Source organism: Abyssisolibacter fermentans (assembly GCF_001559865.1).
Classification (GTDB): Bacteria; Bacillota; Clostridia; order Tissierellales; family MCWD3; genus Abyssisolibacter; species Abyssisolibacter fermentans.
This window is the reverse complement of record NZ_LOHE01000035.1, coordinates 1-57,671: the sequence shown is the minus strand read 5'-3', so window position 1 is coordinate 57,671 and position 57,671 is coordinate 1. Positions and strand designations below refer to the sequence as shown.

General features: G+C 28.8%; 59 protein-coding genes and 1 riboswitch. Of the genes, 16 read left to right on the top strand and 43 right to left on the bottom strand.

Annotated elements, in window-relative coordinates; genetic code table 11:
- Window positions 1-18 precede the first annotated feature (18 nt).
- The 4 genes from AYC61_RS03060 to AYC61_RS03045 all read left to right on the top strand — a co-directional run bounded on the left by AYC61_RS03060 (window position 19) and on the right by AYC61_RS03045 (window position 2,838).
- Complete coding sequence (locus AYC61_RS03060) at window positions 19-405, top strand: GntR family transcriptional regulator (RefSeq protein WP_066496751.1); 387 nt, start codon at window positions 19-21, stop codon at window positions 403-405.
- Window positions 386-1,078 (top strand): ABC transporter ATP-binding protein, encoded by a 693-nt coding sequence (locus tag AYC61_RS03055; RefSeq protein WP_066496750.1) that lies wholly within the window; start codon window positions 386-388, stop codon window positions 1,076-1,078. The genes AYC61_RS03060 and AYC61_RS03055 overlap by 20 nt, the downstream gene beginning before the upstream one ends.
- The gene (locus tag AYC61_RS03050; protein ID WP_066496749.1) at window positions 1,078-1,836 is read left to right on the top strand and encodes a hypothetical protein; all 759 of its coding nucleotides are present in this window, start codon (window positions 1,078-1,080) and stop codon (window positions 1,834-1,836) included. The genes AYC61_RS03055 and AYC61_RS03050 overlap by 1 nt, the downstream gene beginning before the upstream one ends.
- A 177-nt stretch (window positions 1,837-2,013) precedes the next feature.
- Window positions 2,014-2,838, top strand: coding sequence for a toast rack family protein (locus tag AYC61_RS03045; protein WP_066496747.1), 825 nt, complete (start codon window positions 2,014-2,016; stop codon window positions 2,836-2,838).
- A 279-nt stretch (window positions 2,839-3,117) separates the two neighbouring features.
- Here AYC61_RS03045 and fsa read toward each other — a convergent pair whose 3' ends face one another.
- From fsa to AYC61_RS03000, 9 genes are all read right to left on the bottom strand, one after another.
- The gene (gene fsa, locus AYC61_RS03040; protein WP_066496745.1) at window positions 3,118-3,768 is read right to left on the bottom strand and encodes a fructose-6-phosphate aldolase; all 651 of its coding nucleotides are present in this window, start codon (window positions 3,766-3,768) and stop codon (window positions 3,118-3,120) included.
- Between the two features lie 294 nt (window positions 3,769-4,062).
- The gene (locus AYC61_RS03035) at window positions 4,063-4,785 is read right to left on the bottom strand and encodes an amidohydrolase family protein (protein ID WP_066496744.1); all 723 of its coding nucleotides are present in this window, start codon (window positions 4,783-4,785) and stop codon (window positions 4,063-4,065) included.
- 20 nt (window positions 4,786-4,805) lie between these two features.
- Window positions 4,806-5,630 (bottom strand): PTS system mannose/fructose/sorbose family transporter subunit IID, encoded by an 825-nt coding sequence (locus tag AYC61_RS03030; RefSeq protein ID WP_066496743.1) that lies wholly within the window; start codon window positions 5,628-5,630, stop codon window positions 4,806-4,808.
- Between the two features lie 2 nt (window positions 5,631-5,632).
- Window positions 5,633-6,400, bottom strand: coding sequence for a PTS mannose/fructose/sorbose/N-acetylgalactosamine transporter subunit IIC (locus tag AYC61_RS03025; protein WP_066496739.1), 768 nt, complete (start codon window positions 6,398-6,400; stop codon window positions 5,633-5,635).
- Window positions 6,401-6,428: 28 nt separating this feature from the next.
- Complete coding sequence (locus AYC61_RS03020) at window positions 6,429-6,908, bottom strand: PTS sugar transporter subunit IIB (protein ID WP_066496735.1); 480 nt, start codon at window positions 6,906-6,908, stop codon at window positions 6,429-6,431.
- A 15-nt stretch (window positions 6,909-6,923) separates the two neighbouring features.
- Window positions 6,924-7,316: a PTS sugar transporter subunit IIA gene (locus AYC61_RS03015; RefSeq protein WP_066496733.1), complete on the bottom strand. Its 393-nt coding sequence runs from the start codon at window positions 7,314-7,316 to the stop codon at window positions 6,924-6,926.
- Entirely contained in the window at window positions 7,316-8,053 is a 738-nt protein-coding gene (locus AYC61_RS03010) for an amidohydrolase family protein (protein WP_066496732.1), read from the bottom strand. Before AYC61_RS03010 ends, AYC61_RS03015 begins: the two co-directional genes overlap by 1 nt.
- Window positions 8,054-8,074: 21 nt before the next feature.
- Window positions 8,075-8,917 (bottom strand): BtpA family protein, encoded by an 843-nt coding sequence (locus AYC61_RS03005; RefSeq protein WP_066496731.1) that lies wholly within the window; start codon window positions 8,915-8,917, stop codon window positions 8,075-8,077.
- 17 nt (window positions 8,918-8,934) lie between these two features.
- On the bottom strand, window positions 8,935-9,678 hold the full coding sequence (locus tag AYC61_RS03000; RefSeq protein WP_066496730.1) for a GntR family transcriptional regulator: 744 nt from the start codon (window positions 9,676-9,678) through the stop codon (window positions 8,935-8,937).
- Between the two features lie 532 nt (window positions 9,679-10,210).
- On the opposite strand from AYC61_RS03000, the gene AYC61_RS02995 reads away from it, so the two are divergent.
- Both AYC61_RS02995 and AYC61_RS20555 read left to right on the top strand, forming a co-directional pair.
- Window positions 10,211-10,969, top strand: coding sequence for a class D sortase (locus tag AYC61_RS02995; protein WP_066496728.1), 759 nt, complete (start codon window positions 10,211-10,213; stop codon window positions 10,967-10,969).
- A 119-nt stretch (window positions 10,970-11,088) separates the two neighbouring features.
- Window positions 11,089-11,175: riboswitch (cyclic di-GMP riboswitch) on the top strand.
- A 13-nt stretch (window positions 11,176-11,188) separates the two neighbouring features.
- Window positions 11,189-11,974 carry a transglutaminase-like domain-containing protein gene (locus tag AYC61_RS20555; RefSeq protein WP_162265427.1) on the top strand — a complete coding sequence of 262 codons (786 nt, stop codon included), beginning with the start codon at window positions 11,189-11,191 and terminating at the stop codon, window positions 11,972-11,974.
- A gap of 59 nt (window positions 11,975-12,033) precedes the next feature.
- Here the strand turns inward: AYC61_RS20555 and AYC61_RS02990 are convergent, their stop codons facing one another.
- Both AYC61_RS02990 and AYC61_RS02985 read right to left on the bottom strand, forming a co-directional pair.
- Window positions 12,034-18,432 (bottom strand): DUF7507 domain-containing protein, encoded by a 6,399-nt coding sequence (locus tag AYC61_RS02990; protein ID WP_066496726.1) that lies wholly within the window; start codon window positions 18,430-18,432, stop codon window positions 12,034-12,036.
- Window positions 18,433-19,111: 679 nt separating this feature from the next.
- Window positions 19,112-20,764 (bottom strand): ATP-binding protein, encoded by a 1,653-nt coding sequence (locus AYC61_RS02985; RefSeq protein ID WP_066496721.1) that lies wholly within the window; start codon window positions 20,762-20,764, stop codon window positions 19,112-19,114.
- A gap of 135 nt (window positions 20,765-20,899) precedes the next feature.
- Here AYC61_RS02985 and AYC61_RS02980 point away from each other — a divergent pair, with 135 nt between their 5' ends.
- The 3 genes from AYC61_RS02980 to AYC61_RS02970 all read left to right on the top strand — a co-directional run bounded on the left by AYC61_RS02980 (window position 20,900) and on the right by AYC61_RS02970 (window position 22,831).
- The gene (locus AYC61_RS02980) at window positions 20,900-21,595 is read left to right on the top strand and encodes a response regulator transcription factor (RefSeq protein ID WP_066496719.1); all 696 of its coding nucleotides are present in this window, start codon (window positions 20,900-20,902) and stop codon (window positions 21,593-21,595) included.
- 359 nt (window positions 21,596-21,954) lie between these two features.
- The gene (locus AYC61_RS02975; RefSeq protein ID WP_066496717.1) at window positions 21,955-22,404 is read left to right on the top strand and encodes a LytTR family DNA-binding domain-containing protein; all 450 of its coding nucleotides are present in this window, start codon (window positions 21,955-21,957) and stop codon (window positions 22,402-22,404) included.
- Between the two features lies 1 nt (window position 22,405).
- A complete protein-coding gene (locus AYC61_RS02970) occupies window positions 22,406-22,831 on the top strand; it encodes a DUF3021 domain-containing protein (RefSeq protein ID WP_066496714.1) in 426 nt (141 codons plus the stop codon).
- An 81-nt stretch (window positions 22,832-22,912) separates the two neighbouring features.
- Here the strand turns inward: AYC61_RS02970 and AYC61_RS02965 are convergent, their stop codons facing one another.
- Together AYC61_RS02965 and AYC61_RS02960 are read right to left on the bottom strand one after the other, a co-directional pair.
- Window positions 22,913-23,431, bottom strand: coding sequence for an NUDIX hydrolase (locus AYC61_RS02965; RefSeq protein ID WP_066496710.1), 519 nt, complete (start codon window positions 23,429-23,431; stop codon window positions 22,913-22,915).
- A gap of 235 nt (window positions 23,432-23,666) precedes the next feature.
- Complete coding sequence (locus tag AYC61_RS02960) at window positions 23,667-24,728, bottom strand: 4Fe-4S dicluster domain-containing protein (protein WP_066496707.1); 1,062 nt, start codon at window positions 24,726-24,728, stop codon at window positions 23,667-23,669.
- A gap of 558 nt (window positions 24,729-25,286) precedes the next feature.
- Here AYC61_RS02960 and AYC61_RS02955 point away from each other — a divergent pair.
- Window positions 25,287-26,600 (top strand): sodium-dependent transporter, encoded by a 1,314-nt coding sequence (locus AYC61_RS02955; protein ID WP_066496701.1) that lies wholly within the window; start codon window positions 25,287-25,289, stop codon window positions 26,598-26,600.
- A 482-nt stretch (window positions 26,601-27,082) separates the two neighbouring features.
- On the opposite strand, the gene AYC61_RS02950 is transcribed toward AYC61_RS02955, so the two are convergent.
- The 12 genes from AYC61_RS02950 to AYC61_RS02895 form a co-directional block, all read right to left on the bottom strand.
- Entirely contained in the window at window positions 27,083-27,814 is a 732-nt protein-coding gene (locus tag AYC61_RS02950) for a KDGP aldolase (RefSeq protein ID WP_066496700.1), read from the bottom strand.
- Between the two features lie 16 nt (window positions 27,815-27,830).
- Window positions 27,831-28,559, bottom strand: coding sequence for an SIS domain-containing protein (locus tag AYC61_RS02945; protein ID WP_066496699.1), 729 nt, complete (start codon window positions 28,557-28,559; stop codon window positions 27,831-27,833).
- Entirely contained in the window at window positions 28,534-29,283 is a 750-nt protein-coding gene (locus AYC61_RS02940) for a creatininase family protein (protein WP_066496696.1), read from the bottom strand. Before AYC61_RS02940 ends, AYC61_RS02945 begins: the two co-directional genes overlap by 26 nt.
- A 12-nt stretch (window positions 29,284-29,295) precedes the next feature.
- The gene (locus AYC61_RS02935; RefSeq protein WP_066496694.1) at window positions 29,296-30,225 is read right to left on the bottom strand and encodes a phosphotriesterase family protein; all 930 of its coding nucleotides are present in this window, start codon (window positions 30,223-30,225) and stop codon (window positions 29,296-29,298) included.
- A 57-nt stretch (window positions 30,226-30,282) separates the two neighbouring features.
- Window positions 30,283-31,572: a PTS ascorbate transporter subunit IIC gene (locus AYC61_RS02930; protein WP_156456317.1), complete on the bottom strand. Its 1,290-nt coding sequence runs from the start codon at window positions 31,570-31,572 to the stop codon at window positions 30,283-30,285.
- Between the two features lie 24 nt (window positions 31,573-31,596).
- Window positions 31,597-31,869 (bottom strand): PTS sugar transporter subunit IIB, encoded by a 273-nt coding sequence (locus AYC61_RS02925; protein ID WP_066496688.1) that lies wholly within the window; start codon window positions 31,867-31,869, stop codon window positions 31,597-31,599.
- Entirely contained in the window at window positions 31,869-32,312 is a 444-nt protein-coding gene (locus AYC61_RS02920) for a PTS sugar transporter subunit IIA (RefSeq protein WP_066496687.1), read from the bottom strand. Before AYC61_RS02920 ends, AYC61_RS02925 begins: the two co-directional genes overlap by 1 nt.
- A gap of 1 nt (window position 32,313) precedes the next feature.
- Window positions 32,314-34,506, bottom strand: coding sequence for a BglG family transcription antiterminator (locus AYC61_RS02915; RefSeq protein ID WP_082759752.1), 2,193 nt, complete (start codon window positions 34,504-34,506; stop codon window positions 32,314-32,316).
- A 417-nt stretch (window positions 34,507-34,923) separates the two neighbouring features.
- The gene (locus AYC61_RS20960) at window positions 34,924-35,355 is read right to left on the bottom strand and encodes an SLC5/6 family protein (protein ID WP_156456316.1); all 432 of its coding nucleotides are present in this window, start codon (window positions 35,353-35,355) and stop codon (window positions 34,924-34,926) included.
- A gap of 261 nt (window positions 35,356-35,616) precedes the next feature.
- Window positions 35,617-36,126 carry a hypothetical protein gene (locus AYC61_RS02905; RefSeq protein WP_066496681.1) on the bottom strand — a complete coding sequence of 170 codons (510 nt, stop codon included), beginning with the start codon at window positions 36,124-36,126 and terminating at the stop codon, window positions 35,617-35,619.
- A 963-nt stretch (window positions 36,127-37,089) separates the two neighbouring features.
- The gene (locus tag AYC61_RS02900) at window positions 37,090-37,470 is read right to left on the bottom strand and encodes a protease inhibitor I42 family protein (RefSeq protein ID WP_066496680.1); all 381 of its coding nucleotides are present in this window, start codon (window positions 37,468-37,470) and stop codon (window positions 37,090-37,092) included.
- A gap of 73 nt (window positions 37,471-37,543) precedes the next feature.
- Complete coding sequence (locus tag AYC61_RS02895) at window positions 37,544-38,620, bottom strand: papain-like cysteine protease family protein (RefSeq protein ID WP_066496678.1); 1,077 nt, start codon at window positions 38,618-38,620, stop codon at window positions 37,544-37,546.
- Between the two features lie 326 nt (window positions 38,621-38,946).
- Between AYC61_RS02895 and AYC61_RS02890 the strand changes: the two genes are divergently transcribed.
- The 3 genes from AYC61_RS02890 to AYC61_RS02880 are packed head-to-tail and all read left to right on the top strand — an operon-like array spanning window position 38,947 to window position 41,518.
- Window positions 38,947-39,768, top strand: coding sequence for a VanW family protein (locus AYC61_RS02890; RefSeq protein ID WP_066496676.1), 822 nt, complete (start codon window positions 38,947-38,949; stop codon window positions 39,766-39,768).
- Window positions 39,765-40,799 carry a D-alanine--D-alanine ligase family protein gene (locus tag AYC61_RS02885; RefSeq protein ID WP_066496673.1) on the top strand — a complete coding sequence of 345 codons (1,035 nt, stop codon included), beginning with the start codon at window positions 39,765-39,767 and terminating at the stop codon, window positions 40,797-40,799. Before AYC61_RS02890 ends, AYC61_RS02885 begins: the two co-directional genes overlap by 4 nt.
- A gap of 5 nt (window positions 40,800-40,804) precedes the next feature.
- Entirely contained in the window at window positions 40,805-41,518 is a 714-nt protein-coding gene (locus tag AYC61_RS02880; RefSeq protein ID WP_162265426.1) for a D-alanyl-D-alanine carboxypeptidase family protein, read from the top strand.
- 55 nt (window positions 41,519-41,573) lie between these two features.
- On the opposite strand, the gene AYC61_RS02875 is transcribed toward AYC61_RS02880, so the two are convergent.
- Window positions 41,574-42,806: a TerD family protein gene (locus AYC61_RS02875; RefSeq protein WP_066496669.1), complete on the bottom strand. Its 1,233-nt coding sequence runs from the start codon at window positions 42,804-42,806 to the stop codon at window positions 41,574-41,576.
- 296 nt (window positions 42,807-43,102) lie between these two features.
- On the bottom strand, window positions 43,103-43,675 hold the full coding sequence (locus AYC61_RS02870) for a rhomboid family intramembrane serine protease (RefSeq protein ID WP_082759751.1): 573 nt from the start codon (window positions 43,673-43,675) through the stop codon (window positions 43,103-43,105).
- A gap of 242 nt (window positions 43,676-43,917) precedes the next feature.
- Between AYC61_RS02870 and AYC61_RS02865 the strand changes: the two genes are divergently transcribed.
- Window positions 43,918-44,799: a hypothetical protein gene (locus AYC61_RS02865; protein WP_066496667.1), complete on the top strand. Its 882-nt coding sequence runs from the start codon at window positions 43,918-43,920 to the stop codon at window positions 44,797-44,799.
- 175 nt (window positions 44,800-44,974) lie between these two features.
- Here the strand turns inward: AYC61_RS02865 and AYC61_RS02860 are convergent, their stop codons facing one another.
- The 3 genes from AYC61_RS02860 to AYC61_RS20955 all read right to left on the bottom strand — a co-directional run bounded on the left by AYC61_RS02860 (window position 44,975) and on the right by AYC61_RS20955 (window position 47,518).
- Window positions 44,975-46,771 (bottom strand): MutS family DNA mismatch repair protein, encoded by a 1,797-nt coding sequence (locus AYC61_RS02860; protein WP_066496661.1) that lies wholly within the window; start codon window positions 46,769-46,771, stop codon window positions 44,975-44,977.
- A 63-nt stretch (window positions 46,772-46,834) separates the two neighbouring features.
- Complete coding sequence (locus tag AYC61_RS02855; RefSeq protein WP_066496658.1) at window positions 46,835-47,266, bottom strand: GNAT family N-acetyltransferase; 432 nt, start codon at window positions 47,264-47,266, stop codon at window positions 46,835-46,837.
- Window positions 47,267-47,362: 96 nt separating this feature from the next.
- Window positions 47,363-47,518, bottom strand: coding sequence for a hypothetical protein (locus AYC61_RS20955; RefSeq protein ID WP_156456315.1), 156 nt, complete (start codon window positions 47,516-47,518; stop codon window positions 47,363-47,365).
- Window positions 47,519-47,738: 220 nt separating this feature from the next.
- On the opposite strand from AYC61_RS20955, the gene AYC61_RS02850 reads away from it, so the two are divergent.
- Both AYC61_RS02850 and AYC61_RS02845 read left to right on the top strand, forming a co-directional pair.
- Window positions 47,739-48,188, top strand: a complete 450-nt coding sequence (locus AYC61_RS02850) for a hypothetical protein (RefSeq protein WP_202906789.1) — start codon at window positions 47,739-47,741, stop codon at window positions 48,186-48,188.
- Between the two features lie 292 nt (window positions 48,189-48,480).
- Window positions 48,481-48,945, top strand: coding sequence for an SMI1/KNR4 family protein (locus AYC61_RS02845; protein ID WP_066496655.1), 465 nt, complete (start codon window positions 48,481-48,483; stop codon window positions 48,943-48,945).
- 361 nt (window positions 48,946-49,306) lie between these two features.
- On the opposite strand, the gene AYC61_RS02840 is transcribed toward AYC61_RS02845, so the two are convergent.
- From AYC61_RS02840 to AYC61_RS21540, 13 genes are all read right to left on the bottom strand, one after another.
- A complete protein-coding gene (locus tag AYC61_RS02840) occupies window positions 49,307-49,969 on the bottom strand; it encodes a hypothetical protein (RefSeq protein WP_066496652.1) in 663 nt (220 codons plus the stop codon).
- Window positions 49,970-50,407: 438 nt separating this feature from the next.
- Window positions 50,408-50,791: a ribosomal maturation YjgA family protein gene (locus AYC61_RS02835; RefSeq protein ID WP_066496649.1), complete on the bottom strand. Its 384-nt coding sequence runs from the start codon at window positions 50,789-50,791 to the stop codon at window positions 50,408-50,410.
- Between the two features lie 448 nt (window positions 50,792-51,239).
- A complete protein-coding gene (locus AYC61_RS02830; protein WP_066496646.1) occupies window positions 51,240-51,476 on the bottom strand; it encodes a hypothetical protein in 237 nt (78 codons plus the stop codon).
- Between the two features lie 147 nt (window positions 51,477-51,623).
- Window positions 51,624-52,832 carry a hypothetical protein gene (locus AYC61_RS02825; protein ID WP_066496643.1) on the bottom strand — a complete coding sequence of 403 codons (1,209 nt, stop codon included), beginning with the start codon at window positions 52,830-52,832 and terminating at the stop codon, window positions 51,624-51,626.
- Window positions 52,833-53,250: 418 nt separating this feature from the next.
- Window positions 53,251-53,592, bottom strand: a complete 342-nt coding sequence (locus AYC61_RS02820; RefSeq protein WP_066496641.1) for a hypothetical protein — start codon at window positions 53,590-53,592, stop codon at window positions 53,251-53,253.
- Between the two features lie 152 nt (window positions 53,593-53,744).
- A complete protein-coding gene (locus AYC61_RS02815) occupies window positions 53,745-54,191 on the bottom strand; it encodes a hypothetical protein (RefSeq protein ID WP_066496639.1) in 447 nt (148 codons plus the stop codon).
- Window positions 54,192-54,268: 77 nt separating this feature from the next.
- Window positions 54,269-54,415, bottom strand: a complete 147-nt coding sequence (locus AYC61_RS20950) for a hypothetical protein (protein WP_156456314.1) — start codon at window positions 54,413-54,415, stop codon at window positions 54,269-54,271.
- Window positions 54,416-54,650: 235 nt separating this feature from the next.
- Window positions 54,651-55,007: a hypothetical protein gene (locus tag AYC61_RS02810; protein ID WP_202906788.1), complete on the bottom strand. Its 357-nt coding sequence runs from the start codon at window positions 55,005-55,007 to the stop codon at window positions 54,651-54,653.
- Between the two features lie 17 nt (window positions 55,008-55,024).
- Window positions 55,025-55,348: a Tse2 family ADP-ribosyltransferase toxin gene (locus AYC61_RS02805; protein ID WP_066496637.1), complete on the bottom strand. Its 324-nt coding sequence runs from the start codon at window positions 55,346-55,348 to the stop codon at window positions 55,025-55,027.
- Between the two features lie 174 nt (window positions 55,349-55,522).
- Window positions 55,523-55,702 (bottom strand): hypothetical protein, encoded by a 180-nt coding sequence (locus tag AYC61_RS02800; protein ID WP_066496634.1) that lies wholly within the window; start codon window positions 55,700-55,702, stop codon window positions 55,523-55,525.
- 315 nt (window positions 55,703-56,017) lie between these two features.
- A complete protein-coding gene (locus tag AYC61_RS02795; RefSeq protein ID WP_066496631.1) occupies window positions 56,018-56,410 on the bottom strand; it encodes a hypothetical protein in 393 nt (130 codons plus the stop codon).
- A 225-nt stretch (window positions 56,411-56,635) separates the two neighbouring features.
- Complete coding sequence (locus AYC61_RS02790) at window positions 56,636-56,980, bottom strand: Imm8 family immunity protein (RefSeq protein ID WP_066496629.1); 345 nt, start codon at window positions 56,978-56,980, stop codon at window positions 56,636-56,638.
- 36 nt (window positions 56,981-57,016) lie between these two features.
- A partial coding sequence (locus AYC61_RS21540; protein ID WP_202906787.1) for a hypothetical protein occupies window positions 57,017-57,671 on the bottom strand: 655 nt, incomplete at its 5' end.

Sequence of the window (57,671 nt, the reverse complement as noted above, 5' to 3'; positions counted from 1 at the left end):
AGAGAAGAAGGTGATATTTTGAAATTTGATACCAATATACCAATATATATACAAATAATAAATGAAATAAAGAAAGACATAGTATTAGGTAAAATAAGTACAGGTGACAAATTACCTTCAACAAGGGACTTAGCAATGATGTATGGGGTTAATCCAAATACTGTTCAAAGAGTATATAAAGAAATGGAGCTAGAAGGATTATCTTATACAAAAAGAGGTAAAGGAACTTATATAAATGAGTCAAAGGAGATGGTTCAAATGATTAAAACTCAAATGGCAGAAAATGTAATAAATAAATTTATTATTGGAATGAAAGAATTAGGATTTAGCTATGATGAAATGATTAAGGTTATAAATAATAAAAAAATTAAAGAAGGTGAAACAAATGCAAATACTAAAAACTAATAATTTGTCAAAAGGTTTTTTCTCTAAAAAAGCTTTGAATCAAATAAATTTAGAATTAGAACATGGTAAAATATATGGACTACTAGGTCCTAATGGTAGTGGTAAAACAACTATGATGAGAATAATAGCTGGTTTAATAAAACCAACATCAGGTAGCCTCTTGGTAAACAATCATGAGATTGGAGTTAAGACAAAGGAAATAATTTCTTTTATGCCAACTGATAATTATTTGTATCCAATGATGAAAATTAAAGATTTAAAAAAATATTTTAATGATATGTTTAATGATTTTAATCCTGATAAATTCGATAGTATGATAAAATATATGGACTTAAATCAGAATGACAAGGTATCTGCACTATCAACTGGGATGACAGGGAGATTGAAATTAGCAATAGCATTATCAAGAGATGCTAAATTATTTTTATTTGATGAACCTTTAAATGGAATTGATTTTATATCTAGAGAAAAGATTATTGAATCAATTGTTGGAGAAATGTCACCAGAAAAAACAATGATAATATCTAGTCATTTGGTTAGTGAAATGGAGAAAATACTTGACACTGCCATATTTATAAAAGAAGGAAATGTAGAATTGGTTGCTGATGTAGAGCAAATACGCTATGAACAAAATAAATCAATAGAAGATTTGTATAAGGAGGTTTTTGCCTAATGTCAAAACTATTAAAATACGAATTTATAAAAAAATATAAAACATTACTTGTTTCAATGATAATATTAGGAATATTAGAATTAATTTGTGTAGTATTTATAAATAAATCATTAGATAAAGCTGGTTTAGGATCTTTACTTTTCTTTTTAGTTGGTTTTGCAGGACTAATATTCTTATTAGTTGATAATATAAATACATACAAAGGAGATTTATTCAAAAAATCAGGATATATGTTGTTTTTAACTCCAAATAATGGATATAAAATCTTGGGTTCAAAAGTTTTAACTGCATTAATAGAAAATATTGTAGGACTAATTATATATTTTCTATTAGGAGTATTAAATCTAAAACTACTATTAAATTTATATACAGATAGTGGCATAATAGATTTGGGAGACTTTTCATTTAATCTAAGCATTGGTTTTAACGATATATTAAATGTATTTTTTATATGTTTATTAATAATACTTGTATGGTTTAATTTTATGTTAAGCATATATTTAGCAATGACAATTTACAAAAGTGTATTATCAAATGTAAAACATGGTGGATTAATCAGTTTTGTATTGTTCTTAATAATCAATTATATAGTAAGCATAGTATATGATTTATTTCTAAATGTGATTTTTGACATTAATTTTTACTCAATCACTAATGTAAAAAGCATGTTGCATCCAAGTTTGATAACCTTTGGAAATGTAGGTATCATACTATTTGCAGTAACAGGGTACTTATTAGATAAGAGAGTTAACTTGTAATTGTCTCATGTAAAAAATGTTTATAAGTATGTGCTTGATACTAAGCCCTGATTATTCATATAATTCCCTATAATATACTGTATAGCTTTGTCGCATGTTATTTAATTTTTAATGTATAATCTAGGTTTCAAGTATATATAATATGTAGTTCAAAAAAATTTATGGAGTGGTAAATTTATGAAAAGATTTGTTTTGATATTAATGTCACTAACATTAATAATTATGTCCTTCACAGGTTGTACTATAAGAATAGGAGATAAAGGTATTAAAGTAGGAAAAACAATAGAAATTGGTGATACAATAGTCGATAATATACAGGAGCCTATAGGTGATACAAAAGAATTACAATTAAAATTGTCCGCTGCTATAGGTGATGTAAATATAATCGGCGGTTCAAATAAGTTAATTGAAGGTGAAATAAAGTACAATGTTAAAGCATGGAAACCAGTAATAATAATTGATGAAGATAATTATAAGAAAAAAATTGAAATAAAACCACCTAAAACAGATGATATTCACTTTGGTAATGATAATGTTTATACATGGAACATACAGCTTAATGAACAAGTACCTTTAGATATAATCGCAAATATTGGAATTGGAAAATCAAACCTTAATTTTAGCGAATTAAATGTGCAAAATATAAAAGTTGATACAGGTGTTGGTGACTCAAACATTATTTTAAACGGAGTATATAATTCTCCTATTGATATAGAAATTAAAGGTGGTTTAGGTAATACAGATATTAACCTTAAAGGTGATTTTAATGAAAATGTTACAGCTGACATTCAAGGTGGATTAGGAGATATTGATATATTACTTCCAAAAGATATTGGAGTAAAAGTTGAGGTAGAGTTAGGTCTTGGTGATATTAAAGTTAATGGATTAAAAAAAGTTAGTGAAGACAATGAGAAAATTTATAAGAATGACCTTTATGATAAAAGTAATGTAAAAATAATATTAAAAATTGAAGCAGGTATGGGAGATATTAAATTGAGATAGTTTTTTGATTGAAAGCACTCTTTCTTGGCAATAATTGAGATTATGAAATCTCGAAAATATTGTAAGAAGGAGTGTTTTTTATGGCAATTATCGATCGTACAAGCTACAAACATTACTATTTACTATGATTATTATTTTATTACTATATAAATTTTTTGCTTTATCAAATACATTATCAGTCGTTATGCTAAATTTCCATTGAAAAATTGGACAATTGTTACTACCCAATAGTTTTTATTTGAAAATTTAATTATAAAATTTCATCAATTTAAAACATAATTACTTTTTTTGTGGTACTGATTTCCAATCTTCTAAGAAACGTTTTATTCCTATATCAGTTAAAGGATGCTTAGTCATTTGTACTATAATATTATAAGGTACTGTAGCAATATGTGAACCAAAAAGGGCACTTTTTATAACATGAATAGGCGTTCTAATGCTCGCTGAAATAATTTCAGTTTTAATATTATGCATTTGGAATATGTCTGCTATTTCCTGTATTAAGGTCAAACCTGTTGTTCCTGTGTCATCAATTCTTCCAACAAAAGGACTTACATAAGTAGCACCTGCTCTAGCAGCTAATAATGCTTGTGCTGTAGAAAAAATAAGTGTAACATTTGTCTTTAAATTTTCTTTTGATAATATATTAACTGCTTTCAAGCCTTGTTCTGTCATAGGAATTTTTATTATAATATTTTTATGAATTTTAGCTAAATCTCTAGCTTCAGTTATCATTCCGTCTGCATCTAAAGAAATGACTTCTGCACTAATAGGTCCATCTACAATTGAAGTTATTTCTTCTATGACTTCCTTAAAATCTCTCTCCTCTTTTGCAATCAAGGATGGATTTGTTGTAACTCCACATATTACTCCCATATCGTTTGCTTTACGGATTTCGTCAATATTAGCGGTATCAATAAAAATTTTCATTTTATCCTCCTTTATTATCTTGCCATATAAATTACTATATTTCATCTTGCTAAATTTAATATATGTTTTTAAAAATTTGTTTTTCCTACGATAAATTTACACTATATGACATTGCAGAGAAAATTGTAAATCTCAATTGGATAAAATAAAACCGACCAATATATTTATTACCACAATTTTAACTGCAATCTATCATATAGGAACCTTTTGATAATATTCCACTTTGTCATCCAAAGTTTTTTACTCACTCCTGGTACTATAAGTGCTTAACCGATACCATCATAGGAGGTATTATTAATGAATCAATTTACTAGAATTTGAATATAAAATTTTTTCAAGCTTAGAATCTTCAATTTTAAAAAAATCAAATAAGTTAATGGAATTTTTTGTGAATTTATTTGGAAATTGAGATCCGTAAAGGATTTTATCCTCCGATACATTATTAAATGCTTTTTTTAAAATTTGTACTTCATATTGGTTAGATGTTTCTAAATAAATATTTTCATAATCTACCGCTAAGTCTACACATGAATAACCATAATCAAAACAACCCATATGTAACATTATAAATACTATATTAGGAAATTTTTTAGCATATACAGCCCATTGTTGCGGCATTGACATAGCTCCTATTCCTGTGAATACCTTTACAATTCCATCATGTCTTTCAACTTCTTCTAATATAGCAGTAATTGATTCAGTTGAATCAGGATAATAACCATGTTGAACCGAATCAAATTCAACTCCAATAATACCTGGAAGTTCTAAAGCTCTTTTAGTTTCCTCAAGTGCATTGTCTTCTTTAGGATTAATAACAGCAAATCCTATTAGTCTATCCTTATATTCTTGCACATATTTTGAGATTGTATCATTTTGATCTTTAATAGAAGATCCTTCGAAAGTTGATATAGCTCTAACGTCGATATTATTTTTATTCATATCGTCTATCAATTCTTCTATAGCATATTTTTTAGTAATTTTATTTCTTGTTAAGTGTGAATGAATATCAATAATCATAATAAGCACCTTCTTTTCTATTAAGCTAAGACACCCGCGTATACTCCAATTATACCTACTAACATAGTGGTAAACATTAACACTGTAGGTGAGATATTTTTCTTTTTCATAAGCCAATACATTAATCCTGTGAATAACAATGGTAATAAACCTGGAACTAATCCGTCTAATGTTTGCTGAATACTGATTACAGTATCACCTGCAGAATACTCAATAGGTATAGTTATGTAAACAATGATAGAGATAAATCCACCAACAATTACGTATGCGGCAACCGCTGCCAAGTCTGATAGTTTACTAATCAAACCAGATTTTTGCATTTTATCAACTAGCTTAACACCTTGTTGATAACCTTTAAATACACCTAAATAACGTACACCTAATGATACAATTGACATTGCTAACACAAATAGTATTGGCCATAACATACCACCTTGGCCATTTATAGCAAACGAACACGCAATACCAGCTAATATAGGTCTAGCTGTACCATTTAATAGTGAGTCTCCAAGACCTGCAAGCGGTCCCATCATTGCTGTTTTAACAGCATTAATTGAATCTGGATCAATATCTCCTTCAAGAGCGTATCTTTCTTCCATTGCTGCAGCTATACCTACTGGTATACTAGAAGTAATATCATTTGTTAAGAATAATTCCATATGTCTTTCATAAGCAGCTAATTTATCTTCATCATTATCGTATACTTTTTCAATTACAGGCATCATTGCTTGTGTAAAACCAGCATTTTGTTGACGTTCATAGTTGTTAGCACAACGAATAGTCATTTGATTTAGTAGAACCTTACCTAAATCTTTTTTTGTTAATTTTTTTGATTCTTTTGTCATGATTATGCTGCCCCCTTAGATTCTCTTTCTGCATCTTTTTTAACTACTAAATAATAGTATAGAGAAGTACATATGAATGCTAAAATACCAATACCAATTAAGTTTATTTGTAAGTAAGATGCAAAGAAGAAACCTACAAAGAAGAATGGCCATAAGTGTGTAGATTTAATTGATTTAAGTAATAAGGCGAACCCTACACCACCAATTAATCCACCACCTGCTGCTAATCCTTGTATCATCTTTGGAGGAATAGCATCAATTATATTTAGTACATATTCAGCACCAAAATAAATTGCTAAGAATGTTGGTAAACCATATAATATTGCGTTCATTGCCATTGGCCAGATAGTGTTATTTCTAACAAGTCCTTTTACGTCCAATTTTTCAATACATTTTTCTGCCCTGTGCATAAACCAAACATTAATTGTTGTGTTTTGAATAGTAGTTACTATCTGACCAATTAATGCTACTGGTAATGCAGTTGCAATAGCTAATTCAGTACCGCCACCACCTAATACAGCAAATGCTACTGCTATAGCTGTAGATATAGTTGGATCTAGAGGGTTTGCTGTTCCAACGAAAATTACAGCTAGGAACATCAATTCGATAGTTGCCCCTACAATCAAACCTGTAGTTAAATCGCCCATTACTAAACCTACAAGTGGTCCAATAAAGATTGGTCTAAATATGTGAGTTTGAAAAGTGTGTGAATCGATAAAGCATATTGTTGTAATTAGTGCTACAATTATGCTAGTTAGTAATAAACTCATAGTTTTTTCCCCCATTAATAATATATTTTTAATATTTTTCTAATAATGAACTAACTTTTTGAGATTTATCTGTAGGAATTGATCTTGCTTCTAATTCAATTCCTCTATCCAAAAGGGTTTTTAATGCTTTAACATCGTTTTCATCTACCCATATATAAGGTAATAATGATTTTTTGCCCTTTTTCATACCAATGTTACCGACATTGACTTTACTAAATTCAAAACCTAAATCTAATAATCTAAGAATACTTTCTGGACTCTTAGCAATCATTAACACATTTACATCTGATTCGTCATTTTTAATTTTATTAACCGTATCTTCTAATGATAAAATTTCCAATTGTACACCACTAGGAGTAGTCATTTTTAATAAAGATTGTTGGAATTCATCCGCAGCGGCTTTATCATCAGCTACAATAATTTTAGAAGCATGAGCATTTTCTATCCATGTAGTAACAATTTGACCATGAATTAATCTTTCATCGATTCTAATTAAGTTTATTTTCATTATTTTTCTCCTTTGTTATTTATTAGGATCTTCAAAGAATCCAGCAGTATTTAACAAATTACTATTAACATATTCTTTAATTTGTGCATTAGTACACGTATCTTTTTGCATTGATATTTCAATTAGCATTGGTAAGTTTATTCCATAAAGTACGCAAACATTTTTGTTTTTCATACTTAGAAGTGCAGAAACATTATATGGGGTTCCGCCCATAATGTCACAAAGAATTAGTATATCTTTGCCATCCGCTTCATCAATATGTTTTTGAATTTTTTCTGTAAAAGTTTCTATCGAATCTTGAGTTTGAAATGATTCGAAATACATATCTTTCTGTTTTCCTATAATCATTTCTAAAGAATTCATAATACCTTTTGCTAGGTCTCCATGAGATGCAATTATTGTTTTCATTATTTCCCTCTTCTTTCCCAAAGTCTTTCAGCATTTTTATAAAAAATATTTTCTAATTGTGCTTCAGATAGCTCCATTTCATAGAATTTTTCAATTTCAATGTTAGTTATTTTATATGGCCAGTCTACTCCAAATACAACTCTTTCAGATCCTAAAGTGTCTATAGCTTTCTTTAAAACTCCAACTTCCATTTGTCCACTTGTTTCAACAGAAACATTAGGTAAGTCCTTAACCGCTTCTATTGTACTATATCCAAACTCGTAGTATCCTATATGTGTAAATACAAATCGTATATTTGGGAATGCTTTTGCATATTGAGCCCAAACATACGGAGTAGATATAGGTGCTGTCCCTACGTGCATTTGAACATGTACACCATAATTTTCAATTTCCTCAAAAATGTCGTATAATTGGCGACAGTTATCAGGATAGTAACCATGTTTCCAAGAATGAAATTTAACTGCGTTCATACCATATTCGCCTACACAAAGTTTTATTTCTTCAATTGCATCTGCTGATTTAGGATTAATAAATGCATATCCTTCAATAAATTCAGGATATTCAAGCATTGCATTATGAACTAAATCGTTCTGTTCTCTAATAGATATTCCAGATAAAGAACTAATACCAACTTTTGAAATACCGTATTCCTTCATCTCATTGACCAATTGAGTCGGTGTATTTTTTTCACCGGAACTAGTTTTCCCTAGATGTGAGTGAACATCATAAATTTTCATATTCTTCACCTTTTCTTGTTTTTATCTAAATCTGTTTACAACATCCATTAATGCTTTGGCTCTTGCTTCATCAACTGGGTTCCACCATACACCATCTACTTTTAATGAACTACCTACAATTGCTCCGTCAATAAATGGTAATAATTCAGCAGCGTTTTCAGCTGTTAATCCACTACCTACCAATACTGGTAATTGGGTATTTTCTTTAATTCCTTTAACTTCAGATAATGGTGTAGCATCGCCTGTTCTACTGCCTGTAGCAATTAACATATCTGCATCATAGAAAATATTATCTCTTGTTTGTTCTTCAAGACTTCTATCAGCTACAATTGAGTGAGAACCATGCTTTACATGAACATCTACCATAACTTTTAAATCATCAGCCATAATTGATTTTTTAAATCTCATAGCTTTTGCAGATTGTCCATCCATTAAACCTTCATTCGCTACATAAGCATTAACCCATTGATTACATCTAACCCAAAAAGCACCCGTTGCTTTTGCTGTTGCCATCGATGGTATTACAGCATTAGCAAGATAATTAATACCAAATGGTAATTTAACTTCTCTAGTTACTTCTTGCACTAATACTGTTAATGCTGCAACTGTATCATATCCAATATCTTCTGGTCTTGAGAATGGAATATCCCATGCATTTTCGAACATCAATCCATCTACTCCAGCTGCTTCTAATGCTTTAGCATCGGCCATAGAGAACGCGATAATCTCTTCCATACTTTCTCCATTATATCTTGGTGATCCAGGTAATGCTTTTGTATGAATCATTCCTATAATCGCTTTTTTCTTCCCAAATATTTTTTTTATTGAATTCTCTTTTTGTGGTAAAATACCTATTCCATTCATTTCTTTGCTCCTTTTGTCTACATATTTTGATTTAACTTAACTTTAAATTTATATTTATCAGCTTTGTAATACATTTTAACAAATTCTACTGGATAATTATTTTTTGAATACGTTACACGTTCTTTATAAAATATAGCTCTAATAGTATTTAAACTTAGTTGTCTGCTGATAAATTCATTTGCTATCATTGCTTCTATAGTTTCTTCTGCAGATACTAGATTAATTTCTACATTACTGAATTCTTTATATAAAGATGTTGAATGACCAAATTTAGTAATACCAATTTTTTCTCCAATATCGAAAGGTATATAAGCTTCGTGATAACCAATAATTTCATTATCAATTAATCTCAACCTTTTCAAACAATAAATTACTGTTCCAACTTCAACATTTAAGGCTTTAGCAACATCAATTTCAGCAGAAATTGCTTTAATATCTAAAATAATCGATCTTATTTCTTTTCCTTTTTGCATCATGTCATCAGAAAACGAAGTAATTTTGTTTAATTCAATGCTGCCTCTTGGATCTTGAACCCTACAACTCTTACCTTGTTGTTTTAAGATATAACCTTTTTCACTCAATTCTTTATAGGCTTTTCTAATTGTCGCTCTAGAAACACCTAAATCTCTTTGTAATTCTGATTCAGAACATAAGAAGTCTCCTTGTTTTAAAGTACCACCTACTATTAGGTTCTTAATTTCTGTGTAGATTTGATAATATAAAGGAACTCTCGATTCCTTATCAATTTTTATTGGATACATATTTATCTTTTCACCCTTCCGATATCTTGCGTACTAGTACCATACAAGTATAGCACTTGTACGCATACATGTCAATTTTTTTGTTGAATTTTCAATTAATAATTATATCACATTTGATATATCTTATATTATTTGTAAATTAGTGACTTCTTTCAAAGAAATGAAAGAATTAAGGTGTTGATTCATTAATATCAATATAATATGTATACACTATGATCAATGTGATGTAAAAATAATATCGAAAATTAATTCAGTATTTGAGATTTTAAATTGAAATAATAGTTTTGTTTATGAGTATTTATTATTGGTTATTTTTTAAATAAATGACTATTATAGTCATTCGTTTTTTAGTATATCGATTAAGTGTTATAGCTTTTTATAATTAAATATTTAAGTAGAAATAAGTATTTATCTGTATTATACTATTAATATACTGCTTTATTGAATATAAAACACTATAATCCAATAAAACGAAAATCTGCGATTCAAATATTCTAAAGTAAGACCTAAAAAATATTTTGAGGGAATCTATATGAAAGTAATTAATAAAAAACTTATTTCTATTTTACTAATTTTCCTAGGTATAACAATTATGTTATATCCTAAAATGAGGGAAAAATACATAACCTATAAACAAAATAGACTCATATCTCTTTGGGGAGAAAATTTGCAAACCATAGATACAAATATAACAAATGAAAATAACATATCAAATAATGATATTTTAGAAAATAACACATTAATTTCTATTGAAGATGAACTTGCTCGAGAAATATTGTTAGATAAAATTTTTAACACTAAATTAAAGAATGAACAAAAAAAGTTACAAGAAGAAGAACGAAAAAAAAAGGAAGCTATTTTAAAAAAACGCCAAGAATTTATTGATTCACATATGGAGGGTATGCTAAAAATTGATAAAATATCATTATCTTTACCTATTCTTAAAGGAGCTACAAAAGAGAATTTAAATCTTTCAATTGCTAGTATAGATGGTACAGGCAAACCTTGGAATAAAGGCAATTATGCTATAGCTGGGCATAGGAGCCAAACCTTTGGTAGAAACTTCAACCGTCTTGATGAGCTAGTTATTGGAGATTCTATAGTTGTTGTTGATGTGGATAATAATTGTTTCTCATATATTGTTAAACAAAAATTAATAGTCAATGCTGAAGATGTATGGGTATTGAACAATACAAAAGATAAAAAAGAAATCACACTAATTACTTGCCATCCATTATACGCAAAGCATCCTCCTACCAGATTAATTTTAAAAGGTGAAATGGTCGAATAAACAAATATACATTTTGGTATTGTTGTTAATATAGTTCTAAATACCTACTGTTATTAATATGAAAAAAATGGTATAATTGAAATATAAAAATTTAATATTTTTCAAGTTGAAAATCTTTTCAACGATAATGGCAAATCAAGTGAAAACTTGAGACGCAAAGCTATAGGGTCTTCCATACTTATGTATGATGACAGCCAGTTACCGAAAGGAGAGATTATTTTGTTTAAAAAAATAATTTTTATAGTACTTACTATCCTTTTAACATTCAGCCTTTCTTACGCTGATGATAATTATTTTGACTTATCTGAAGTTAATAAGGGCTTATTGAAAGTTAATTTTGAAAATACTGAAAACAAAAAAATTAAAATAATGGTTCAAAAAGATAACAAAAAATCTTTTTATGATCTTAAAGCCCCTAGTCAATATCCTCTAAACTTTGGAAATGGTGAATATGTAGTAGCTATTTTAGAAAATACTACTGAAAATAAATATAAAAGTGTTTCTGCTAAAAAAATTAATGTTAATATTGCTAATCCTACACAAGTTTATTTGAATCAAAGTCAAATGCTCAACTGGAATGAAAATACGGAAGCTATTAAAAAAGCTAAGAATTTAACAAAAGAATTGACTACGAATAAAGAAAAAGCAATTGCAATACATGATTATATAGTAAAAAACTTTAAATATGACAATGATAAAATTAACTCAATTGAAAACAGCTATACCCCTAATTCTGAAACTACTTTTAAGAGTAAATCAGGTATATGTTCAGACTTTGCTAGTCTTTATGCTGTTATGTTGAGAAGTGTCAATGTCCCTACTAAATATGTTAAGGGAAATAAAAATGATATAGACACCTACCATGCTTGGAACCAAGTATATTTAGAAGATAGCAACAAATGGGTTACAGTTGATATTACATATGATAATACTTTGTTTAATAATAAAACAGACTACTCCTTTGAGAAAGACTCTAGTGAGTATACTATAAATAGTGAATACTAAAAAAGCAAGCAATAGAATTCCCCCTATAGCTTACTTTTTCATTTTATATTTTTTAAATTTTATAGCTTAAATTTTTTAACAAAACATTGCAAATTCATAAAAAGCCCTACTAAAAGAATTGCTAGACCAAACAAATAGTAAAAGTATGGTCTACCTTCACCAGTTTGAGGTAATATCTTTATTGTGCCTTGAGGTATTTCCTCATCTGGAACTTCAACTTCTATAACCAATTCATTTCCTTCTTCATCCTTTACTATAACCTTAAATTTATCAGGTCCATTGTATCCATCCTCAGGTATATATTTAACATTACCATCGTCATCCTGTGTAACTGTTCCATAATCAGGCTGTTCAACTATTTCTACTACTTCTTTGTCCTTTGGAGGTATATATGTTGATCCACCATCTTCATCCTTAATAATTTCACCTATATCTTCAGGTGTTTCATCTGGCTTCGGTTCTGGTTCAGGTTCTGGTTCAGGTTCTGGTTCAGGTTCTGGTTCTGGTTCTGGTTCTGGCTCAGGCTCTGGTTCAGGCTTATCTCCGCCACCTGAAGATTTTCTTCTGACAGTAACTGTACAAGTATCTGATTTTTCCTGAGTTTCATCACTTTCTACAGTTACAATATTCACAATTTTTCTGTTACTTAGATCCTCTTCTTTAACAACATATTTTAGTTTAAATTCTTTACTTTCATCTGCTGCCAGTGATGAAATATTTCTATCTAGTTTTATTTTTTTATCCTTAATGGTTATACCATGTAAATCAACACTACCCTTGTTTGTTACTATGATTGTATACTCAACTGTATCTCCAACATAATATCTAGTCTTATCTGCTTTCTTTTCAACTTCTAAATCCGCTATATACACCTCTTCACTTTCTGCTGATTTTTCACTGGTGTAGGTGCTTTTTCCTGATACTATATTTTTAATAGGTTTAGTATTTCCTGTTGGTGATATATCTGCTTTTGATACCTTGTAAACAAGTCTAAAGGTTTTAGACTCACCCTCTTGTAAGTCAGTAATTGATGGATTATCATCAATTATTGAAAGTAACATATTTTGCTCTCCCTTTGAACTTGTAAGCATATCCTTTGTTATTTCAACATTCTTTAACACATCTTCATCAGTATTGGTAAGAGTTATCGTGTATTCAATTTCATCTCCTATGTTTGTAACTATTTTATCGCCTTTTAACTTACCATTTTCTACTGTTGGTTCTTCCCCATTTATTTTAGTAACTGCTTTTTTAATATCAAGCCCTTTAAAGCTAACTTCTGCATCATCTTTTACTTCATATCTAATATCTTCATGAGTTAAAACTGCTGTATTTGTAAAAGGATCACTTTCATTTCCAGTCACAGTATACTCTGTATTGTAATCTGCACTTTCTCCTTCTATTACTACACTTTGACCCTTTAAAATAGAAGCTATAGAATAATCTAGTTTTAACATCTCGTCTTTTACAGAAACATTCTGTAAATCTACGCTACCATCGTTATAAGCAACTATTTTATATTTAATAGTATCACCTATTTCTACTCCAAAGTCCTCTTGAGATGAAACAGCTATAAATTTATCAGTACCTTTCTTTTTGAGTTCTGATATTGTTTTTTCTATACGCAAGGCAGCTATTTGTACTGGCACTTCAACTACTTTATAAGGAGCATTAGGGTCATCTTTGTCCTTAAGTTCATTTGCCCAAATTTTAAGAGTATTCATTATTGGGTTAATAGTTTTATCATCGTCAACAACTGTATATATTGCATTAAATTCATAATGCTGACCTCTTTCAAGTTTTTTTATTGTTACAGTATTTCCTGTGACTGTTACATTAAGATCTTCTTCTATGTCAAACTCTATATTGTTATTTTTCATTATATCTTCTAGTTTAATATTATGAAGCGGTACTGTTCCTTCATTTTTTACCGAAATTTTATATGTTATTTTCTCTCCTACATTTACAGGATTTGTCGGTAAAATTGGATCATTAAAATTAATATCACTTCCTAAAAGCGGTTTGAAATTGACAGCTTCTTTTTTAATACTTAATTCAGCTTTACCATCTATTATTTCTGGTATTAATCCTAAATCAATGTCCTGACGTATTTTATTTGAGCTTGAAAGTTCAATAACATCTGTTTCAGCTGTTATATATTCCCCTTCTTTTTCAACATTATCAGTATTTACATCAGAATCATCTTCCGTTCCTATGCCTTTTTGAGTTATGTCATAATAATTTGGAACATAAAATTTTACGATATATTTCTTGTCTAATGTTAAACCTGGGAATGAGTAGTATCCCGGATCTCCAATTCCTTTGTCACTTTCACTGTCACTATATTTAGGACCGCTTCGTGTTTCTTCTATCAATTTTTTTTCTTTTATTGTTCCATCACTATCTACTTCTACTTCATAAAGTTTTACCTTTATACCATTAATTCCAGCACTTTCATCATCATAACCATCATCTTGGAGTCCATTTTTATTTTTATCAAACCATACAAAATTACCTATTTCACCTTTGTCTGGCTGCTCTTCTTGTGATTTTTTAAGCTTGATACCAGCTTTAGGACCTTCTGTTATCAAAAGCCACCTTTTTTTATTATTAATATTATTTTTTTGTATATACACACTTGCAGTATTCCATGCAGGTTCATCATATTTTATTTCATCTACAATTTCATCATCAACAACAGGTGTTTTCATGTTCCATTGGAGATTAATTTTTCCTCCTGGTTCTAATCCCTTGTTATTTGAAAAATTAGAAATTATAAATTTTATTGCTTGTATTCTTGTTTCATCTGTTGGTATTTCACTAAACCAGTTTGCATCTTGGGTTCCTATTATGTTTTTATTATTATTGTCAGTACCACTACCATACCTTTCTGGGTCAAAAGCTGTGCTAAACAATACTTCAACATCTGCTTTAATTGGATTACCTAATTCATCAGTACCTATTTCAATATTCTTATCAGGTCTAGTTGGATTTGTAGAACTACCAAGCATATCTTCCTTTATGAGAAAATATGGTCTCCATCTTGTATTTCTTTTGTCATCTATAGAAACTAATGTATCACCAATGTATGGAAGTATGTCAACCACTTCTATCTCTGACCCGTAGACATTTCCTTTGTTCTCTATTTTTATTCTATAGTCAACTGAACCTCCTGGAGCAGTTTCACCAGTTGGTTCATCATGACCTTCTGTACAATTACTAAAATCATCATCTAACGATCCCTTTACCCATTTGGTTACTGTAAATTCATCTATTTCCATTACGTAAATATTAGCATGTTTACCTTCTAAATACTGCTTTGTACTTTCATTATTATCAATGTCGCCATCGATTTCATCTTTTCTTAGTGGTAATATTTTATTATTATCAATTGCTTGAGATATATAATCTAAACTAAAACTATCCCAAAAATCTTCTTGAACTTCTGCACCACTTGATAAATACAGCATATTAGTATGCATGCCACCTAATGCAGTTTCTTTTATTTTTAAATTGTACTCAATTACTATACTATTACCTATTTCAAGATCATTTTTTAAAGACCATGTTAATAGTGTTCTACCATCTATTTCTCCATCTGTATTAAGGTATTCTTTTTCTTCAAACACAAAATCATCTATAGGAATAATATTGCCTTCTGTTTCTGATTCTTTCAAGATTTTAATACTTTCTATACCCTCATATTTAAATCCTCTAGGTACCACATCTATTATTATAGGTTTTATAAAAGGTCCTGTTCCAAAGCTTCCATCATTTTTTACTTCAATTTTAAATTTGATTATCGATGATGGACTGTGTTGTGTGTTTGCCTGTCCATCCAACTTTGTCTTCTTTAACAAAGAAATCCATGGTGTATCTATTAGCACTCTATATGAAATAGAGTCTTTTTTTTCATCACCATCTCTGAGCTCAGTATAATAATAATGCCAGTACTTAAAGTTTAAACTAGCTGAATTAGTAACCAAATCCCCATGATTAGCATTGGCATTTATCTTACCAATTAACTTAATACTATTATCATCAGATAATTCAAATCCTTTTTGAATTTTATTGTATTCTATCTTTATTGCTTCAAGATAAATACTTACATTATCTATCCCTAATTCAGTAAAATCTATTTCTTCTTTATCTACTTGATAAGCATCCCAATCTGCTGAGTTACTCTTTTTATATTTTAATGTAACATTTCCAGCACTATATGATGCACCTAAATTTATTTTTTCATAATTCATTTTATTAGGTAATACTTTATAATCTTTTCCTTGTACATCATTACCTATATCTATTACTACATTTTCCATATCATAATGACTTGACGGATTGCTAAACTTTATCTTATAATTCACATAATCATCACGATCAAAATGCTTGTCCCCAGTAAGGATATTATTTGATTGTTCAGTATACCCTTCAATACTCAAATCAAGAGTTGGATTAGGTTTACTAGGTGCTCTGAACTTTGTAGTTACAGTTGCAGTATCTGTATCAACATAATCTGAACCGTTTTTAAATAACTTCCCTGGTGTAACATTTTCTGCTATGGCTTTATTTATAAGATTGCTACCAGGTATTACTCCTATGACACTTCCTTCATCACTTAAATCTTTTAAATATCTCAATCTAATTTTTAATGTTTTACCTCGATTAGCAGAAATATTTGTAAGATGCCACGTTATAGTTTTTGCTTCTTTGTTAATGACTCCTGTAGGATAGCCATCTGGAAACTTAATACTATCATAATCTACATAATCAGGTAGTTCATCTACTATGGTAGCATTTTCAATATCTAGATTATTAATGCCTCCATTTGAAGCTTGTAATCCAATTGTATATTCTATATAATCTGTTTTATCATTATCTTTATCTTCATTTCTAAGATAATATGTTTGAGATGAAGCAGATTTTGTTATATACCAATACTCAGTAGATTCTACAAATTCAGTTTGTACCTTATCTCTCTTATCTGCCATTTCAATATCAACATTATCAGCAGTATTTTCTGTTTTTTCATAGTTAATAGTATTTATAACTTCAGTTTTGCCTACCCATACTTCATTATCTCCATGATTTGAATCTCTATCTATAGTATATTCTACCGTAACTGTTCTAGTTGGATTTTGACCTACTTTTACATCTTTAAGTAGCCAAGTCACACTATTATTTGCTTCATCATAAACCCCACCATCAGCTGAAGGTATATATTTTGCTTCATCAGGTAAATGTTCAACTAATTTTATATCTCCCAAGTCTGAATTTCCTTCACCAACAGTTTTTACTCCAACAGTATACGAAACTTGTTTTGTTTCAATATTCGGATCTTTAGGTATAATCACTTCACGAATATAAAGTCCTTTTTCTTCATTATACTCAGTTTCATCTCTATATACTTCCCAATATGCTGTTGAATTAACGAATCTTGTAGATGCACTTGCAGAAAGCGTCTTAAAATATATCAAGCCATCACTATCATCATAATAAAAATATGCTCCTATAACACTTACACTATTTTTATATTCTCCTCCTGATATACCAACAACACCTTCAAGCCTATCTTCAATTGGGTATTGCACTGTATAGGTTATGTCTTTAGAAGTATTTGCACTAAGTTCATCTACTATAAATATAAGCTTGTTTTCATCTGCTTTATACTCATGTGAATCAGCTCCCGAAACATTTTTAATCTCAATACCATCTACGGGTTTATTATCTTCTAAACTTATAATTTGATCTTCTAATTTTACATCCTTTAGGCTGACATCACCACCTCTAAGAGTTATAGTGTACTCTACATCTAAATATTTTTTATTGATATCTTTAGGAATGATGATATTTGATTGTGTCACATTCTTGGTAATCTCCCAGCTTGGTCCAACAATTAATGTAAGAGTTTTAGATTCACTGGTACTAATTTGAGGGTCAGCATCTTTATCGTATTTTCCATTAAATACTGCTTTGTCAGATATGATTTCTGCTTGATTAGGCTTTGTGCTGGGACTTGGAACATTTAATTCTATTTTTATTGCTCCTGTTAAACCTTTTGTTATTTGGTTTCCCTTATTAAATTTATAAACAATTTTATTACCATCACGTTGTCCCTCTATATTCTCAGTTTTTAAATTCAAGCTTCCAAAATCCAAATAATCAGGTTTTGTATAAGTTAGTTCTACATCTTTAAGTACGCCATTAGCAGGCACAATAACCGAATACTCCAATCTTACTGTAATTGAATCGCCGGGTTGTATCTCTTCAATATCAATTTCATCTTCATCATCAGTTTTAAAAATCGATTGATTTACTGTTAAGTACTTACTTTCTTCAATAGGTACTTCAGCAAAAACACCTGCATTAAAAATAGGTGAAATTAGCTGTAACAACAAAACAAAAATAGTTAATAAGCTTATGTAATAACGCTTATTTACTTTGTAAAAACACTTCATTTCATACCCCCTTTTGTCTTTTAGGTATCATTAAAGATTTAAGCATAATCTTTAACTCAACCCGTTAACTTTATAAATTTTATATAAAAACCTTGCTACATGTAAAAAGGTAGCAAAGCTCTTGAGCAAAAATTTGAAAATGATGTCAATGGACATTTCAACTGTCATTTTTTAATATGCAAATTTATTAAGGCTTGTTCATAACACTATGTTCTCTACTCACAAATCATTAATTTATTATGATACTAACTTCATATCTTATATTATTTCTATTTATTTTGTTTAGCTATCCTACATAATTTATCCATTAATCAATATGTAAATTTATGCTTCTAATATGAATTTTTCTTTATCTCCACTATCTAGAAATATTTTATCAACCTATTCATTGTAGAGTATTATGTATTTAAAATTTCCTTGTTTTATTTTCAAAAAATAAACTTACGAAACGTATTATACCATAATTGTTCTTATATAACAATTGATTTGAGCCAGTGGTAATCGATTGCTAATAGATTTTGAATCACTGTAAGAGCTCTGCAGACGCTCAATGTTTATCTTGTATATCTAAAAATTTCAGTTCATTTGATTCTATACTACCATAAATACTTTTATGTTTACTTAAAAAAATCTTAAAGATTTATTATAAAAAAAAATTTAGAAATCAGTTCCTTGATTTCTAAATTTTTATATAAAATATACTACCTTTATTCAATTCACTTTTTACCCAAATTTGTCCATTATGTTTATTAATAATTTCTTTCGTTATATAGAGCCCCAGCCCAAAAGATTCTTTATTTACACCTTTATTCTTACCTTTATAATACCTTTCAAAAAGATAAGGTATATCTTCTTTTTGTATACCTATTCCATTGTCTTCAATAAATATTTTTACTTGCCCATTATCTAAAAGGTTTGTTCCGATTTTAATAGTTCCATTTTGCTTACTGTATTTTATTGCATTATTTATTAAATTTTCAATGGCTCTGTACATTTTTAATCTATCTACTTCCTTAGGTTGATTTATATTTGAATCTAAGTTTATAAATACATTAATATTTTTCTTTTTAAAATTCAATTCCATATCTAAAACCATATTATTAATTAATTTATTAATATCAACCTCTTCTTTTAATAATGTAATCTTATTATCTTCTAGTCTTGCTACTAAAAAAAAGTCCTCAATAAGCTCGTTTAAATATTTTGTTCTTTTATAAATTCTTTCTATGTACTTATCTTTATCCTTTTGCTGTTTTACATGACCATCAATTATAGCTTGTGTATATCCCAATATAACTGTAATAGGTGTTCTTAAGTCATGGGATATATTTGTCATAAATTTTGTAATCTCTTTATTAGCCTTTTCTACATCCTTTTTAGCTTTTAATAGCTGTATAAAAGTATTATATAAATAATATACGACTATAGATAATAGACTTATAAGAACAATGACTATTATAGTCAACTTCTTTTCTTTATAATTTGTCTTTGGTATAACTAAAGCTTTTTCGTATAATTCATCTTGATTTATATTTTCTATAGTTTCATTTATAATATCACATAAAGGCTCTAACCCTTTTCTTACTCCAACCATTATTGGATTCTTATTTTTTATTTCCCCTATTATTTTTATATTTCTATATATGTTTTGTTCTGTATAATATGTATACACAGGTATTTCACAAATCGTATAATCTGCTTTTTTTTCATCAATATATTTTATTGCTTCTTTTGCATTCTTCACTAGCGTAATTTTAGAATTAGAATTTTCCATTAGTAAGTTGTCTACTGTCCAATAGCCTTTTGCAGCTACAAATGTCTCATCTCTAAGTATTTTTAAATTATTGGCTACTTTAGAATTATCTTTATGACCTAAAATAACTAGTGTTGTTTCTATATATGGTTTAGAAAAAATTATATTTTCAGCTCTTTTTTTAGTAAAAGATACAGTTGGAAGAATATCAACTTTCTTAGTATAAATATTATTTAGCATATCATCCCATGTTTCATTTTGAATATTTTCATACAATTTAAATTTAAGTCCTGTAAATTCATGTACCTTTCTAAGCACTTCTGTACCTAACCCTTTTAGATGGCCATCTTCATCAAGATATTCTATAGGAACATAATCTTTTGCTAATCCTACTTTGAATACTGTATCTTTATTAGCATCTATCCATTTTAATTGTTCTGCAGTAAATATATCCCTTCTTATATTCTCATTACCTTCTATATATACTTCTTCATATTTTTTAGGCTGACAAAATACTATTATAGAAATAATAATTATTATTAAAATTATCATTAAAATAAAAATTCTAACTTTTTTCATTTTCAAAACCTCTTAACGTCATAATATAAATGAATCTATTAATGTTGAATTATAAACTATATTTAGATATACTATAAATAATATCATAAGAATTTAGATTTTTCATTAAATTAAACTACTAATAAGGTGATCATATTGACTAATTATAACATCCTCGTTGTTGATGATGATGAAGATATATTGGAAATTATTTGTATTTATCTTAGAAATGCTGGATATACCGTCTATACTGCTAGTAGTAGTACAGAAGCCTTAGAAAAAATTAAAAATAATACCTTCCATTTAATTATACTTGATATTATTCTTCCTGACTATGAAGGGACTAAGCTTTGTGAAAATATTAGGCAAAACATATATTGTCCAATTATATTTATAAGCTGCATTGATGATGAAGAATATATTCTGAAAGCTCTTGATATAGGTGGAGATGACTATATAAGGAAACCCTTTAACTCAAATGAACTCTTAGCAAGAGTTAAGGCTAATTTAAGAAGAGTAAATTATGATCAATGTTTAAATAAACTGCAAGATGAAAAAATACATATTAATAATCTTACTATTGATATAAATAATCATATAGTTTTAAAGAATAATAAAAAAATATATTTTTCTCCTATAGAATTTAATATTCTTTTATTTATGGTTAATCATCCAAATAAAATTTTAAGTTATTCTGAAATATATGAACATGTATGGGAAAATGACAGCATAGGAGATACAAGAACTGTAATGGTTCATGTAAGTAAACTAAGAAAAAAATTAGAAGAGGATACTCAAGATAAATATATTGAAACAGTAAAAAAAATGGGCTATAAATTTATAACAAATTAGAAACACATTATCAGCATTTGTAATGACGTAATAAAGTGATGCTATCATATAATATTTATATCTTGCTTTTATCCAATATAATTGGCTAAAGAACTTAAAAAAATTTTTGGGGACTACCTGTCCCCAAATTTTCAATCACTCCCAAAATTAATCAGTTTTAGATATTTTATACTGCCTTTTATACCTTTAGTCCTTTTAAATATTCATTGTAGTAAAATCAAAAAAATATTTTATAATTCACTTAGCAATCCTCCTAAAGTAAATACCGTTTATTAACTATTTCCTACCACTTATCTGAATTGAATAGAAATTCTATCAAGTTAATACTATAATTAAACCATATTGGAGGTGTTAATTTAGTGAAAATTGATATCGATATCAGTGAAAAATACAAAGAAGTTAATATTATTATTAGAACAAAAGAAGTTAATAAAGAAATAGAACAATTGATTAATAATATAAAATTATCTAGTAAAAAAAATATTATTGGCAAGTTAGAAGAAAAAATTTATATATTGGACTTATCTGAAATTTATCGCTTTTATGGAGAAAACAAAAAAATATATACTGAAACAAAAAACGGAAAATTTGAAATCCAAAACAAACTATATGAACTTGAAACAGACTTAAATGGTACTAGTTTTGTTAGGATTTCTAAATCTGCAATTGTTAATTTTGATAAAGTATATAATATGGAAATGTTCTTCAACGGAACAATGTGTGTTAATTTTGACAATGGTAAGCAAGAAATAGTTTCAAGAAGATATGTCCCTAAAATAAAACAATATTTAGGAATTGGAGGTAAGTAATATGAAATATCTAAAACAAATATTAAAAAAAGGCTTATTAGGTATGCTTATAGGTGCCTTTATCAATCAGGTAATTTCTATAGGTTTTATCACTGGAAAAACAATAACAGGAATAGATCCTAATCTATTTATTACGCAATTTTTTATATCAACCATATTAGGTTTTTATATAGGAGTTATATCGTTATTTTTTTATATAGAACACTGGAGTTTATTGAAACAAACTCTTACTCATCTTTTTGCTTTGAGCATTGTATATTTTCCTATAACAGTAATAGCAAAATGGATGCCTTCAGATACTATTAGTAGAATAACCTTTGTCATAATTTACATCTTAATATATGTGATTATATGGATTATATGTAAAACATATTGGAAAAACAAAATAAAACAATTTAATGCTGCACTCAACAAAAGAAAACAATAATATAGCTTAAATATTCAAAAATAACTTAAATTTTATTCAATTAAGAGGCTGACTAATTGTCTTTTAGACAGTCTCTTTGAGTTATATAGTATCATGATATTTAAGTAATTCTTTCAAAACTATAGTCTCCCTTTGTAGCCAACTATTTCTATCATCCTCACTCTTTTTAAAGTTTTCTTCATTACTTTGTATTGCTCTATTTATATCAATCCATACAGGGTAAAACCCCAACTCTGCCTCATAGTCATCCAAGTTTAGGGCAGTTTGCTCGTCAGAAATTTCACACAAATAGTAATATGAAACCATTTCAAAAACAGAATTAACATCATAATCATCCATTTTTCTTTGTGTAATTACACCTATCCTATTTTTTATATCCTTAACTATATAACCTGTTTCTTCTCTCACCTCTCGTTTTAATGTTTCTTCATGACTTTCATCATTTTCTACTCCACCGCCTGGAAATTTATAATCACATTTATTTGTCCCTACCATAAGTATTTTACCGTTTTGAAAAACAACTGCTCTAATAGCCTTCCTATAATTTACATTCATTTTTTTATCAACCTCTTTTAAACCCAATGCATAGTTAAAAATCATCTATAACCACCCTTTACTCTTTAATATCATATGACTAATTAACAGCAGAATATTTTTCACTGCAAAACATTACTTTATATAAAAGATTTTCAGTGTACTATTTAAGATGCTATAAATATCTCTAATACATTATATTGTCTCATTGACCCACGTCCATAAAAAGAAAATTTTTTTTATAAGTTTATTAAAGTACTTATATCTTAAGTCTCCTAAAATAATAGAAAAATTTTATCTACTATTTCATTATTTCTAACGGTTCTCTAATATAGTTTCTAATACCATACCTCTCTTCGTGTTCCTTTAGCAATTCTTTTATCAATTCATCTGAATCCTTAATCTTTTCAAGCTTTTCTAAATCGATTCCTTGACTAAAAGGGCAAACTGAAAGGCATACACCACAATCTGTTCCAATACTACGCCATATAGAATAACATGCTTCCTGTTTTATATACCAACGTTTCTTTCCATTCTCGATTACTGATGGCTGATCAGAAATTGCTTTTCCCGGGCAAGTTTTTGAACATTTATTACATATTTCACAAAAGTTTTTTACTCCATAATCCGAAGGCTCATCTGGTATTAAAGGTATATCAGTTGTAACAACAGACATTCTAATTCGCTGACCATATTTTTTTGATATTACTAATCCATTACGACCCATTTCTCCAATACCAGCATCTTGCCCCACAATTGGTACAACTACTTCATAGTTGCCATCTATATTAGCTCTTGCATCATAACCAAGTGATTTTATATAATATGTCATCCACAATGCAATAACAGCACAATCCACATATCCTTTAGTAACTGCAAACATTTCTTCCATTTGTGGTGCACGATTAATCATGTCTTTGTCCATTTCAACTGCTATAACCAGACCATATGGATGTGTATTTTCTACATTCTTACCATAATCTTTTAAGGGTCTTCCTAATGTTGAATAAAAGTGTTCTGGCTTCATCTTTGCAATTCCAACATCAACAGCACCTAAAAAACGACATAGCTTTTTTAATTTAATTGATATTTCTTTTGGTTCGAGATCAATCTTTTTTCCTTTTGGTGGACCTTCAACAAGTTTTTGAAAATCAGAAAGCATCATAAAACCAGCATCAGCAAAGGGACTATTTATTGGATTAAATGTTGCTGTACCTTCTGAATTGATATTAGGTTTTTTTCTAATTTCATCATCGATCTCTTTATGTTCAGGAAATTCTTTATAATAATCTTCATAAACTTTAGAACCTTTTTCATAACTCATCCTAGCAAACATAATAGTTCTACCATCAATTTTTGACATTTAAAACAATCCTCTCCTCTACTATGATTTCATTTATAAATTAGCTGTTTAGTACTCCGTATTCAGATAGGTATATATCACATATATCATTTGCAATATTTACTTAACTAACTTGGTATTATCCACATCAATTCACTTCTACCTGTTTAAATTATATAACACTATTACACTTTTACTTATTATAATAAATTATATCATGTTTTTTTATATCAGGGTAATATCTTAATACGCATATTGTCATATGACTTTCTATTTGGTATATAATTTTAATACAATCCACTCTTGATTAATTTTAAATTACGTGATATACTAGCCGTTGACAAAATAAATTTAGTTGTAGGTGTTAATATGAAAAATATTAGAAATTTAAATAAATTAAATTTAACTATATTCCAATTTAGATAGGGCTGTTATCTCATTATAGATACAGCCCTTGTGAGAATGCTTAATAAGGGTTGTATCTATACTTGGAATATATTTTATAGACCATATAGGTGCATTTTACCTATATGGTCTTTTTGTATTTACACTCAACTTTAGACATAAGGAGGAATTGTTATGAATAATAGAGAATCTTTCTCTGGTAAATTAGGATTTGTTCTATCTTGTATAGGATCAGCAATTGGTCTGGGTAATATTTGGATGTTTTCGTGGAGACTTGGACAATATGGTGGAGCTGCTTTTTTAGTACCTTACTTATTCTTTGTATTTGTACTAGGTACAATTGGACTAATATGCGAATTTTCTCTTGGTAGATGTAAGAAAAAAGGATCTTATAGTGGTATTAAAGAAATATTAGAAGAAAAGAATGTACCTTTTAAAAATATAATAAGTACAATACCAACTATAGGGCTATTTGGAATACTTATTTTCTATTCCATTGTAGTAGGTTGGATTATAAGATATTTTTGTAGTGCTTTTGCAGGAGATTTTTATAAAGTAAATATAACTGATTATTTTAATAATTTTGTAGGAACGTCTTCAAGTATTATCTGGCATGGATTAGCTGTATTTATAACTTTAGCAATAGTTTCATTTGGAATTACCAAGGGTATTGAAAAATTAAATAAAGTCATTATGCCTGCCTTATTTGGTATATTTATATTATTAATGATTAGATCCCTTACACTGGATGGTGCTATGGAAGGTGTGAAATATTTATTAATCCCAGATTGGTCATATTTATTAAAACCTATTACTTGGGTTATGGCTCTTGGTCAAGCATTTTTTACAGTATCTTTAACTGGATCTGCCTTAGTTGTTTATGGTAGTTATCTAAAAGATGATGTTGATATACCTTCAAGCGCTTTACAGATTGTTATTTTTGATACACTTTCTGCTTTATTAGCAGCTTTTATAATTATTCCAGCTGCTTTTGCTTTCGGATTAGATCCATGTGCTGGACCATCGTTGTTATTTATCACTGTACCTTCTATTTTTAAGTCTATGGCGTTTGGTCAAATATTTAGTGTATTATTCTTTTTAAGTATTATATTTGCGGCAGTATCGTCAGCAATTAATATGATGGAAGCTCCATCTGAAGCCCTTATGAATAGATTCAATTTAACTAGATTTAAAAGTGTTCTGATAATAGGGTTAATAGCATTTATTGCAGGAATTCCACTAGATTTAGATATGAATTTATTCAGTAAATTCTCTGATTTTATCACTATTTATATATCACCTTTAGGTGCTGTTATTGCTACTATTGTGTTCTTCTGGGTATACGGAGTTGATAAGGCAAGAAAAGAAATCAATAAAGGTGCTAAACATCCTCTAGGTAAATGGTTTAATCCTTTAGGTAAATATTTATTTACAACTGTATCTATCATAGTTTTAATTTTAGGTATTATATATAATGGTATCGGTTAAGAAATGATTCCCCCCCACCTACTTTATTGATGTAAAAGTAAGTTCAGCTAATAATAATCTATTGCATTAGTATTCTAAACAGAATTTAGGAACGGTATGAGACTGCTGAAAAAATAACCTTTTAAAATATAAATATACTTATATTGGTAATGTTTTCTATTATTATTATTATTGAAAATATAATATAAATGATTGTTTATTTCAGAGAATAGCTTCGCTATTCTCTTTATATTTGATAAGTAAGTCTTCATATTACAAATAGAAAAGCAAAAATCACTAAATCATAAGTGTAGTTTATTATATTTCTTAACTTGTCTTTTATTCTTTCTTACTTGGATATTATTAATTATCGTAAAAATTGACACTTGTGTCACAAAAAAAAGCAATCATTATAATGATTGCTTAGATTATTGATAATCCATAGGATTTTCTTAATAGATTTGTAATTAGTACAATCGTTACATAACTAACATCCTATCCCATTAACAATTTATTAAATTGTATATTCTTTTAACTTTATCTATATCAGTTGATTTATTTTTAATGTCAGTTACTGCCCCAAAAATATGTGGTATTACAATCTCGCAGCCTCCTTCAAGACAGCAATTAATATACTCAACCATATTAGTTTCATCTAAACCACCTGCAATTTCTATAATCTTTATTCCATTTTTAGCGAATCTGCTAACAATATTCTTTAAATCATCAGGCTTTATTGATTTTACAGGAAGTATTTTTATTGATGTAATCCCGCTTTCTCTAGCTATCAAAGCAGCATCATCAATGTTCATTTCAATATAATCATCATTTTTATCACTAATCTTCTGTATTATTACTTTATCATTACTACCTTGTATCGGTTTAACCAATGCATTTACTATCTGTTCTTCCCTTAGCCATCCATTTACATATAGAGAAGTAGAAAAAGGTTGATTAACATGTCCTGCTTTACTTAAATCAGCAATCTTCAATACCTTCTTCCAATTATGAACATTACCTGAACCTCCAAGAGCAACACTTATTACAGAACAAACTTTCTTGAGCTCTTTTACAAGCTTTACTCCTTCTTCAACCGAATTATCATGTGCTGTTATTCCTAATAACACAGAATTATTTGCAGCTTTACATATTTTTTCTCCTTCTTCTTTAGAAAAACTTAGTATATTGAGAATCACTCTATTGTTAATTGCATTTAATTCTTTTAATATATTCATGCTAAACTTCTCCTTTTTATAGATGCTTTATTCTGCCTTTATATTTTTTTAATATCTTCTCGTTATATTCTCCACCACCATCTATGTTTCCACTCATCAATATTGGAACATCTATTTCTTCTTTATTTAATTTTTCAATAGCTTCTGCTATTACAGAGTTGATAATATATGCACCCGCTATAGTTGACCCTGGAACAGCTTTAATTTTATCAAAATCCAATAATGCATCTCCAAATTCAACGCAATTATCTATTACAACATCACAAAACTCATATAAGTTTTTATTTGAAGAATGTCTTGAAGAACTCTTTTTAGAATAATCTAAGGATGTAACTCCTATAACTTTAAGTCCTAAATCTTTACATATAATAGCAGCATCTATTGGTACAGGATTTCTACCTGATGTAGAAAATATTACTATAGCATCACCCTTTTGAAGATTATATCTTTCCAAAATCCACTTTGCATAGCCTTCCTGCTTTTCTAATACTGAGCTTTTTATAGCCCCATGCTGCACCATCAATCCTGTATCAAATATTGGATTTAAACATGCTAAGCCACCCGCTCTATAGAAAACTTCTTCACATAATATCAAAGAATGACCACAACCAAAAAAATGTACAATTTTATTATCTAAAATAGCATTAGATATTAAAGCAGAAGCTTTCATAATATTGTCCATCTGTGTTTTCTCAATATTTTTAAGAATACTATTTATTTTATTCATGTACTCCTTTGACTTCATTACAATCATCCTTCCACTCTTCATAAATATCAACCATATTTTCCAAAATTCCTTGAAGTAGTTTCATACCCTTTTCCTTAGTAGCAACAGTAGCATCTCCAATAACTCCAACCTTAGTTATTTTATCCCATGGTACTGAGGTAGAACTAAAATATTTTGGAAAACAAGGATAGTCTGCTACTGCTTTATCCATGTTTACTTTATCAGAGGAAATATACAGTATCATAGAAGTTTCTATTTCTTCTGCATGTAAATAATTTGGATGAGCTCTTTTAGATTCAAGAACTCCCTCAGACACCTTTTCTAAACCAGGATGTGTAAAAGCGATAGCATTTACATTTGTTCCTTCTATTGTCTTTCTGCATGCCTTTTTGAGTGCCGCATTGTTGCCAAAGTGAGAATTAACAATAACTAAATTTTTTAATCCATTTCTCTCTAAACTTTCAGCAATATCGAATATTAGGTTTATTATTGTCTCGTCTTTGACGTTTATCGAACCAGGAAAATTTTTAAGAGACCAAACCTGTCCATAACTTAATACTGGTAAAAGCAACCCATTGATTTTTTCTGAAAATTCTTCTGCCAGATAACTACATATTATGTTATCAGCATCAACTGTTAAATGAGGACCATGTGCTTCAACAGCACCTATAGGCAGTACTGCAGTATCTACAGTTTTTACTACTTCTTTTACCTTGGGCCATGATAAATCTATCAATTTCATAATATTCACCTTCTATTTAAAGACTAATACTCTTTGTGGATTTTCAATATTGAATTTATCAACAATATTTGGATCTAACCCCACTTCTTCAAACTGTATTTTCAATCTAGGTATAAACTTTTTAATTATAAATTTAAATCCAGGACCTCCTCCATATGCTTCAAGATAAGATTTCCTTGCCATATCTCCTGATATTACTATCCTATCTTCATATCCTGCTTTAACAAGAGCTATTATTGCATTTACTCTCATTTCATCTGGATAATATTTGATTTTTGAAGGGCAATCAAATTCCACATAAGCTCCTTTTTTAGCTATTTCCTTAAAATACCACACATCCAAATTTCGGTCTGCATGAGCAATAATAACTTTATTTAAGTCTACCCCTTCTTCTTCCATTATTTCTAACTGCTCCAGTCCCATGGTACCTGCCTCAGTATGAGCACCTATTGGAGCACCTGTCTTAAGATGAGCCTTTGAAGCAGCTCTTATGACCTTTTCCTCAACACTACTTATATTGTTATATCCTGAACCCACTTTTATTATTCCTGCTCTACTGTCAGTACCTTCTATTCCCTGAGTAACCTCACTAATCATCCATTCCATTAATTCTTTTTCACTCGCTTCATAAACCCATTTATCAAAAAACAATCCTTTATTAAATCCAGTAGTTGCAATAACATTAATATCTGCTGCTTTAGCTATTTTCCTTATAATTTCAATGTTTCTACCGTAGTCTATAGCAGTCATGTCTACTATAGTACTTCCGCCAGCTTGCTTAAATTTTTGTGCTTCTCTTATAGAACATAAAACATCATCAAGTACAAGATCAGAATCTTGATCCTTAACAAATTGTGGAGGGTCCGAATAAAGATGTTCATGAATATAAGTTAATTTTAATTCTTCTGGTTTCATCTTACCAAAAATAGTCTGTACATACATAATAATGCCTCCTTATTTATCAAAACAAAGGGGCTTTGAGCCCCTTAATATTGTTTACTAGCTAAATATTCCTAAAATAAATTTTAAGATTGAACCAAAAATAAACATATCTGTATCTCCACCCCATAATATAAAGTCTGGAACTGTAGTTGGGGTTATATACTTAACAAATATTGCTTGCCCTAATGATATAACCAAACCTGTTATAACACCAGCTATTATAGTGCCTCTTACTCCACCTGTAGCATTACCAAATACTCCAGCTGCTGCTGCATGGAAGAATAATGCAATCATTGGAGGTACAAATACATAAAATGCTGTCAATCCCATAACTACCATCATAATAATTGTAGTTACAAATGCTGCTGCAAATCCTATTATTGTAGCAGTAGGTGCAAATGGATAAACAACTGGACAATCAAGTGCTGGCTTAGCATTTGGAACAACTTTAGTAGCAAATCCTTTGAATGCAGGTACAATTTGTGAAATTAAAAGTTTAACACCATAAAGTATTACGGCAATACCACCACCAAACTTTAATCCTTGCAGTAAACCATAAACTATATAATTTTTCCCTCCAGTAAAATTACCCATGTACTCTGATCCTGCAAGTACTGCTCCTATACAATAGAACAATCCCATTACAGTCACTATTACCACATTGCTGTCCTTTAAGAAATCAAATGCTTTAGGAACTTTTATATTTTCACAACTTTTTTCTGGGTTACCTATTAAAGAACCAAGTTTAGCTCCTGACCATGCTGCAAAAGAAACTGTATGTCCCAAAGCTATATTGTCCTTACCTGTAATTTTTTTCATGTATTTCTGTACATAAGCAGGTTGGAGCGTCCAATAAATACCAATTAATACAGAACCTATTAAAAGTATCTTTGTTTGAGAAACATCTGGACCAAAAGCTTCAACAAATATTCCTGTAACTACAAGACATAACCAGAACATCATGTGCCCTGTTAAATAAATATATTTAAATGGTGTAAATCTAGCTAAAATAACATTTATTAAAAATCCAAAAGTCATCATCAAAGTTACAGTTCCACCATATGTGGCAATAAAGTTATCAGTCCCCATAGCTTGTATAGGCTGTGCCTCAATTCCAAAAACATGCTGCCACATAGGCCCGAAAGAACCCATCGCATCTACAACTACTCCAGAACCTGCCTGAATAATTAAAAATCCAAGAATCGTTTTGATTGTTCCTGCTATAACTTCACTCTTACTCTTTTTCTGAACTAATAACCCAATTAATGCTATAATACCAATTAAAACAGCTGGTTCACCAAAAATATTATCTGCCAACCATTTACTAATATTAATCAAAGTACTCATACATAGACCCCCTTAATCATCGAATTATTTGTTTTCAAAATATTTTTTTAGCTTACTTTTAATCTCCTCTACATCCATAAAATCACTAATTCCTATTACTGGAACATCTGCATCCTTTAAAGAATCTAAATGATACTCTCCTGCTAAAATCAAGTCAGGATTTTCTAAAGCTACCGAGCTTAAATCAGTATTATCTACTTCTGCATCTATACCTAAACTATTTATGACCTCTTCTACATTCATCTTTAACAGTAAACTTGTTCCTTGACCTAATCCACAGACAGTCATTATTTTCATTACTTCACCTCCTCTCTAAATATCTCAAGAATATCTTGAACTGCTTTAGCACTTTTTATTACTTCGAATTTTTCCTTATCATTTAAAACCTTTACTAGATTAGAAAGCAGTTCAATATGACTTTCACTGTCAACACTACTTAATGCAATAACTACCTTTACTGGATCATTATTCTTATTTCCAAAATTTATAGGTTTCCTTAATGTCACTATACTTATGCCAACTTTTTTAGCACCATCCTCGGGTCTTGCATGAGGTATTGCTAAGCCTTTAGAAATTACAATATAAGGACCTTTTTCCTTCACTACTTTTATCATTCCCTCTATAAATCGTTCCTCTATAATATCGTTGTTTAATAGAAGCTCTCCAGCAGCTCTTACCGCTTCTATCCAATCTTTTACTTCTATATTGGTTTTAATAAAACTTTCGTCAATGTTTATCATTCTATTCACCCCCTAGCTTTTTATCGATAATCTCAATAACTCTTTTTACTGAATTTGAAGACTTAATCTGCTCAACAGTATCTCTATCAATAATTATTTTCATCAACTCTCTCATAGCCTTCAAATGACTTTCGTTATCAACAGAAGAAAAAGCAAATACTAAATGTACTGGGTCTAATTTTTTATTTCCAAACCTTACACCTTTTTTGAAAACTCCTAAAGAAATCATAAGTTTTTTTACTCCATCAGAAGGTTTTGCATGAAGCAATGCAATACCCTTGCTTATTACGATATAAGGTCCATGTTCTTTTATAATATTAATCATCTGATCAACATATCTAACCTCTACAGCATTATTTTCTAACAAAATATTTCCACTTTGTCTAACTGCATCTTCCCAATCATTTGCTTTCAATCCCGTTTTTATGGTCTTTTCATTTAATAGTTGCTTCAATCCAATAAAATTCTTTTTATCTCCTAAGCCTAATTTTTTTTCTATGTTTAATGATGACATAAAATCTGATAGCTGATTTTCTAAAGAATATCCATCAATTATCAAAGCATAGTTTTGTATTATTTCAAAAATTGACTTTACAGTTTCCTGAATATTATGATTTTTTTTGTTAGATATATCAATGTAATAATCTTTCACGCTAATTTTCTCTTTAAGTTTATTAATATCTTCTTCATTCAATAAAGGGTTAACGAGATAAACTGGTAAAGTTTTTACATTTATAGGTATTGTTGTAATGATAATATCAGCCTTTTTATTCATTGCATAATTTTCTGCATCAAGTGCTGATGAAATGCCTAAAATATTAATACTAGGAAATTCTTGCTTTAATCTCACTGCTAAAATATTAGTAGTTCCTATCCCACTACTACATACTAGAATTACTTTTGGACTGACTCTCTTAACAGGTTTATGCCTTTCAGAAGCAGCACCTATATGAAGAGCTATAAATCCAATCTCATCTTCAGTTATAATTCTCATCAATTTATTTTCTAATGGCTTAACAGCAAGTTGAGCAACTTCAAAATATTTATAGTATTTATTTTTTATATCCTGAAGCAAAGGATTTGAAAATGCAAGTCCAAACTCTATCCTAGATAAAGTAGGTTTTAAGTGTAAAATAAGTCCTTTTATAAATTGCTTGTCTTTCGTTAAAGGAATACTTAATATACCCTCTGCTACCGCTGCAATTTCAAGAGCAATATTTTCAATTTCTGTATTGTGTATTACCTTTCGCTCTTCTACCGTCACTTCCTGTCTTATTTTTGCTCCCATTAAGTGAAGAGTTAAATATCCTATCTCCTCTATTGGAACCCTGACATCAAATTTTCGTTCTATCATTTGAGCTAGTTTAACACCTAATTTAAACTCATCTTTTTTTCGTATCTCATCAAGTTTAATTTTTGAAATCTGAATATCTTTACCTTCTTTTATTCTTTTAACCGAAATAGCAATATGGATAATTAATCCTGTAAACGCTCCGTCTGCAAAACTAAATCCCATTAATTCTTCTGCTTTTTTTACTACATTTTCTATCTCTAGCAGCTGCACATCTCCTATCAAATCTCTAAAATATCTATTTGAACTAACTAGCAATTTAGTATCCTTAACTTGTTTTAAAAAACCAAACAGCTGCTTAAAATTTGCATTTTCCTTTAGTACATCACAAATTCCTTTTCTAATTTCCTCTTCGTTACCTGTAATCTCAATTCCATAATTCCTCTTTCTTGTTAATAATAAATTTCTTTTATTAAGCCACTGCTCAACACTATCCAAATCTTTTAATGCTGTAGTTTCACTGACTCCTGTTAAGCTACCAAGTTCCTTTACAGTTACAGGTTTTTCTTTAGTTAACAACTCAGTTATCATCAGTTGATGTCTTTCTCTTGGATCTAAAATATGAAGTTGTCCATCTAGTAAATTGATATCCTGTGCTACCACCTGTCTGATATTTGTACTTTCACATTTAAGCCAAACTCCAACCTTAGGCTTCTTTACTAATTCTACATTGGAATATTTTTTTAGATATTCCTTTATACTCTCTAAGTCATATCTAATAGTTCTTTGACTTATATCAAATTTTTCTGATAACTGTTTTATTGTAATGGTAGTTTTTAAATTTACAAGAAAATTCAATAATTTTCTTTGTCTAAGATTTAAAACGATAATATTACCTCCCAATATTTAATTGTGGCAATTATTAAAGTTATTAATAATTATATCTTCTAGTATAAGAGTAACATCTAGATAATATACGTTCAACAAGTAATTCCTTCACAACAAAAGTGGCAAAACGTTATGTTTTTATTTGTGTTTTATATAAGTTTTCTGTAATTACCCTTCTTTGTTCCATAAAAAAAACTACTGCCCAACAAGCTGTACATCATTGGGGAGCACTCCAAACCGTCTCGAGTAGGTGTATGGTATTGCCTTTATTTGGTACTGGGTAGCCCATAAAAAAAAAAGAGCGATAGAAAGACTGATAAGTCTCACTATCGCATAAGTTAACCTCTATAACTTATTAACTTTTATATCTAATGCTAATCCATTATTTAACCTATTCTGTAATTTTTTTCTCTTTCTTTAAAGTTTTCTCTCTTATAGTAATATAATATTAATTGCTGACGATACTGCCGCAAATATAATACTTAAAAAGAATAATACACTAAATATTCGACCAAACGCCATAGATTTTAAAATAGAAGGTACAGTAATAAATAACAACGATGGTCCAGCACATGAATCCAATCCGAAAGCAAAAGCAGCTGGAATAATTATAAAAGCTGCTAATAAAGCAGAAAGTGTATCAAAAATAACAATGTGCAAAGCACTTGAAGATATATCAACATCATCTTTTAGATAACTACCATAAACAATGTTTTCAAAACTGAAACTTATCCTCATGTGACTATTTATGCCAACCGCCTTATTGGATAAGGCAAGAAAAGAAATCAATAAAGGTGCTAAACATCCTCTAGGTAAATGGTTCAATCCTTTAGGTAAATATTTATTTACAACTGTATCTATCATAGTTTTAATTTTAGGTATTATATATAATGGTATCGGTTAAGAAATAATTGATGCAAAATAAACAAAAAAGCTACCTCTGAATTGTCTCAACCTCCTTCTTTTGAGATTAAGGTATTTTAGAGGTTTTTTCACTATTCTTTAATATTTTCACCAGTTGTCCACTGTCGTATGAATTACCCTATAAAATTTTTTCTAAATCAATTTATGATAGCTTAACTAAACCATCCAAGCTATGTTATTCCGTTTAAACATATTACATATTTAATCTATATTACATATTTTTCGTCTAAGTATATAAATACCAAATAGCATTAAAGAATTATAATATCCCATAGCCAAAATATAACTCGCTACATCGAACTTTTTATTTATCGTGTTTAAACCCAAAATAAATGCTACTATAACTAATGTTATTTGTGTTAATAATGTCAATAACACAGCTAAATCTGAAGACTTTTCTTTTGTTCTTGCATTAAATATTATTACAATAGAAATAACAATAACTAAAATACTAACAATCGAAAGAATATTAACATAAAAATTGAATTTTTCTGAAACCCATTTAAGAAATTCCATATCGGCAAATCTTGAATTACTAACCCTTAAGAAAAAGTAACTAGGTAAAGTAATAGAACAGAACAATCCATAAATTGATAAACAAACTCCTATTATAGCTTTTATATTCTTCTTATTAGTAACCTTCAAAATCACATAGACAACTATTGATATAATTGAAACCCAAGTAAAAAAACTACCGTAGATTATTCTCATAATAATACTACCTCCTAATATCTGAATAATAAATTTAATGTTTTCATATCAACAAGAAATGTGCTTAAAAAATTGCTTCTTTATAAAAAAATTTTAGATAGTTCAAGAAAATTATACCATGTATATTTTTATATAACAAATAATTCATATAAGTTTGACATAAAAACAAATTACTTATATAATCTTAATGCCTATTTAATTTGTGGAACATTTCATATACATATGTTATCTTTTTAATTATATTAATCTTTTTAATAGAATAAGGATAAACTGATTTTTAGCTTTTCATAAATTATATTACACTAAACTTTGTTAATAAGCATTAAATCTGTTGATATCTATATAAAAGAAATATAATTTATCCACAATTGTAAAAGGTTTTCCTATAGATTATAGAAAAAAGTAATAAAAGACATACCTCATAGACAGTAAAATACTAACTCTAACTCCTATATATAAAAAGATAAGTTATACACACATATAAATCAAAAGAACAGACTGTTTTTACACAGTCTGCCGTCTCCTATAAGTATTGAATTGCCCTATGTGTAACTTGCTGTTCAATACTTTCTGTTTACATGTTTATATCCTTATTCTTTCCTAATTACTTATCGACGTGTGATTTGTATATATTTTACCACAAACAAGTGTATCGTCCCCTTTTTTTCAATTTCAGACTTTTCACTAGCTAATATCCTTAGTCACAATAAGGACATATACCAACATTTTGATCTTCACTGGTAATCGTTAATGTTGCTGTTATATCTGTGTCTAAGCTTCCAGACAATAAGGTTACTTCTACCGTTTCATTTTCTTCAACTTCAGTATCATTTATTAGTTTTACCTAAATCCATCACCTCATTATTATAACCTTGTAACTTCGATTATGCATATTTGCAACTCTGCATCCTAATTATGCATTGTTAATTTTCTCTAAACTACACCAATGGGGGTATAGTATACTTAGGAAATAATAATATCTAAATAGAAATTAAAATCCCCATATTGAAATTCTATTTTTGTTTTTCCGCTCGTTATTCCTTCAAAAAATATTTCTCTTCTAGTAAAATCTTCACCTTCTTTTCCTATTTGGAACAAAGTTTTTACATCTATAGTTCTATTATCAATTTGTCGGATGTAATTTTTATCATATATCATCTGCCATTTAGTAACTATTGTTGCATTTTCTAATAAAGATAGTTTGAATATGTCCCCTTGCTTAATAGTAATCTTGTAAGTATTTTTGTTAGATACAGTTAATATTTTAGTATCCATATTATTAACTGTAATATATAAATATTTACTATTGATATCTCTGCTAATTTTATAATTTTCATTATTCATATAATTTACTCCAATAATACATATAGTGATTGTTATAATTGTTAATAATATCTTTTTATACATTTATATTTCTCTACCATCCAAATCTTGATTTTTGCCAATAAAATGCACTTCCACCTAGAATATAGTATATATTTTCCCCACTTTCATCTCCATCGAAGGAAACATAATGATTGTAATTCGGATCAATTGCATAATAAATTATATCACCATCTGACCATTTTTCATATCCTCTTAAAGTCATTGAATGTCCACTAGTACTTGTATACATTCCAATATGAATTGGTTGATTATTATTAATTAAATTCTTTACTTCCGAGTAAGTTAATGTTTTGTATTCACGAGGTGTAAGACCCCAATGATTATAGGCTTTTTTCATGTTCTTCCATGTACCACCCATGTCTACAGCTGAGCCAAATACATATTCAACAACATCTCTCGCTGATAAATTTTCATTTTGTATATAATTTATTATAGCAGCACATGTTGCTGCCCAACACCAAGGATGGTTACCCTGTAAAACAATATCCATATCAAGTCCATTATATTCATCTGATTTACCTACTATTTCAGCTAAATATAGTTGTTTTTCTGCTGGAATAATTTCTTGAACCTTACTTTTATTAAATTTCATATTTTTTAATTCGTTGGAATTAGAGTTGAAATTTTTATTATCTAAGATAAGATACGGAATGCCTTCACTGACTGCATATACATCACCACTATAGTCTACCATCCTTAGATGTTTATTTTTAAGTGATATTAATTTCTCTGTATTACCTATACTCATTGTGATATTGATATCACCATTGTTATTATTTACCCAAAAATAACCTATAGGTGTTTCATCATTAAATATAATTGAAGCGGCAAATGTTTTAGACTCATCACTTTCAATATAACTATAAACACTAAATAGTTTACTATAATTCAAATTACCAATACTATCAATACCATAGTTTTGAGGATTCCTTTTTAATGTATGGAAATACTTGTCAACATTTTGGGCAAAATACTGTTCAATCTTAGAATCAATAGTATTAGTGGAAAATCTGTATGCATCATCCTGTCCAAAAGCATAAGTTGTAAAATTAGTAAATAAAAGAGTAAAGACTAAAATTAAAATCGAAACCTTGGTGTACCTTTTCATAATAAATCCCTCCTGATATTTTTTAAATTTATACAGTAATTTAATTGCATTACACTAATTTTATTTAAAATTTGTAAATTTTATGCATTAATATAAGTAATTTATATATTTTAAAAGTTGGACAGTTTGGCTTATTATCTTACTTAGACCATCAACTAGCCTTATGTAGACACGATAAAATACCTCACTAGTAAATGTATTTACTAAATTTTATACAATCCTTTAGAAAAATTTTAGAAAAACTCAAGAAAAAATATAAATATTCTTGATACTCTAATCCTAGAAATACATTTTAGATTATTTCTTGACGGAGAGGAGAAGTGCAAATGATAAATAAGTACTCAAGAATAGCAAAATCTAAGATCAAAGATTACTTTCCATTTCTTGTACATTTAAAAAGGATGTTACACAAAAAAAGCTATTATAAAAAAATGAATAATAGTAAATATATATTTGCAAAAAACAAAATGGAAAACGAACTCGAGTATTGTGTACATAAAATATCTCAACAAATGATTAATTATAATAGCGGCTATGATTTGATTTATCAAAAAAACAAGGCACATAATCTTAAAATTTTGTGTTCTTCAATGACAGATACTATCATATATCCAGGTGAAGTGTTTTCTTTTTGGCTGTTAGCAAAAGATGCAGATAAAGAAAAACCATATAAAGATGGGCTAATACTAATAGATGGAGAAATTAAACCTTCATATGGCGGTGGATTATGCCAAATGAGTAACATCTTATATGAATTATTTTTGCATAGTCCTTTAACTATACTAGAACGCCACACACATAAAACCAAATCGTTTCCTCCACATGAGGGAGAAATATTAGGCATAGATGCAACAGTTAGTGAAGGTTATATAGATTTAAAAGTTAAGAACGAAACAAATCATATGTTTCAAGTACTTACTTCAACTACAGGTAAAGACTTAGTAACAGAATTAAAGTGTAACTTTGATATAAATCAAAAAGTAAAATTATATAACAAAAATCTATCATACGAAGTAATTGAAAAAGATATTCATGAATCTGTAGATGTTTATAAAAAAGTTATTGATTTAAATGGAACTGTATTATCAGATGACTTCTTATATAGAAATACTTGTATTATAGGTTATGAAATGGAGGTTAACAAATGAAAAAGTTAGTTGTAATATTTGGAGGAAAATCACCAGAATATGGAGTGTCTTTACAAAGTTCATATTCAGTAATAAAAGTTTTAGAAAATACATATGATTTATTTTTAATTGGTATTACAGAAGAAGGAGCGTGGTATCTTTTTGAAGGTGATATTGAATTAATACGCCAAAATAAATGGTACAATACGAATTGCAAAAAAGTAGTTTGGTCTCCAAATCCAAAAGATAAAGGTTTTTACATATTGACAGAACATAATTCAGAGCTTGTTAATGTTGATGCAGTTTTCCCTGTTCTTCATGGAAAAAATGGAGAAGATGGTACTATTCAAGGTTTATTACAAATGTCTGAAATACCTATGATAGGATGTGATATGGAAGCTTCTGCTATTTGTATGAATAAGAGGATTGCACATAACTTAGTATCATTGGAAAGAATAAAAGTTCCCAAGTCTATTATATTAGATAAATATTCAATTAAAAATAATGATAATGAATTATTAAGTGATATGAAATACCCATTATATGTAAAGCCAATGAGAGCAGGTTCATCCTTTGGAATAACTAGAGTAGAAAATGAAAATCAAATAAAAAAAGCAATAGAACAGGCATTTGCATATGACCAAAAAATAACTATAGAAGAGACTATAGAAGGTTTTGAGGTTGGATGTTCTATTATTGGCAGCGAATTTCTAACAATAGGTAGTGTTGATGAAATAGAACTCGAAAAGAGGTTTCTTGATTATTACGAAAAATATCACCAAGAAACTTTAAAAATTCACGTACCTGCTAGAATACCTGAAAATATTGAGCAAAAAATAAAAGAAGTAGGCATAAAAATTTATCGAACTCTTGGATGCAAGGGTTTTGCACGAATTGACATGTTTTTGACCCCAGAAAATGAGATTGTATTTAATGAAGTGAACACCATACCAGGTTTTACTCAATTAAGTAGATTTCCTAAGATGATGACAGGAATTGGAATGGATTTCAACACATTAATTCAAACGATTGTAAAAATAGAAATGGAGTGAAAGCTTTGAATATATACCAAGGATATGTTTTATTAGTAAATAAAAAGCATATTTATCATAGTCAAACAGTTTTGTTGGAACCTGTAGATTCCAATCGTCCAGAAGTTTTATTAGACCAAACAGTTAAACAGCATTTAAGTAGATGGATTCATGATTATGATCTAGATAACAAAATAGTTGGCGTAAGTGGATACCGTACAATTATGGAGCAAGATCACCTTTATGAATTAGTATTATTGGAAAGAGGAAAAGAATACACAAAACAGTATGTAGCACATCCATATGCAAGTGAACATCACACGGGATATGCTATCGATTTAGGTTTAAATTCAAAAAATATAGATTATGTTTCTCCTAATCTGCCTGACACACCAGAGATTAGGAGCTTCAAAGATAATGCATGGAAATACGGATTTGTTCAACGATACTTAAAGGGCAAGAATAACATAACTGGTGTCGCTGAAGAACCATGGCATTTTAGATATGTAGGATTGCCTCATTCTTTTATTATAATGAAGCATAATTTTGTACTAGAGGAATACATAGAATGGATTAAACAATACAAATATAGGAAAAATCCTCTAAAAATCAAGCTACAAGACATTCAGTATGAATTATCCTTTACAAATGAAATAGATAATGTTCAATCATTATTAAACGAAAAGACTGAAATATCAGGGAACAATGTAGATGGATTTATCATTACAAGGTGGAAATAATGGAAAAATCAGACTGTTCAAAAACAGTCTGCCTTTTAGTTAGTAATGGTTGTTTTTATTTACGACCATAAACCCATTTTAAGCCCCATCCAAAATATTTATCCATATTTTGATGTCCATTAAAGTATTTTACTGCTTTTTGAACCTTAAAGGTTTCATCATCTAAATTTTGCAATAAAGCAATTGAACACATCCCTAGACCATTTTTATGTTCATCCATTCTAACGGTAATATCATCCCCATTATTAGTTTTTAAGGTTACAACTCCATCAACTTGTGACCAATTTTTTGCTCCTTCGTAGATATATGAAAAAACTAATATTCTATGGAATTGATTTACCATATTACCATTGATTCTTAAGTTTTCACCATTTAAATTAGCACCCGTTCTGTCATCACCATCTAATGAAATAAACGGAAATGAGTTAAAAGATCCGAATAAATTTCCCAATGCTTGTATGCAACCTTTTTCTCCTGTTTTTAGCTCAAATAGACAACCTAAGTCTAAATCAATACCAGAATTTCCTCCAAATAGTGATGATAACAATCCACTCTGCTTTGGTTTCTGATGATTCCAATTTAAATTTACTACTATTTCACCTAAGCTCTTAGAAGACTTGTTAAGATTTATAGAATCTCCAGATTTTTTTAACTCTATCTTAGAAAGCTTTATACCTTTACTTGCTGAAGGTATCGCTTTCTTAGTAAAGAAGTTATTAGGTAGGTTGACAGCACCGTAATTAGAGCATAAACCTGCTATGCCACCTTGTACACCTCTTCCTACAGCTGAAAATCTCCATTCACCATTACGCTTGTAAATTTCCCCTAAAATTAAGGCAGTTTGATTTGGAAATTCATCTGTTAAGGAGTATCTGAATATTTCTTGATTATTAGCAGTATTTACAACTCTTGCAAATGCATTTGATACCTGTCCAAAATGCTGTTGATTTTTATCTGCGTTATGTATAGTTATACTAATTATAATTTTTTCAATACGAGGAGAAATAGATTTTAAGTTGATTATTATTTCTTCATCATCACCATCACCTATTCCAGTTCTGTTATCCTTAGTCAGTTTGATATTATCAGAATCAGCCTTTAAATTGTTATAGAATACTATATCTTTATTAGAAGCTAGCTTACCAGTTGAATCTAATAATAATGCTACTGCATCTAAATCATATGACAGACCTTTATCATTTACATCCCAGCCCAAACCTACTTTTATAGTAGATAAAGCTGGACACCCTTTAGTTATATCAGCTTTTTGTCCTCTTACTAAGTTCATATTTACCCCCTAATGTTTAATATTTCGACAAATTTTAGTCTAATTTATTTTATAATATTTTTAATAAAAAGAACAGCTATTTGCATATTAATTAATACTTTGTATTGAGCTTTATCTTAGTGATTTAGCCATGCCTATATAGAACTCATACACTTATTCAATATTTAAATTTGCAGTAGCATGTCAAATGTACGAATTGTATGGGACGCTCCCTCTTTTGATTTATTATTTTTCTTATGTATTATAAACAAAAGAACAGACTGTTTTTACACAGTCTGCATCTCCAATGGGTACTTTTAACTTTTCTTTCTATATTTTTGTTCTATATAAATATATCCTATTCCTACAGCAGCCCCTAATATATGACCAAATTCGGATATATTATTGTTTACAAATAATCCATTATATATCTCTTTAGCCAGAAATAATATAGCTATAAAAATAAATGTAAGTGGTACTTTTCCATCTTTCATATTAGTAAATGATGTTAAGACTATCATCATAAACACAATACCACTTGCACCTAATATACCACTATTAAAAAGAATGGCTTGAAAAATACCTATTACTAATGTTGTAATAACCATCAAAATCAATATTATTTTTGATGAATATTTTTCTTCTAACATTGGTCCTATTAATAAAAGCAAAGTAATATTTCCCATCAAATGTTCCATTGAACCATGCCCTAATGGCCATAGTAATAACTGAATTGAATTAGTTAAGGAAAAACTTCCTCTAAAAACAAAAAAGTTATCTATTATGTGTATGGGTAAAAGTTCATCTATAAAAAAAATTGCTGTCGCTAATAGTGAAAAAGTCAAAACTACGGGTGCATTATATTCAATTTTATTTAATATTTTTTTCAATTCAAACCTCCTTAGACACAAAATTATTCTGTTGTTCTAATTATAAACATTTATGACTTTTCGTGCAACATTTATCCACATTGAAATATTAATTTATATCAAAATAATTAATTTTATTATTTTACGATTTTTTTAATAATTTAATTATATATGGGATTGTGACATTTTTTTCATTATTTATAATATATAATACAAATTGTAGATTTCAAATAAAATATCATTTAAGAAAGGATTGATTAATTGTGAAAAAAAGAAATAAATTTTCAATTGTACTTATGACATCTTTGCTATGTATTTTAATTACTATATCACCTGTTCAAGCAACTATTTCTCAATTTAATAATTTGCAAGACTTACAAGACAGCTTAAATTCAATAGTTTTAAGTATGCCTATGTCAGAAAGCTATCCTATATATTGGGGGCCTAATTATGAAGGCTCGCTTACAGAGGGTTACAATACTACTGTTAATGAAAATGGTATATTATACAAGCTAAGAGTTAGAAATGTTCGCCTTGAACAAGCTGGATATGGACCATTGGAAATAAAAGGTGATCCTATTTGCACCTTATCTCCCGGTCAAACCTATACTACATCTACAACAAAATCAGTTGCAACTCAAAGAAAAATATCTATTGATGGAGGAATAAGCTTTCCTCTGGGCGAAACAATAATAAAAACAATAGACTTACATGTTGGTTACAGTCAAACTAAAACTGTAACTCACACTGTACAAGAAGGATGGACTTATACATTCCCATCAAGTTATATTGGTAAATATAACTCTATATCATGGTATGCAGGTTTCCATCATGATAAATACCTAGCAACAATAGATAAGGTACCATATAATAGAACAGAAGAATTATTATTGGTTACTGACTACAGAATTATAGAAGATGGTGGCGAATATCATGCATCCATTCTTGAATACACTCTAGAAAACGGAACTATAAGACAAACACAAATTTATCCAGACGAACGACTTGAAGACATATTTCAAGAAATAAATGGTTCATATTATGATTTATACGTTACTTACAAATGTGATTACAATAGCAGACAAACTTACTATGCAACATTATTAAAACCTATACCTGGTGAATATATAGTAGGTAGAAATTAATTAAATCATGATTATTCAGAAATACCAAATAAGATTCTTAGATACTGTTTTATACACCACAGATGCTGATAAAAGTTTCTTATGAAAAATGATAGATTTTAGGCTTAAGCCAGCCTTACAGGCTGTTTTTAAGCCTAAATACTAGCTTGATGCTATTGCGAAACTAATCTCAATCTTAATCATCAATCCCTATCATTTTAATAAGATACAAAGCATTTCTAGTTGTTGAAATTCCTGGCTTTAGTCTATAGTCAAAACATATTTTATTATTCTTATAATACTCTTCAAAATGATAGTTTTTAATTCTTTTATTACTTTCTTTTTCAAGTACTTCTAATTCTAAGTCATGTGTTGATACTAATCCTATTGCTTTATTATTCAATAACTTATTTATTAGAATCTTTGCACCTTCGTGTCTATCATAAGAGTTTGTTCCTTTAAATACCTCATCTAATAAGAAAAATATTTTCTTTTCTTTAGAAGCATCTACAACTTCCTTAATCCTAAGAAGTTCAGCATAGAAGGATGATATATTTTTTTCAAGATTATCTCTTACTCTCATACATGTATAAATACTAAATATACTACAACAAAAGTCTTTAGCACATACAGGTGCGCCTGCATAGGCTAGAACCATATTAATTCCTACTGTTCTTAAATATGTACTCTTACCCGACATATTCGAACCAGTTATTAATAACACCTTCGTTGAATCATCTATTTCTACATCGTTACATACACGTTTATCAGTAAGTAGAGGATGTCCAATACCCTTTGCCACAATATAGTTTGGTTTATCTATTATTTTAGGAATTGTCCAGTCAGGGTTATCGTATCTTATATTAGCTAGACTTGATAGTGCCTCAAACTCTCCTATAGTTTCCATCCAAGTCTTTATCAGAATACCTGATTTTTTCTTCCATCGTTCTAATGCAATCATACATTGATAATCCCATAAAGTAATAATATTAATTACTATAAAAGCTAAATTACTCCTATTAGAAATGCTATCTGTAATCTTTTCTAATTTTTTTATCTGCTGATGTGCTGTACGTTTGTCAGCATCGATAAGTTTATCTTTTAGTTCTAAAAGGTATTTTGATTTAAAATGTTTCCTTTCTATCTGATCCAACATCTTACTGTATACTTTTATACTATCTTTATGCTTATAAACTAAATTTAAATTTTTTGATCTTTCTTTATTCTTAAACATAAGAATAAGTGTTTGTAAGACCACTGCTAAACTAGGAATTTGATATGGTATTATATCTAATAAGTAAAGTATAATAAACCCTATGCTAATTGCTGGAAGTAATCTAACTCCAATTATTAGCCAAAGTTTTGTATATGTTTCATATTTTGCTTCAGCAAACCTATACAAATCATCATTATTATTAGATTTATCAGATGTTACCAAACCCTCTACCATAAATCTTTGACGCCACCATAATTTAACACTTAGTTCATTAATGGATTCCTGCCTTTTGTTAATTTGATCCTTGCTCCTACATGGCTGAACAAGGTATTTTCTTAACGCCTGTCTTCCCATATATGTTGTAGTAGTATTAATGTATTGAAATAAAGAGCCTTGTCCAAAAACATCAAGATCACTTGAAAAACTGTGACTATCATCTTGAAACTCTAAGCCAGTATCTTTGAAGTTATTCCAATTTCCATTTAAACGTTTTAATGCATCTTCATTAATTTTATATAATGCACTAGTATATTTATTTTTATGTTTTACCTTATTATGCTTCTCAACCAAATATATGAATAATGCTACGTACACAAGTAATATATAGTTAATAATATGATATCTTTTTGTAATATACAAAAGCACTATATTTACTATTCCAACTAAAGCAATAATTAATCTTATACTACTAAGCTTATTAATTGTTCTACTTTCTTTCTTCAGCAAATTGTGATAGAAGTTTTTCTTTTTCTTATAAGTTTTTAATGGATTTTTCATTTTGATCCTCCGTTTTTTATAAATACTCTAAATTCGTCCCCAGTGAGTATCTTGGCTTCCACTCTAATTCTGATTTTTCTGCATATACACTTTCTCATTTTCCAAATATGCAAATCCAAACTGTTTGTATAATTCCTGAGCATCTCTAGTATGTAAGCTCCACTTTTTCAAAGTACAAAGTTGAGGATGATTTAAAATGCTTTTCACCAACCATTTTCCTAGGCCTTGTCCTCTAAAATTACTATCAATTATTAAATCGCACAAGTATGCATATGTAGCAAAATCTGTTATCACCCTTGCAAAACCAATTTGTTCGTCTCCATAAAACAAAGAATAACATAATGAGTTTTTAATAGATTGAATAATAACACTTTTTTCTCTTTCACTCGCCCAATAACTACTTTTTAATAAATTAAATACCGCCAATATATCAAGTTTTTCTTTATCTGTCGTAATAATAAAATTCCCTTTTTTATAAATCTCATTCTTTCTCATACGTTTATCCCTTCTTTCTGTGGTTTAGTTATACAAATATTTTTTAATCTCCATAATTAACTTAGCTTTGTGTTTATTTGCTTTATTACAAGTTTATTATATACTCGACGAAAGAACAGTACAACCATTATAATGTATATAGTCTGCTCTTTGTCTTATTTCGTTTCCGTTGGCATCATATATATATTCTACTGACTTTTTAAGGATTTCTTCTCCTTCTTTATTATGTATTTTTTCTACTAATTTTAACAACTTGTCTGTTGCCTGTTTGTCGTAGCTGTAGCTTATTACTTAAAAACTGTCCATTTTACTTGTTTATATTTTATTTCTATTTAATTACTATTTTTTATATAAGTATAAATTAATTCAAATTTGTCCAAACAGATGAACCGTCCCCTTGTTTGCTACTTCCAAGAAGATTTGAATAATATAAAGTAGTAATATAGTATAATAGTTAAGGAGATGGTGCAACGTGTATAAAGAGTTTGATGGTTATTTAGATAGCTTCGCTAAAATGCCTGGAATAAATGATTCTTGGTTTGATGATGGATGTGTGATTGCTACAGAGATGTTACAAGAGTTTACAGCCGATGATTGGCGAAAGCTAACAAATAGCATACTTTCCAAATCTGTTATGTGGCAGACGTTATATGCGTATTGCGTTGATAGTGATATCAATGATGAAGCTATAATTAAAAGTTTAGTTATACTCTGTGGAATTGATGATGACGAGTTGTTTGTTACATGCATAGATTCGTTAAGATGTATTATTAATCAGAATAACATCAGAATAATAGCGAATGATAGATTTCTTGCACAAAAATTAGAAAAGTTACTGCCGAAATGCGGAATAGTTACAAAGAAAATTATTGAAGAGTTTATAGATAAGCTAAACAACTATAGTGGTATACTTGATGAATAGTCGAAACTATATAGTGTCGTATGATTCCAATGATAAAAATCTTAACTATAATCAAGTGGCAACTTAGACATATACTAAAGAACGCCCTATTGAGTTAACCGTTGATTAAGAAGGAAAAATAAAAGACGGTAAGTATGTAGTATACTAATACAGGAAAAACTTTTCATTTGGATTTAAGTGTAAGTATCGATGCCCAAGAAGGATTGAAAATATATAGTAGTACAACTATATTTTTCTATACTTATACTATATGAATTTTGTTGTAAAATAATTTTGGAGGTTACAAATACAAATGAATTATATTAATGAGGTAGTAAAAAGGCTTGAAAAAAATGAAATAAACATGGAAAAATGTACAGAAGATGATTTGGCAATATTAAATTCAATATTAAAAAAGGGTGAATTACCTAAGGCATATATTCAATTCATGAAAGTAATGGGAAATGGAACGAAAGGAAAATTTATGCGCGGAGACTCTTGTTTTATGAATGAGATTAAAGATTTACGCCAAGGAGCGATTGAACTACTAGAAGAAAATAACTCTAAAAATACAATAACAGATAATGATTTTATATTCTGGATGAGTCAAGGATGTATGTTTTGTTTCTTTAAGATAAACGAAGGGGATAACCCCCCCGTATATTTTTATAATGAGAATAGAAAAGATGATAAATTCACTAAGATTACAAATTCATTTACAGATTTTTTGATTGCTAGATTAGAAATGAAAAAAGATTTATTTAAAGAGGTTTATTAAAACTTTTTAACTTTGAGTACAGTATTTTATTAATAATAAATTAATAAAGTAGAACACAGGGTATAGAAATTTGTTTCTGGAAAATATAATGTCTATATAGTAAACTAATTTTACATAAGAAACAATAAAATAAATATAACCAATTTAGATTAGATTTAGTTGGCATTTATGCCTAAATCCGCCTACTTTAATAAGTGTGTTGTTTAATTACTTTTTTTATATAAGTATAAATTAATCCATATTTGCCTAAACAGTTATAGTATTAGAATCATTCGGCATTGGGTAGCCTCGCCAGAAAGAAAAAGCGATGGAGTTAAAATTATATCCTCCATCGCTATAAAATACTTAATCTTCTTTTAAGTTACTTCTTTGAAAAGTATTCATTTACTATCATATCTAATTCTTTACACTGACATTCTATGTTCTCATAGTACTTAACAAAAAGCTCGTCTGTTTTTTCCCCACCAATTTTTGATAAATACTCAAAGCATTCAATTAAAATAGGTTTTATTTTAACTCTTGAGTAAGCTTTAAATAATGTGAACTCTTTTTTCACTATTTCTAATACATCTTTTAAATAGTCATTATTTTGACTGTCACCAAGTCCTCTAAGAATTAATGAAACTTCATATTCATTTCTCTGTAAAATTTCTTTTATTTCATCAGTTGATGCTTCCTCCATGATTATTTTCATATATGAACTTTCAAATAACTCTAATGCTTTTTTATCATCATTATAGAAATCGTCCCAGAACTGAACGTATGCAAGTTCTTTAGGTAATATCGAGTAATCATTAGCTGACCCAGCGTTGTATACCCAATAAGTGCTTAATTTTCCTGATACTACGTCAAAATCCTTAGCAGAGTATGGTATTACTTGATTCATGTCATTCATTATTCGATATTTTATATAATTACCTGACATTGAATCAGAGTTACTAAATTCTATTGCAATGACATAGTAAATTTTATTTTCTGATAAATTTGGTTCGTTCTTATCAGTATTAGTATATTTGACTTTCATAGATTCTCTCCTTTATTTAATTGGATTGAAGTTCAAATCCACTGGTATTACATTGTGTGGAGGTTTGTTTGATTTTAATTTAGCATCTTATCTTTCTATTAACGTGCTTATATCATCTGTTATTCCTTTGCTATGTGTGTTTCCTTTGGTACTTTGTACCATTGTCATGTCATGTAGATGTATATAGTTTGCTTTTTGCCTTATTTCATTTCCGTTGGCATCATATATATTCTACAGACTTTTCAAGGATTTTCTTCTCCTTCTTTATTATACATTTTTTCTACTAATTTTAACAGTTTAAGTAATATCGTAGCTGTAGGTAGATAAGATTATATTTATACAAAAATACGTCAGACTCAAAAATCAATCTGACGTATTTTTATTATTGATGTAGCTTGTATCCTAACTTAGTTATTATCAGCACTCATGCCACACAAATCAGAACCGTTCACAGCGGGTGTCGCTCTCTATCTTCTCCCATATAAATATAATCATAGTAGCAACTAAGTAGCATAAAATATCTCTTATGTCAAATGTACTTCCAATAATAGTAGCAATTACTTTATTATCTTGTAGACACAACATGTTTACAAGATTAAAATATTGACAAACTTCAATTGTTGAAGCAAATAATAATAGATATATAGGTAAAAACTTTGTTGGTTTTTGTATTATTCCTCTTATCAAAGTGTACATTAAAATAATTACCAAAACATCTCCAATGTATGGTCGAATAATAGAATCGTTTACAAAAAGTGCAATAATAGTTTCCGTTATCAATAGAATAAAAAAAACAAATATATACTTCATGTTTATTTTCATAAGTTTATCTCCCTTTACTAAATTTAAGGCATGTAAATAATTTTGATGATTAAAGAATCACTATATATCTTAAACTAAAACCTTATCTGATCACTCATACATAAGCAGATTTCATTTCTTTCTTCTTCTATTGTAAATAATAGATTTCCAAATATGTCGTAATCATATTGGTTCCTTACTTCTCCTGCTTCTGATACTGTTTGTACTACGTCTCCATGTCCGTTGTAGAAATAGTAGCTTAATCCTATACTGCTCTTCCTTGATATATAGTTTATTCCTCTAACATAGCTTACTGTCTCTGTTCCTGTTTCTAGTATTACGTGCTGTCTGTCGTAATAGTAGTTTGTTGTTTTTGTTACATATCCGTCTTTTGAGCTTTAAGTAGAGAACCAAAATCTCTGATTTTGTGTGAATCACTTACTCCTAGGAACGAAGTGAGTAGTGAGTTTCATTTTTCATATTTTACTAATCTGTTAAAGCCATCATAGTATTTTTCTTCTCTTTCTATTAATGTACTTATTTCCTCTGTTATTCCTTTTCCGTGTGTGTTTCCTTTGGTGCTTTGTATCATTGTCATGTCATGTGGATGTATATAGTCTGCTTTTTGTCTTATTTCATTTCCGTTTGCATCATATATATATTCTACTGACTTTTTAAGGATTTCTTCTCCTTCTTTATTATACATTTTTTCTACTAATTTTAACAGCTTGAGTAATATGCGTAGCTGTAGGGTAGATAAAATTATATTCATCAAAAATACGTCAGATTCACAAATCAATCTGACGTATTTTAATTTATGGTGTTTTACTTAATCTATAATGTTACTTCATCTTCATCTGTCACCAGTGGAATTTCCTTGAACAATCTCATAAGTAGTTACTTTTTTAACGGTATCGAAACTACCAGGTTTTGAAAATTCTATAACATCAAAAAGAAGCTCATTTTTTTCTAATCTTAGGTTAGATATAAACAAATTATCTCCTTTAAGTTTTTGACAATCAATTGTTTCTTCAATAGTGTATACACCATCATTAATGCTACATATATAAATATAATTATCTATATGCACAAAATTATCTATATAAGCAAATATATTTGTATCAACCCAACAAAAAGATGGTGAATAAGGTATTCTATTTTCATCATTACTTATAACTTCTGTATTATTTTTTATATCTATAATACGTATAAGTTCACCAGAATCTCCAACACTTATATATCTATTATCTTTTGATACAGATAATAAATTATATGTTGTTGGTGGTCCATCATCATCATCATCTACTTCATCTATCTGCTGTCTATTTAATTTATCTATATCTTCATTTATATAATCACTCAATTTATTCAGTTTTTGATTATATTTCATGACTTTTAAACCATCTTTATCAAATATTATATTATTATTTTGGTCCCATATAATATTGCATATAAAGTTAGTATTAATTTTTGAATCTTCATATGCTTTCTTATATGATTTATCTTTTATATTAGATACATAAATAGAATAGACAATATCTTTAGTATTATTTACTTTATTAGTTAGACATATAGCTATTTTTTCTTTTTCATTATCTAAACTGTAATTTATAACATAACTATTGTCTAAAATATCCTTCATTATATAATCTTCTATTTTTTTCGTTTCTATATTATATATATACATTCCATTCACTAGTACTTCGTAATTGTTAAGCCACATAACTGGTTTTTTTCTAATACTATCTATTTTACTAAAAACATTGTTTGTTACTCTATTTAGATATAAAGCATTGTCTACACTAGAATAATTTGCAAAATCACCTATCTGACGAATAAAGAAATTTTTATTATCTGGTGAATAGTACTTATTGTACATATATTCACTTTTCGATTTTTTAATATATACATTGTTACTATCTATTTTATTAAAATTAAAAACTTGAGTATCCTTAATTTTTACATCTTTATTCATTTCACTTTCTATATTTATAAATTTTTCACCCACAAAAAACACTAATGTAATTGCTACTAAAAGTAAAATTAAACTCTTTTTATACATTTTATCCTCCAATTATAATTTGTAAATCATTGTTGAAATTTTAATAGCTATATCAAGTTGCATTTTCAAACTATCTATAGATTGAAAATTATTTGAGAATATTAGCTTATTTCTTCTGTTATTCCTTTTCTATATGTGTTTCCTTTTGTGTTTTTTGCCATATTTCATTTCCGTTGGCATCATATATATATTCTACTGACTTTTAAGGATTTCTTCTCCTTCTTTATTATACATTTTTTATGCTAATTTTAACAGCTTGAGTACTATGTAGCTGTATGTAGTTAAGATTATATTTACAAAAATACGTCAGACTCACAAAATCAATCTGACGTATTTTATTATTGATGTAGCTTGTATCCTAATTTAATTATTATCGACACCAATGTCACTCAAATCAGAATTGTCCCCAGTGGACAGTCTATGATATTTTTAAATCTCCAGCAATTATTATCAATACATCTTTATTGTCCCATGAACTCTTAAAAGAAATTTGATACAATTTATCTGCCTCTTCTTTTGAACCTCCTGTTTCTATTATTTCATTTCTAATGTCATCTATTATAGAAGATTCTTTTATAATTATAACATCTTCAATTTCTGTTCCAATTGATTTACAATTAATTAGTTTCCAACAATTTTTAAATTCAAACACTATCTCTATATCATTCCATTGTATAAAATTAACTATTACATCATCTTCTCTGAATACTATTTCTTTTATATTTCCATCCGAAAAAGAATATTTATCTAACAAATTCATATTTTCACCTCATTTTATTCTATCTCTGGGAAATGTAGACCTGGTAAAAACCCCGTTCCTGAACCTTTAGTATAGTTAGGTGGGTATTATACTTTTCTTACATTATTCCTGTTATTCCAACTTTTAGATGCATCAATCTTCGTTTTTACATGCTAATGCTGCCCATGATGCCTTGGATTATAGACCTCTCCTTCCATTACGGGATGTGTCTCTGCTCTTATTCTAACATAATCACTAGTATAAATTTTAGAACTTACTGTACCATTACTTTTTACTTTAGTATTTCTAGGAACATCTGGTAAAAATTCATCTGGATTCTCAGGGAATATATTTCTACCTATATCATTATTTCCATTACTAGAATACCTAGTATACTCTAACGGTTCTGGATTATCATTGACAACTGGCTTAAAATTATTCTTTTCTAACTTTAGTTCGTCATCAAGCAGTTCAGCTTGCTTTAAAGTTGGGCCATAGCTTTTTCTACTTTCTTTTGCTGCATCATATGACTGTGTAACAACTGATGCGAATGATATAAGTGCATTACCACATCCTCCTTCTGCTAAATACATTAAGCCATTTGCACCATCTGCAACCATTCCTACTGGTCCTGGAAAAACTCCTATCCAATCAAGTACGAAGTGAGTATCTTCTCTATTGTCTTTTAAACAATAATTTACATGCTGTAACTTAAAATTATAAGTTTCTGATTTTGTTTTTCATTAAACAACTCTTTTGCTTTTTGTCTTATTTCATTTCCGTTTGCATCATATATATATTCTACTGACTTTATAAGGATTTCTTCTCCTTCTTTATTATACATTTTTTATGCTAGTTTTAACAGTTTAAGTAATACATGTAGCTGTAAGTAGTTAAGATTATATTTATACAAAAATACGTCAGACTCACAAATCAATCTGACGTATTTTTATTAATAATGTTGCTTTTATCCTAATTTGATTATTATTGACATCCACGTCACCCAAATCGGAACTGTCCCAAATAGGTGTTTTGGTAAATTTTTTATTTCAAAAGGTAACTTGCACTAATAGATATAGTTATAATATTATTTCTATATTACTACTATACTGTTGTTTTAGTAAATTAATACTGATATTCCTTTCTTTTTTTATATTTTCAAAATATTTTTCTTCATTAAGTTTACGTATTGTATATATAATATTTTCTTTATCTACCTTTTTAACTAAAATAAGATTTGGTTCAACCGCATAATAATTATAGTCTTTTTGCTCGCTATCGAAATCTTGTTTTAATCTTACAATGTCATATATATTAATATGAAAAATTTGATTATTAATTACTACATATACATCATTACGATATCCTTTATCTAAAGCTTCATTTTCTGCTAATTCAGAACTGTCTAAAAAAATTATTTTTAGTATGTTATTCATTTAAATCACCTCCTATATTAAAATGGCGAAACCTTGATTTGATTTAGTAATTTTTGGAACTGTTCTAAAGGCATATCATAAGCTGGAACAATTTCATAATGTTCAAGTCTTTGTCCTCTTTGAATAATTTTTAATCCTTCAGGTAAATTATCAATTTTATATGCTCCTCCAAATTTTGATACTGTATTTGGATTTGTATCTAAAGAAACACTATGTGTTGTTTTTACTAAACCTGTATTTTTATTTGTCTTCACTTCATTAGGCTTTACAGTAAAATTATTACCACCTCTATAAACAGGAACTTTCTTACCATTATATTCAACAGTTACATCATTACCCATCCCCTCAGGCTTTTAGTCACTATAAATGTGAAACAATTCATTTAATGAAAGATAAAATAAAAGATTTAAATGATGTAATTCAAATAACTGAGGAATATATGGAGTACTATATAAATTATAGACCTCAAAAAAACTTAGAGGGAGTGACCCCTTATATCTATAAACAAAAATGTATTATTTAAGAAAAATTTCAATAATTTTAACCGTACCCAAATCGTACACTAAAATGGGTTCACTCCAAACCGTCCCCAATAGATGTATTTTCAGTATACTTATTTTTTTATCTCCCTTTGAATAACCTAGCTCCAATTCTAATTCTGCTTCTAGCATTTCTTGTAATGCATCTTTAAACATATTTTTTTAATAGCTATGTAAATCTCCTGCTGTTTTTAAATTACCTTCCTTTATCATTTCTCTTAATACTTCTTTTGGCATTGCTTTCATTTAAAAAACGCTCCTTTCTGGTTTTATCTTATTTACATTCTTGTCAGAAAAGAGCATTTATTTTCACAAAAGAACAGATTAAATTATATTACCATACAAAATGTAAAAAATCCATTTTGTATTTCATTGAAAATTCATACCTTTTTAAGTAATTGTGAAATTTTTGCTTGTATATTGTAATTTTTTTGAACACTAGGTTAATGACATTGCCCTAGTGTTTGTTCCCTACTCAAGAAAATTTTCAAAATAAAATTTTAAAGCTTGTGCCTCCCAGTACAATGTAGGTTTAATTCGACTTTCAATTAAATACTTTAACCCCTCTTTTGATTTTATCTTACCTAATGCAACAAAAACATGGCATGCAATACTATCAAGTTCATCTTTTTGTATTTTTAATAATTCATTTTCTACTGTCTTTAAAATATCTTTATTAAATTTAGATATCCAATAAGCCGCTTCCATTCTAGCATCATTAGAGTAATCTCCTATAGCACATTGAACTAATAAATTTAAAACCTTTTCGTTTTTTACATTCCTTTCAAAAAACTCTTTAGCCTCAATATTAGAATGAATAGAATCAATCAATAAATTTCTAATATTATCTTTATTAACTATCATAACATTATCCTCCTTACTACATTCCTAATTATACATTTTTTCTACTAATTTTAACAGTTTAAGTAATATGCGTAGCTGTAGGTAGATAAGATTATATTTATACAAAAATACGTCAGACTCATAAATCAATCTGACGTATTTTTATTAATGATGCAGCTTATATCCTAATTTAATTATTATCAACACTCATGTCACTCAAGTCAGAACTGTCCCGAATGGGTGTTCTTATAAACTACTATACTCCCATTTAAGGTACAGATTTATTTCATTAGCTACTTTCTCCCACGAAGTATTCTCACAGTGTTGCAGTATTTTTTTTATTTCATTTTCAGCAACTTTGAGATTTTCTTCCATTGTAGATTCATTTACAATAAATGTAGCTCTACCATTTACTATTTTGTCTTCTTCTAGCCATTTCTTTAATCTTTTTGGAGTAACCATTCTAAAATGAAAGTAGTCAGTACCTTCGAACCCTTCTTCGCCAATATCAGCATCTGCAGCAATGACAAAATCATCAATACTCTCGGGCATACTTCCTTTTAGAACTATTCTTTTAAGTTCAGGTCTCATAAATTAGTACTTTCCTCCCTCTACTATATTTATTCTTTACTTAATTGTAACATGATAATTAGATGTAACATTGCCTTTCCCATCGTTAATTTCAAAATTAGCTTCATATACTAAACTGCCTGTTGCCTTGCTTTTTCCATACTTCACACCTGTTCTAACAGTTTTAGTGCCATCAGCACTCTCGTATAGCATTCCACCATCAATCTTTCTAATCTTAACACCTTTTCCACCACAAAATTTAACTGCAGCTTCATGTACTTCTACGGCTGATGCGGCTCTACCTGATAGACCGCCGATTTTTCCACTTAAGTTAGCACCATCAACAATTTCTTGGGCACCTTTACCCATCCCCTCAAGCATTCCTCCAAAACCAGAATTATTTGTAATCGTATAAACCGTATTTCCAAACGCATCGCTATATTGTGTATATGTTGCTATATCTAATCCAACTGTTACATCTGTTTCTAGTGCTATCGCTGGGGATGAAGGTACTGCTACTGCGTCAGAAGGTACTCCTGCAAATGCCGGTTGTAATCCTCCACTATTCATTATATTTCTTAAATTTCTTGCATTATTTAATGCATTACTACTTCTTAAATTTTCTAGAGCTTGATTTATTGTCATTTTACCATATTCAAATACTGCTGGTGCTGCCTCAGCAAGTAATAATGCTGTAAATGTTAGACCTACT

Excerpts from the sequence above, each read along its gene's own strand:
- AYC61_RS03055 (WP_066496750.1), top strand. The coding sequence starts at position 386 with ATGCAAATACTAAAAACTAATAATTTGTCAAAAGGTTTTTTCTCTAAA.
- AYC61_RS03050 (WP_066496749.1), top strand. The coding sequence starts at position 1,078 with ATGTCAAAACTATTAAAATACGAATTTATAAAAAAATATAAAACATTA.
- AYC61_RS03045 (WP_066496747.1), top strand. The coding sequence starts at position 2,014 with ATGAAAAGATTTGTTTTGATATTAATGTCACTAACATTAATAATTATG.
- fsa (WP_066496745.1), bottom strand. The coding sequence starts at position 3,768 with ATGAAAATTTTTATTGATACCGCTAATATTGACGAAATCCGTAAAGCA.
- AYC61_RS03035 (WP_066496744.1), bottom strand. The coding sequence starts at position 4,785 with ATGATTATTGATATTCATTCACACTTAACAAGAAATAAAATTACTAAA.
- AYC61_RS03030 (WP_066496743.1), bottom strand. The coding sequence starts at position 5,630 with ATGACAAAAGAATCAAAAAAATTAACAAAAAAAGATTTAGGTAAGGTT.
- AYC61_RS03025 (WP_066496739.1), bottom strand. The coding sequence starts at position 6,400 with ATGAGTTTATTACTAACTAGCATAATTGTAGCACTAATTACAACAATA.
- AYC61_RS03020 (WP_066496735.1), bottom strand. The coding sequence starts at position 6,908 with ATGAAAATAAACTTAATTAGAATCGATGAAAGATTAATTCATGGTCAA.
- AYC61_RS03015 (WP_066496733.1), bottom strand. The coding sequence starts at position 7,316 with ATGAAAACAATAATTGCATCTCATGGAGACCTAGCAAAAGGTATTATG.
- AYC61_RS03010 (WP_066496732.1), bottom strand. The coding sequence starts at position 8,053 with ATGAAAATTTATGATGTTCACTCACATCTAGGGAAAACTAGTTCCGGT.
- AYC61_RS03005 (WP_066496731.1), bottom strand. The coding sequence starts at position 8,917 with ATGAATGGAATAGGTATTTTACCACAAAAAGAGAATTCAATAAAAAAA.
- AYC61_RS03000 (WP_066496730.1), bottom strand. The coding sequence starts at position 9,678 with ATGTATCCAATAAAAATTGATAAGGAATCGAGAGTTCCTTTATATTAT.
- AYC61_RS02995 (WP_066496728.1), top strand. The coding sequence starts at position 10,211 with ATGAAAGTAATTAATAAAAAACTTATTTCTATTTTACTAATTTTCCTA.
- AYC61_RS02990 (WP_066496726.1), bottom strand. The coding sequence starts at position 18,432 with ATGAAGTGTTTTTACAAAGTAAATAAGCGTTATTACATAAGCTTATTA.
- AYC61_RS02985 (WP_066496721.1), bottom strand. The coding sequence starts at position 20,764 with ATGAAAAAAGTTAGAATTTTTATTTTAATGATAATTTTAATAATAATT.
- AYC61_RS02970 (WP_066496714.1), top strand. The coding sequence starts at position 22,406 with ATGAAATATCTAAAACAAATATTAAAAAAAGGCTTATTAGGTATGCTT.
- AYC61_RS02965 (WP_066496710.1), bottom strand. The coding sequence starts at position 23,431 with ATGATTTTTAACTATGCATTGGGTTTAAAAGAGGTTGATAAAAAAATG.
- AYC61_RS02960 (WP_066496707.1), bottom strand. The coding sequence starts at position 24,728 with ATGTCAAAAATTGATGGTAGAACTATTATGTTTGCTAGGATGAGTTAT.
- AYC61_RS02955 (WP_066496701.1), top strand. The coding sequence starts at position 25,287 with ATGAATAATAGAGAATCTTTCTCTGGTAAATTAGGATTTGTTCTATCT.
- AYC61_RS02950 (WP_066496700.1), bottom strand. The coding sequence starts at position 27,814 with ATGAATATATTAAAAGAATTAAATGCAATTAACAATAGAGTGATTCTC.
- AYC61_RS02945 (WP_066496699.1), bottom strand. The coding sequence starts at position 28,559 with ATGAAGTCAAAGGAGTACATGAATAAAATAAATAGTATTCTTAAAAAT.
- AYC61_RS02940 (WP_066496696.1), bottom strand. The coding sequence starts at position 29,283 with ATGAAATTGATAGATTTATCATGGCCCAAGGTAAAAGAAGTAGTAAAA.
- AYC61_RS02935 (WP_066496694.1), bottom strand. The coding sequence starts at position 30,225 with ATGTATGTACAGACTATTTTTGGTAAGATGAAACCAGAAGAATTAAAA.
- AYC61_RS02930 (WP_156456317.1), bottom strand. The coding sequence starts at position 31,572 with ATGAGTACTTTGATTAATATTAGTAAATGGTTGGCAGATAATATTTTT.
- AYC61_RS02925 (WP_066496688.1), bottom strand. The coding sequence starts at position 31,869 with ATGAAAATAATGACTGTCTGTGGATTAGGTCAAGGAACAAGTTTACTG.
- AYC61_RS02920 (WP_066496687.1), bottom strand. The coding sequence starts at position 32,312 with ATGATAAACATTGACGAAAGTTTTATTAAAACCAATATAGAAGTAAAA.
- AYC61_RS20960 (WP_156456316.1), bottom strand. The coding sequence starts at position 35,355 with ATGATAGATACAGTTGTAAATAAATATTTACCTAAAGGATTGAACCAT.
- AYC61_RS02905 (WP_066496681.1), bottom strand. The coding sequence starts at position 36,126 with ATGAGAATAATCTACGGTAGTTTTTTTACTTGGGTTTCAATTATATCA.
- AYC61_RS02900 (WP_066496680.1), bottom strand. The coding sequence starts at position 37,470 with ATGAATAATGAAAATTATAAAATTAGCAGAGATATCAATAGTAAATAT.
- AYC61_RS02895 (WP_066496678.1), bottom strand. The coding sequence starts at position 38,620 with ATGAAAAGGTACACCAAGGTTTCGATTTTAATTTTAGTCTTTACTCTT.
- AYC61_RS02890 (WP_066496676.1), top strand. The coding sequence starts at position 38,947 with ATGATAAATAAGTACTCAAGAATAGCAAAATCTAAGATCAAAGATTAC.
- AYC61_RS02885 (WP_066496673.1), top strand. The coding sequence starts at position 39,765 with ATGAAAAAGTTAGTTGTAATATTTGGAGGAAAATCACCAGAATATGGA.
- AYC61_RS02875 (WP_066496669.1), bottom strand. The coding sequence starts at position 42,806 with ATGAACTTAGTAAGAGGACAAAAAGCTGATATAACTAAAGGGTGTCCA.
- AYC61_RS02860 (WP_066496661.1), bottom strand. The coding sequence starts at position 46,771 with ATGAAAAATCCATTAAAAACTTATAAGAAAAAGAAAAACTTCTATCAC.
- AYC61_RS02855 (WP_066496658.1), bottom strand. The coding sequence starts at position 47,266 with ATGAGAAAGAATGAGATTTATAAAAAAGGGAATTTTATTATTACGACA.
- AYC61_RS02845 (WP_066496655.1), top strand. The coding sequence starts at position 48,481 with ATGAATTATATTAATGAGGTAGTAAAAAGGCTTGAAAAAAATGAAATA.
- AYC61_RS02840 (WP_066496652.1), bottom strand. The coding sequence starts at position 49,969 with ATGAAAGTCAAATATACTAATACTGATAAGAACGAACCAAATTTATCA.
- AYC61_RS02835 (WP_066496649.1), bottom strand. The coding sequence starts at position 50,791 with ATGAAAATAAACATGAAGTATATATTTGTTTTTTTTATTCTATTGATA.
- AYC61_RS02830 (WP_066496646.1), bottom strand. The coding sequence starts at position 51,476 with ATGTATAATAAAGAAGGAGAAGAAATCCTTAAAAAGTCAGTAGAATAT.
- AYC61_RS02825 (WP_066496643.1), bottom strand. The coding sequence starts at position 52,832 with ATGTATAAAAAGAGTTTAATTTTACTTTTAGTAGCAATTACATTAGTG.
- AYC61_RS02820 (WP_066496641.1), bottom strand. The coding sequence starts at position 53,592 with ATGAATTTGTTAGATAAATATTCTTTTTCGGATGGAAATATAAAAGAA.
- AYC61_RS02815 (WP_066496639.1), bottom strand. The coding sequence starts at position 54,191 with ATGGTTGCAGATGGTGCAAATGGCTTAATGTATTTAGCAGAAGGAGGA.
- AYC61_RS20950 (WP_156456314.1), bottom strand. The coding sequence starts at position 54,415 with ATGTATAATAAAGAAGGAGAAGAAATCCTTATAAAGTCAGTAGAATAT.
- AYC61_RS02810 (WP_202906788.1), bottom strand. The coding sequence starts at position 55,007 with ATGAATAACATACTAAAAATAATTTTTTTAGACAGTTCTGAATTAGCA.
- AYC61_RS02805 (WP_066496637.1), bottom strand. The coding sequence starts at position 55,348 with ATGGGTAATGATGTAACTGTTGAATATAATGGTAAGAAAGTTCCTGTT.
- AYC61_RS02800 (WP_066496634.1), bottom strand. The coding sequence starts at position 55,702 with ATGTTTAAAGATGCATTACAAGAAATGCTAGAAGCAGAATTAGAATTG.
- AYC61_RS02795 (WP_066496631.1), bottom strand. The coding sequence starts at position 56,410 with ATGATAGTTAATAAAGATAATATTAGAAATTTATTGATTGATTCTATT.
- AYC61_RS02790 (WP_066496629.1), bottom strand. The coding sequence starts at position 56,980 with ATGAGACCTGAACTTAAAAGAATAGTTCTAAAAGGAAGTATGCCCGAG.